Below are 55,869 nucleotides of genomic sequence, written 5' to 3' on the forward strand. Positions count from 1 at the left end.
GTGGGCGGCGGGCGGGCCGCGCCGGATGGCGGCGGGGCTGGTGGCGGCCGTGGCGTTCGGCGCTCCGCTGCTGGCCGCGGGCCACTGGGTGGTGCACGGGGTACGCGGGCCGCTCCGGTCGGACGTTCCCGACCCGCTCCCCGCGTTGGCCGCCCTCCACTCGCGCGGCGGCGAGCAGACCCTGCTCATCAGGGGACCGGAGTTCACCGTGCTGCGCGGCCGGGCCCCGCTGATCGGCGAGGCGGAGGCGCCGGTCACGTCCGAGGCCCGGGCCCGCGTCCGCACCGCCGCCGAGGGTCTCGTCGGCGGGCGCGGCGGCACCGACGCGGCGACGCTGGCCCAGCACGGCGTGGCCATGGTCGCGGTCGCGCCTCCGGTGCCGCCGCCGCTGGCCGAGACGCTGGACTCCCAGCCCTCGCTGCAGCGGATGAGCCTGTCCGAGGCGGGCGGCCTGTGGCGGGTGGCCGAACCGGTCACCCCGGTCCCGCCGTCGTCCGCCCACTTCCTGCACACTCCCTGGCTGTGGGCCCAGGGAGCCATGGTGGTGGCCGTCGTGGTGCTGGCCGCCCCGGGCAGACGGGAACCCGACGAGGACGCCGAACCCGTCCCGGCCCTGCCGGAGCCGTCCGAGGAAGGCGGTCACGCGGCGGGGGGCCGGTTGGTCGCGGCGGGTGGCCGGCGGCGTGGGGCGGGTGGGTCGTGAGGAGGTTCGCGGCGAGCCGGTTCGGCCTGGGCGTGCTGGTGGTGGCGGCGCTCGTCGCCCTGTACGGGGTCGCGTACGTGACGAGGCCCGCTCCGCGGCCGCCGGTCGAGGCGCAGCCGAGGAAGGTGCCGGTGGAGGCGGCGACGGCGACGTGCCCCGCCGCCCGCGGCGAGAAGGTCAGCGTCTACCTGCCCGGCACGCTGTCGCGGGAGCCGATGAACGAGGCGGGCCCGTACACCGTGAACGGCCCCGGCGGCCTGGAGGCCGGGTACATCACGCGGACGACCTCCGGCGCCGGGCGCGGGCTCGCCGGGCTGCGGTGCGCCGAGCCCGCGGCCGAGAGCTGGCTCGTCGGTCCGGGCCCCGCCCGCGGCCGTGTCACGCTGCACCTGGTCAACGCCGACAAGGCGCCGGCCTTCGCCGACGTCGAGGTGTACGCCGCCGAAGGGCAGGTTTCCGGGGACGAGGGGCTCGGGATGGAGATCGCGCCCGGCGAGCACCGCCGGATCGACCTCCGCACGCTGGCCGCCGCCGCCGACGTGATGGCGGTCAGCGTGACGACGTTCACCGGGAGGCTGGCGGTCTCGGCCCGTGCCGAGCTGGAGACCGGCGGCGTCGACTGGCTGCCGACGGCCGCCGCCCCCGCCACCGAGGTCGTGGTGCCGGCCGTCCCCGGCGGCGGCGGGCGACGCGAGCTCCTGGTCGCCGCGCCCGGCGAGACCGACGCCACGGTGCGGATCAAGGCCGTGACGGAGGGGGCCGCGTACGCCATGCGCGGCCGTGAGTCCATCGACGTGCCGGCGGGCAGCGTGCTGCCGCTGGACGTGACCACCGGCATCGGCGGCGAGTCGGCCGCCCTGGTGCTCACCTCGACGGCGCCGGTGGTGGCGGGTGTCGTGATCACCGGTACGGGCCGGCAGCCGGACGTGGCGTTCACCGCGGGCACTCCCGCTCTCGACCTGGGCAGCGCGGTGGCGGCCAACGGGGCGGGGTCCCGGCTCGTGCTGACGGCGCCGGACGGCGCGGGGAAGGTGCGGGTCCAGGTGGTGCCGGAGGGCGGCGAGCCGAGGGCGGCGGTGGAGGTGGCGGTCCCGGCGGGGCGGACCAGGGACGTGCGGCTGGCGGGCGAGGGCGCGTACGCGGTGCTGGTCACGCCGGTGTCGGGCCGGGTGTACGGAGGGCGGGTGGTGGAGGAGCGGCTCAGGACCGGAGTCCTCATCACGGCTCAGCCGTTGGCGCCGGCCAGGCTCTGGACCGTGCTCCGCCCGCTCACGGACACCTCGCGCGCGGTCCTTCCCTGACCGGTTCCCCTAGCCGGGCGCGCCGGTGCGGGGGCCGCCGGGCGTCAGCGGCGCTCGTCGTAGCCGGGGTCGACGGTGTCGGGGGAGAGGCCGAGGAGGGAGGCCACCTGCTCGACCACCGTGTCGTGCACGAGGGCGCCGAGCGTGTCGCGGTCGCGGGCGCGGGCCTCCAGGGGGCGCCGGTAGAGGACGATGGAGGCGGGGGACTGGCCGCGGGCGGAGGCGGCGCGGCCGAGCGGGATCGGGCCGGCGCCGAAACCGGGCCCGTCGCCCAGCTCGCTGAGTGGCGGCACCTCCTCCACCGCGAACTCCACCGCGGACAACTGCCTGCCCCACTTCGGCCGGAGCCGGTCGACGGCGTCGAGCACCAGGTCGTCGAAGCGCTCGCTGCGCGCCCTGGCCATGGGGACGTAGGAAGGGGCGATCGGGCCGCGCAGGCCGCGCCCGTGCCTGTCGCGCCGTCGGGGACCGCGCTTGCTCGTCACACGGCAAGTCTACGGGTGACCGGCGAAGAACACCGGCATCGGTGCATGTAGGTGGATAGCCTGCGACAGGTGTCCGAATTGTGGCGACACGCTCTTTAAGAGCGCTCAGATAGTGGCGTCCCGCCCCCTTACCAGATACGGTCCCTCCGTGAGCCCCGTCCGCCGCTGTTCCCGCACCGCCTGCAGTCAGCCTGCCGTCTTCACGCTCACGTACGTTTACGCCGATTCGACCGCAGTTCTGGGCCCCTTGGCGACGTACGCCGAGCCGCACTGTTATGACCTGTGCGCCGAACATGCCGAGCGGCTCACCGCGCCCAGGGGCTGGGAGGTCGTGCGCCTGCCCACGGACGGCGCCGCCCCGAGCACCGACGATCTGGAGGCGCTGGCCAACGCGGTCAGGGAGGCCGCGAGGCCGAGCGGGCCCGGCGCGGGGGAGCCCGTGGGCCAGGGCGTGGAGGTCGGCCGACGGGGGCATCTGCGCGTTCTCAGGTCGGCCCAGCAGCACCGCGACCGGTAGGCTCGGCTCTGGCCGGAGTCACGACCTAAGGGCGGAGCTGGATGGGCGACCTCGCCAAGATCTTCAAGGCGTACGACGTGCGTGGCCTGGTGCCCGACGAGCTCGACGAGCCGGCGGCCGAGGCGGTGGGGGCCGCTTTCGTCGAGGTGACCGGGGCCCGGTCGGCGGTCGTGGCCCACGACATGCGCGATTCGTCGCCGGTGCTGGCCGACGCGTTCATCCGGGGGGCCCGTTCGCGCGGCGCCGATGTGGTGCACGCCGGGCTGGGCTCGACCGACCTGCTCTACTTCGCCAGCGGCACGCTCGGCCTGCCGGGCGTGATGTTCACCGCCAGCCACAACCCCGCCCAGTACAACGGGATGAAGATGTGCCGCGCGGGCGCGGTGCCGATCGGCGGCGACACCGGCCTGACCGAGATCCGCGACCGGGCGGCCGAGCTGATCGGCGTCACGGGCACGCCCACCGGCTCGCTGATCGAGAAGGACCTGCTGCCGGCCTACGCCGACTACCTGCGCTCGCTCGTCGACCTGTCCGCCATCAGGCGGCTGAAGGTCGTGGTCGACGCCGGCAACGGCATGGGCGGCCACACCGTGCCGGCGGTCCTCGACGGGCTGCCGATCGACCTCACCCCTCTCTACTTCGAGCTCGACGGCTCGTTCCCCAACCACGACGCCAACCCGCTGGAGCCGGCCAACCTGGTCGACGTGCGGCGGGCCGTGGTGGCGGAGGGCGCCGACCTCGGCCTGGCCTTCGACGGCGACGCCGACCGGTGCTGGGTGATCGACGAGCGCGGCGAGTCGGTCTCGCCGTCCGCGATCACCGCCCTGGTGGCGGTCCGCGAGCTGGCCAAGAACCCCGGGGCGACGATCATCCACAACCTGATCACCTCGCTGGGCGTGCCGGAGATCGTCCGCGAGCACGGCGGCGACCCGGTCCGCACCCGCGTCGGCCACTCCTTCATCAAGGCCGAGATGGCCCGCACCGGCGCCGTCTTCGGCGGCGAGCACTCCGCTCATTACTACTTCCGCGACTTCTGGTTCGCCGACTCCGGCATGCTGGCCGCGCTCCACGTGCTGGCGGCGCTCGGCGAGCAGTCCGACCCGTTGTCGCGGGTGGTGTCCGCCTACTCCCGTTACCACGCCTCGGGCGAGGTCAACAGCACGGTCGCCGATCACGAGGCGGCCGTGCGCCGGGTGCGTGCGGCGTTCGCCGACAGGGGCGCGTTCGACGAGCTCGACGGGCTCACCGTGACCGGCGACGGCTGGTGGTTCAACCTGCGCGCGTCCAACACCGAGCCGCTGCTCAGGCTCAACGCCGAAGCGGCCGACGAGACCACGATGGCGGCGGTCCGGGACGAGGTTCTCGACCTGCTGAGAGAGGTATGACCGTGAAGATCGACGACTGGCTGCTGGAGATCCTGGCGTGCCCGGCCTGCAAAGCGGCCCTGCGGGTGGAGGGCGAGAGCGCGGAGCTGGCCTGCACCGGCTGCGGCCTGATCTACCCCGTCCGTGACGACATCCCCGTCCTGCTCGTCGACGAGGCCAGGAAGCCGTGACCTGGGAGCCCGAGAGGCTCGACGATCAGCATCATCTGACCGAGTGCGACCCGGGAGGCATGCTCCGCGCGGTCGCCGGCTCCGCCGCCCAGGTCCGCACCGGTCACCGCGTCGCGGTCGAGTCGGGCGTCGACCGGCTCGTCGCCGACGTGCGGCCCCGGGCCGTCGTGGTCGTGGGCATGGGCGGCTCCGCCCTCGCCGGCGACCTCCTGGCCGCGGTGTGCGGGCAGGGCGCTCCGATCCCCGTGGTCACGGTCCGCTCCTACCAGCTGCCCGGCTGGGTGGGGGCGACCGACCTGGTGATCGCCGTCTCCTGGTCGGGCGAGACCGGCGAGACGATCTCCATGGCGACCGAGGCGGTGCGGCGCGGCTGCACCCTCCTCGCGGTGGGCCCCGCCGGCTCGGCGCTGGAGGCGGTGGCGGTGCAGTCGTCCTCGGTGTACGTGCCGATCCCGACCGAGGGCCGGCCCCGGGCCGACCTGTGGCTCGTGACCACCCCGCTGGTGGTGGCCGCCTCCGCGCTGGGCCTGGTGCGGACCGAGCCGACGGTCTACGAGCGGGTGGCCAGGGTGCTGGAGGAGGTCGCGCACCGCTGCCGGCCGTCGAGCGACTCGTTCCTCAACCCCGGCAAGACCCTCGCGATGGACCTGGCCGAGACCGTGCCGATGATCTGGGGCTCGTCCCCGCTGGCCGCCGCGGCGGCGGCCCGTTTCGCCGCCCGGCTCAACGAGGACGCCAAATACCCCGCCCTGTTCGGCGAGCTGCCCGAGGCCGGCCACAATCAGGTGGCGGTGTTCGACGGGCCGCTGGCCGAGCGCGACATCTTCGCCGACACCGCCACCCGCACGCTGCGGCTGGTGCTGCTGCGCGACCTCGACGAGCACCCCCGGGTGACCAGTGCCAGGGAGGCCGTCGTACGGCTGGCGCAGGACCGCGACGTGCTCGTCACCGAGCTGGCGGCCGACGGCGACCACCCGCTGGAGCGGCTCGCCTCCCTCATCGGGCCGGCCGATTTCGCGACCACGTACCTCGCGCTGGGCTACGGCCTGGACCCGACTCCGGTGGGTCCCATCACCGAGTTGCGTGCCCGGGTCACCCACTAAGATCCGTCCAGACTTGAAAAGGGTTCGTACGACGGGAGACGACCGGTGAGCGCGAGCGGCGGAACCAAGGCGATCTTGGCGGCTCTGGCCGCCAACCTGTCCATTGCGGTGGCGAAGTTCGTGGCGGCGGCCTTCACGGGGTCGTCGTCGATGCTGGCCGAGGGCATCCACTCGGTCGCCGACTCCGGCAACCAGGCACTGCTGCTGCTGGGCGGCAGGAAAGCGAAACGGGCCAGCACCCGCGAGCACCCGTTCGGCTACGGGCGGGAGCGCTATTTCTACGCGTTCGTGGTGGCCGTGGTGCTGTTCGCGATCGGCGCGCTGTTCTCGCTGTACGAGGGCTACCACAAGCTGACCCACGCCGAGCCGCTCAGCTCGCCCCAGTGGGCGTTCGGCGTCCTGATCTTCGCGATCATCGCCGAGATCTTCTCGTTCCGCACGGCCATCAAGGAGGCCAACGCGGTCCGCGGCGACCAGAGCTGGATGGCGTTCATCCGCCGGTCCAAGTCGCCCGAGCTGCCCGTCATCCTGCTGGAGGACCTCGGGGCGCTGCTCGGCCTGGTCTTCGCGCTGTTCGGCGTGACGATGGCCGTGGTGACGGGCAACCCCGTCTGGGACGCCGTCGGCACGCTGATGATCGGTTTCCTGCTCGCCGTCATCTCGGTGGTGCTGGCCGTGGAGACCAAGTCGCTGCTGCTCGGCGAGAGCGCCGCCCCCGAGATGGAGTCCCGCATCCGCGCCGCGCTGGACGCCACGCCGCAGGTCGACCGCGTCATCCACATGAAGACGCTGCACATCGGCCCGGAGGAGCTGCTGGTGGCCGCGAAGATCGCGGTGACCCGTTCCGACACCGCTCCGGAGATCGCCGCGGGCATCGACGAGGCGGAGCGGCGCATCCGCGAGGCCGTGCCGATCGCCCGCGTGATCTACCTGGAGCCGGACCTCGACCGGGAGGCGGTCGGCAGGGTCTGACCGGTCACTCGCGCCCGGTCAGGCACGACGTGCCCGACTCGGTCTGGTCGAACAGGCAGCGGCCGTCCTTGGCCAGCGTCACCACCCTCTTGACCGTGGGGAACTGCTTGAGCGTCCTGTCGATCGTACGGAGCGCGCGGGCGTCGGAGCCGACACCGGCGCCCCAGACCGTCCGGCAGAAGCGGAGCGTGGCGGTGCCCTTGCGGATCTTGAGGGAGAAGTCGGCGCCGCAGTCGGACCGGCCGCGGAGCTTGCCGGTCAGCTCGGAGTGCAGGCCCCGGCGCCGTTCGGCGGCGGTGGGGCCCTTGATGAGCTGCTCGACGGCGAACCGGGCGACGCCGGCGTGCGGGGAGGTACGGGTGACCGGCACGACCTTGCCGGGCACGCCGTGCCCTTGGGAGAAGTAGACCTTCACGTTCACGGTGGTCTGCGCGGGGGTGACGGCCAGCATGGCGGCCAGCAGCAGCTCCTTCATGCCCTGTTCGACGTATCCCCGGCGGGCCGGGTTCGCAACAGGCGCAACGCCTTCTCCTTCTCGAAGTCCAGCGCCCGGCGCGGCACCTGGATGCGGCCGATGCGCACGCCCAGCTCGCGCACGGCCGCGGCGACGCCAGGATCGCTCAGCGCGCGCAGCGCGAACGCCAGCTCGGCGGGGGAGACGTCGAACCGTTTCTCCAGCTCCACCGCCTGGGCCACGGCGGCCAGCTCCTCGGGGCCGAAGCGGCGGTGCGCGCCCCGCTCGCGCACGGGCGGCAGCAGCCCCAGGGAATCCCGGTATCGGAGCATCCGGGGTGACATGTCGAGCCGCTTGGCCGCTTCCGTGATACGCATTCTTACATTCTTACGTCAACTTCGGGGTCCTCGGGGTGCCACCTCGCCTGAGGGCCGCCTAGACTCGTCGGCGACCACACGATGACGCGAGGGGTAAAGCAGATGGACTTCAAGGTCGCCGACCTGTCACTGGCCGAGTTCGGCCGCAAGGAGATCCGGCTGGCCGAGCACGAGATGCCCGGCCTCATGGCGATCCGCAAGGAGTACGCGGCCTCCCAGCCCCTCCGCGGCGCGAAGATCATGGGCTCGCTCCACATGACCATCCAGACCGCCGTCCTCATCGAGACGCTGGTCGCGCTCGGCGCCGAGGTGCGCTGGGTGAGCTGCAACATCTTCTCCACGCAGGACCACGCCGCCGCCGCGGTGGTCGTCGGCCCCGACGGCACGCCCGAGGACCCCAAGGGCGTCCCCGTGTTCGCCTGGAAGGGCGAGACGCTGGAGGAATACTGGTGGTGCACCGAGCAGGCGCTCGCCTGGCCCGGCGCCGACGGCCCCAACATGATCCTCGACGACGGCGGCGACGCCACGCTCCTGGTCCACAAGGGCGCCGAGTACGAGAAGGCGGGCTTCGTCCCCGAGGCCACCGGTGACGACCCCGAGGAGTGGCACGTCATCATCGACCTGCTCAAGCGCACGGTCACCGACGAGAAGCGGTGGAGCCGGATCGCCGAGGGCATCAAGGGCGTCACCGAGGAGACGACCACCGGCGTGCACCGCCTGTACGAGATGCACAAGAACGGCCAGCTGCTGTTCCCGGCGATCAACGTCAACGACTCGGTCACCAAGTCCAAGTTCGACAACAAGTACGGCTGCCGCCACTCCGTCATCGACGGCCTCAACCGCGCCACCGACGTGCTCATCGGCGGCAAGGTGGCCGTGGTGTGCGGCTACGGCGACGTCGGCAAGGGCTGCGCCGACGCGCTGCGCGGCCAGGGCGCCCGGGTCATCGTCACCGAGATCGACCCGATCTGCGCGCTCCAGGCGGCGATGGACGGCTTCCAGGTCACCACGCTGGAGGACGTCGTCGGCATCGCCGACATCTTCGTCACCACCACCGGCAACTTCAACATCATCCGGGCCGACCACATGGCCCAGATGAAGCACCAGGCGATCGTGTCCAACATCGGCCACTTCGACAACGAGATCGACATGGCCGGCCTGGCCAAGACCCCCGGCATCGAGCGGCGCACCATCAAGCCGCAGGTCGACGAGTGGGTGTTCCCCGACGGTCACTCCATCCTCGTGCTCGCCGAGGGCCGCCTGATGAACCTCGGCTGCGCCACCGGCCACCCGTCGTTCGTCATGTCCAACTCCTTCACCAACCAGGTGATCGCGCAGATCGAGCTGTTCACCAAGACGGCCGACTACCCGATCGGCGTCTACACGCTGCCCAAGCACCTCGACGAGAAGGTCGCCCGGCTGCACCTCGACGCCCTCGGCGTAAAGCTCACCCAGCTGACCAAGGAGCAGGCGGCCTACATCGGCGTCCACGTCGAGGGCCCGTACAAGTCCGACCACTACCGCTACTGATCTCCCGCGTGTTCGACGCTCCGGAGGGGTGGGCGCCCCTCCGGAGCCTTGGTGTCTGAGAGCTTGCATGGAACTGTGGGAGAGCGGGGAGCGGCACATCTCGTGGGCGGCCCGGTCGATGCCGGTGCTGACCGCGCTGGGGGGGAGGTTCGCCGCGGAACGGCCGCTCGACGGGCTGCGCGTGGCCGCGTGCCTGCACGTCACGGCGGAGACCGCGGTGCTCATGGGGGCGCTCAAGGCGGGCGGCGCCGAGATCGCGCTGGCCGCCTCCAACCCGCTGTCGACCCAGGACGACGTGGCCGAGGCACTGCGCGGCTACGGGATGGCCGTGCACGCCAGGGCGGGCGTCGACCGGGCCACCTACTACCGTCATATCCACCAGGCCCTCGACGTCCGGCCCGACCTGGTGCTCGACGACGGCTGCGACCTGGTCAACATCCTCCACACCGAGCGGACCGACCTGCTCGACGGGGTGTCCGGAGGGTGTGAGGAGACCACGACCGGCATCATCAGGCTCCGTCAGATGGCCGCTGAGGGGGCGCTGCGCTTCCCCGTGGTGGCGGTCAACGACACCCGGACCAAGCGGATGTTCGACAACCGCTACGGCACCGGCCAGTCGACCTTCGACGGCATCATGCGGGCCACCAACACCATGCTGGCCGGGCGCACGGTCGTGGTCGCCGGGTTCGGCTACTGCGGGCGCGGGGTGGCCGAGCGGGCCAGGGGACTGGGCGCCCGGGTGATCGTTACGGAGATCGACGCGGTCAAGGCCCTCGACGCGACCCTCCAGGGGTACGAGGTGCGCACGATGGAGCGGGCCGCCCCGGTGGGCGACCTGTTCATCACCGTCACCGGCAACCGCGACGTGATCACCGCCGAGCACGCCGCGGCCATGAAGGACGGGGCGATCCTGGCCAACGCCGGCCACTTCGACGTGGAGATCGACGTGCGGGCGCTGGACGAGCTGGCCGGCGAGGTGCGCCGCGGGGTCCGCCCCAACACCGACGAGTACGTGCTGCCCGACGGCCGCAGCCTGCTGCTGCTGGCCGAGGGCCGCGTGGTCAATCTCACGGCCGCGGAGGGCCATCCGGCGGCGGTGATGGACATGTCGTTCTCCGCGCAGGCGCTCGCCGTCGCCTGGCTCGCCCGCGAGCGGACGGGGCTGGAGCCGGGCGTGTACGACGTGCCGGAGGAGATCGACCAGGAGGTGGCCGGGCTCAAGCTGGCGGCCGCCGGCATCGGCATCGACGCGCTCACCGGCGACCAGGAGGCCTATCTCCGCTCCTGGCGCAGCGGCTCCTAGCCTGCCTGCATCTCGCGCATCCGCCGGATCTCGGAGAGCTGGGTGACGCCCACGTCGTTGGCCAGCTCCTCGATGCGCAGGTGGGAGCCGTTCTTCAGCACCTCGGTGGACATCTCGATGGCGCCCTCGTGGTGCTTGATCATCAGCTTCAGGAACAGCTGGTCGAACGCCTGGCCCGAGGCCGCCTTCAGCTGTTCCATCTCCTCGGGCGTGGCCATGCCGGCCATGCCCTCGTGCGCGCCGTGATGGTCGGGCAGCCGCTGGCCCTGCTGCTGCAGCCAGGTCCGCATCCACTGGATCTCCGGCCCCTGACTGTCCTTGATCCGCGACGCCAGGCTCTTGAGCTTGGCCGACTCGGCCCGGCTCGGCGCCAGGATGGCCATGTCGAGCGCCTGCTGATGGTGGACGATCATGTCCTGCACGTAGGCGATGTCGGCCGCGTTCGCGGTGGCCTGGGGGACGGCGCTGACGGCCTCGTCCGGAGCGAGGGTCCTGGCCTCCTCACCGGGCTTGCCCGGGGCGATGACGGGAGCGGTGGAGTCGGCGCGCGGCGCCGGGGTCTCGGACGTGCAGCCGGACATGGTGGTCACCGTGAGGGCGGCGGTGACGATGACGAGCGCGAGGCGCACTCAGCCTCCTGAAGTTCTGGTACGAACGTCGCATTCTAGGAGAAATGGGTGATCGTTTACAGAGAGCACAGTGCTCGAACATTTGACATTCTGAAAGCTGGTCGTGGGAGGTCATGAAGAGTGAAGATTTGACCACTTATATGCTGTTTATAGGAGGATCTCTCCGTGCACTCCCCCCGCAGGTTCCTTGTCCTCGCGGGTGCCGCCATCGCGCTGGCGATGGCAGGTCTCCCCGCGCATGCTGCGGACATCCCGGCTCCCGGCGAGATCGTCAAGAGCCCGAACATCACGCATGTCACCACCGTGCCCAAGCCCGAGGCCCTCGCCGACATCAACACGGACATGGCCTTCCAGGGTGACTACGCCTACGTAGGCAACTACTACGGCTTCTCGATCTACGACATCAAGAACCCGAAGAAGACCAAGGTCGTCAGCTCCGTGGTCTGCCCCGGCGGCCAGATGGACATCAGCGTCTACGGCGACCTCGTCTTCGGGTCCGTCGACAGCTCCCGCAACGACGACTCGTGCAACAGCACCGGCCAGAGCGCGGCCGTGAAGGAGTCCTGGGAGGGCATGCGGATCTTCGACGTCCGCGACAAGCGCAACCCGCGCTACATCAAGTCCGTCGAGACCAACTGCGGCTCCCACACCCACACGCTCGTCCCGGACCGCAAGGGCAAGAACGTCTACATCTACGTCTCCTCGTACGGCCCGAACGACGCCTTCCCCGACTGCAAGACGCCGCACGACCTGATCTCGATCATCAAGGTGCCGGTGAAGGACCCGGGCTCGGCGACGGTCATCGCCACGCCGAACCTGTTCCCCGACGGCGGCTTCCCCGGCGTGCCGGGCGCGTACCCGAACGGCAAGTCGGCCACCACCGGCTGCCACGACATCACCGCCTACCCGGAGAAGGGCATCGCCGCGGGCGCCTGCATGGGTGAGGGCATCCTCATGGACATCAGCGACCCGGAGAACCCGAGGGTCACCGCGACCGTCCGTGACGAGGTCAACTTCGCCTTCTGGCACTCCGCGACCTTCAACAACGACGCCAGCCGGGTGATCTTCACCGACGAGCTCGGCGGCGGCACCAGGGCGACCTGCAACGAGGCCATCGGCCCGAACCGCGGCGCCAACGCCTACTACGACATCGGCGCCGACGGCCAGATGACCTTCCGCGGCTACTTCAAGATCCCGCGGCACCAGGACGCCACCGAGAACTGCGTGGCCCACAACGGCTCGCTGATCCCGGTCAAGGGCAAGGACATCATGGTCCAGGCCTGGTACCAGGGCGGCATCTCGGTCGTGGACTTCACCGACCCGGGCAACGCCCAGGAGATCGCCTTCTTCGAGCGCGGTCCCGACGCGCCGAACCCGCTCAGCGGCGGCCACTGGTCGGCCTACTACTACAACGGCCACATCTACGGCTCGGACTTCAACCTGGGGCTTGACGTCCTCAAGCTCAACGACCCGCGGACCAACAAGGCCAACGGCGTGAAGTTCGACATCCTCAACGCCCAGACCCAGGAGTCCTACCGGGACCACGGGCACAAGCACTGATCACCGACGGCGGCGGGTCCTCACCGAGGCCCCGCCGCCTTCGGCATGTGACACATGAGACCAAGGAGGCTCCCCTATATGTCCCGCACGCTCCGGGCGCTGCTCGCAGCCGGCGCCGGCCTCGCCCTCGGCCTGACGGCATTACCGGCCGCCGCCAGTGACATCCCGCCCGCGGACACGATCGTCACCAGCCCGAACGTGAGCCACGTGCTCAACATCCCCAAGCCGGCGCCTCTGGCCGGCACCATCAACACCGACATCGCCTTCCAGGGCGACTACGCCTACGTCGGCAACTACGGCGGCTTCTCGATCTACGACATCAAGAACCCCAAAAAGGCCAAGGTCGTCAGCTCGGTCGTCTGCCCCGGCAGCCAGATGGACGTCAGCGTCTACGGCGACCTGCTGTTCGCCGCCGTCGACAACTCCCGCAGCGACGACTCGTGCAACAGCACCGGGCAGAGCGCCGCGATCAAGGAGTCGTGGGAGGGCGTCCGGATCTTCGACATCCGGGACAAGCGCAACCCGCGCTACATCAAGTCGGTCGAGACCGACTGCGGTTCCCACACCCTGACGCTGGTGCCCGGCAGGGGCCTCGACAAGCTCAAGAACGTCTACGTCTACGTCTCCTCGTACCTGCCGGCGGCCAACCTGCCCGACTGCCAGCCGCCGCACGACAAGATCTCCATCATCAAGGTGCCGCTGCGCAACCCGACGCAGGCCCACGTGGCCGCCACGCCGGTCGTCTTCCCCGACGGCGGCAACGAGACCCAGCCGGGGCTGCTCGTGCCCACCACCGGCTGCCACGACATCACCGTCTACGCGGAGAAGGACATCGCGGCCGGCGCCTGCATGGGTGACGGCGTGCTGTTCGACATCCGTGACCGGGTCAACCCGAAGGTGACCGCCAGGGTCACCGACGACAACTTCGCGTTCTGGCACTCGGCGACCTTCACCAACGACGCCAAGACCGTGCTGTTCACCGACGAGCTCGGCGGCGGCGGCGCGGCCACCTGCAACGAGGCCGTCGGGCCGAACCGCGGCGCGAACGCCATCTACCGCATCCACCGCGGCGAACTCGTCTTCCAGAGCTACTTCAAGATCCCGAGGCACCAGGCCGACACCGAGAACTGCGTGGCGCACAACGGCTCGCTGATCCCGGTCAAGGGCAAGAACATCATGGTCCAGGCCTGGTACATGGGCGGCGTCTCGTTCCTCGACTTCACCGACCCGACCAACCCGCGCGAGTTCGGCTACTTCGAGCGCGGCCCGAAGGCCGACGGCAGCGGCGGCGGCGTCTGGTCGGCGTACTACTACAACGGGTACGTGTACGCGGCCGACTTCGACAACGGCCTGGACGTCATCCAGATCAACGACCCGCTGACCAACAAGGCCAAGGGCGTCAAGTCCGACATCCTCAACGTGCAGACCCAGCAGTCCTACCGCGAGTGGGGCTGGGGCCGCGACTACGCCAAGGACTGACCCTCCATCCCTCCGCGCCGGCTCCGGGAACCTTCCCGGGGCCGGCGCCCTTTCATGCCCCCCTACTGCGGAGGCGCGAAGCCGCCGCGCGTCTCCTGGGAGTGCGGGGGAGGCGGGGGAGGCGCCGCGACCGGCCGGCCCTGAGGAGGTGGAGGAGGCTGTGCCGGTTCGTACGGGGCCTGCGGAGGCTGTCCCGGCCCGTACTCGACCTGCGGGCCGTGGGGGGCAGGGGCGGCGTGGCGCATCAGCCTGGCCTGGTCGCGGCGGCGGCGCTCGGCCAGGACGGCGCTGAGGTAGGCGTGCGGCGGCACGCCCGCCGGCGCCGCGGGCGACACGAACGACGCCGTCTGGGTGGCGATCCGCACCCCCATCTCGTACTGGATCTGCGGCGACAGGTCATGCCGGCGGGTGAGGTACTGCCGGGCCGCCGCCGCCACCTCCTCCGGCAGCCGCGACAGCTCCAGGGACGCCGCCCAGTGCGCGAGCTGCGGCGGCATCACGATGGCGTCGGCGCGGCTCCGCGGCACCCGCTCCGAGATCACGATCGTCCCGGCGAACAGGTCGCCCACCCGCTTGCCCTGCGGCGAGACGAGCGAGGAGATCAGCGCCGGCGCCCCGAAGAACGCCCAGATCTCCACCACCCCCGTCACCCCGCGGACCAGCGCCTGCCGGAACCGCTCAGGGCTCCCGTCGTCGCTCACCACGCGCAGCCCGAGGATCAGCTTGCCGAGGCTGCGCCCCCGCGTCAGCGACTCGACCGCCACCGGGTAGCCGACCAGGACGAGCACCGAGATCCCGATGGCCATGACCGTGAGCATCGACACGTCGGTGAAATCCGCGAACAGCCGCAGCGCGTAGAAGCCCACCGCCTGCAGCACCAGCTGAACGAGGACGTCGATGAGAAGGGCCACGGCGCGCGAGGGGAACTGCGCGACCCGTACCTCGAGGACGACGGCATCGCCGGTCACAACCTCTGACATAAGTGGAGCCTAACGGCAATGACCGTCCCCGTGAGCGGCCACAATGGTCTCCGTGGACATCGACGCGTTCGTCTCGGCCCACCGCCCGACCTGGGACCGGCTGGACCACCTCGTCAAGCATCGCGCCTCCTTGACGGGGGCCGAGGTGGACGAGCTCGTCGAGCTCTACCAGCGGGTGTCCACCCATCTGTCGATCGTCCGTTCCTCCTCCGCCGACGCGATGCTGGCCGGACGGCTGTCCGCGCTGGTCGCCAGGGCCCGCTCGGCCGTCACCGGCGCGCGCAGCCCCGCCTGGCGGGAGGTGGTGCGGTTCTTCACGGTCTCCTTCCCCGCGGTGGCCTACCGGACGCGCTGGTGGTGGCTGGCCACGTCGCTGGCGTTCGTGGCGGTGGCCTGGGCGGTCGGCGCCTGGGTCGCCGGCGACCCCCAGGTGCAGTCGGTGATCGCCACCGAGGAGGAGATCACCCAGCTGGTCGAGCACGACTTCGCCGACTACTACTCGGAGAACCCCGCGGCCTCCTTCGCCACCCACGTGTGGGTCAACAACGCGTGGGTGTCGTTCCAGGTCCTCGCGTACGCCGCCGTGCTCGGCCTGCCGATCCCCTACGTCCTGTGGCAGAACGCCGCCAACGTCGGCGTCTCCGGCGGTCTCATGGCCTCCAGGGACAAGCTCGACATCTTCTTCGGCCTCATCACCCCGCACGGACTGCTGGAGCTCACCGGCGTGTTCCTGGCCGCGGCCGCCGGCATGCGGCTCGGCTGGGCCGTCATCGCGCCCGGCACGCGCCGGCGCGTCGAGGCCCTCGCCGAAGAGGGCCGGGCGGTCATGGCGGTCGGGCTCGGCCTCATCGTGGTGCTGTTCCTGTCGGGGCTGATCGAGGGGTTCGTCACCCCGTCCGGGCTGCCCACCGCGGCCCGCGTCGGCATCGGGGTGTTCGCCGAGGTGGTCTTCCTCGTGTACGTGATCGTGCTCGGACGCCGCGCGACCCGCGACGGGCAGACCGGCGACCTGGAGGACGCCCCCGACGTCGCCCCGAGCGTCTAGAGCCGCCCGGCCGCCTTCAGGGCCAGGTAGTGGTCGGCCAGCGCGGGCGCGAGGTCGTCGGGCGGCGCGTCGACCACCTCGACGCCGTGGCGGCGCAGCCTGGCCGTGATCCGCCTGCGTTCCAGCCGGGCGTGCTCGGCCGCCGCCGCGTCGTACACCTCCTCGGCCGTGCCGCGCCCGGCCGCCATCGCCGCCACCCGCGGGTCCGACACGCCGGCCACCAGCACCAGGTGACGTGCGGAGAGCTGCGGCAGCACCGGCATCAGGCCCTCGTCCATCGCGGCCGCGTTCAGGTCGGTGAGGAGCACGACCAGGCAGCGCCGCTTGGCGCGGGCCAGGATGGCCGCCACCATGCCCTGCGCGTCGGCCTCGACCAGCTCGGCCTCGATCGGCGCCATCGCGTTGACCAGCGACGACAGCAGCTCCGTGCGGGAGGCGCCGCTCAGCCAGGTGCGCACCGACCGGTCGTAGGCCAGGAGGTCCACCCGGTCGCCGGCCCTGGCGGCGAGCGCGGCCAGCAGCAGGGCCGCGTCCATCGACCAGTCCAGCCTCGGCCAGCCGGGCTCGGGACGCGCCGGCTGCCCGGCCGGGCCCTTCGGGACCGCCCCGGCCAGCGGGATCGGTGCCGCGCCGACCCGGCCCGCCGAGGTGCGGCCGGTGTCGAGCACGATCAGCACCCGCCGGTCGCGCTCCGGCCGCCAGGTGCGGACCACCACGTCGTGCCGGCGCGCGGTGGCGCGCCAGTCGATCGAGCGCACGTCGTCGCCGGCCACGTACTCGCGCAGCGAGTCGAACTCGGTGCCCTGCCCGCGCACCAGCGCGGGATGCCGGCCGTCCAGCTCGCGCAGCCTGGCCAGCCGGGCGGGCAGGTGCTTGCGCGACAGGAACGGCGGCAGCACCCGCACCGTCCACGGGGAGCGGTGACCGCCCTGGCGGGCGGCCAGCCCCAGCGGCCCGAGCGAGCGCACGGCCACCGCCACGGACTCGCGGTCGCCGCGCCTGGTCGGGGTGAGCGTCACCACCACCTTGCGGCGCTCGCCGGCCGGCACGTCCAGTGGCGCCTCACGCGGCGCCGCCCCGGCCGACGGCTGCCAGGCGTCGCGCAGCACGCCGCGCACCCGCCTGCCGCCGGGGTTCTCGACCGTCAGCTCCACCGTCGTGCTCTCACCGAGCCGCACCAGCCGCTCACCCGACCGATGGAAGCGCAGCGGCCGCACCGCGCCCGCGAGGGTCAGGTCCACGAGGATCCCGGCGGCCAGCAGCAGGCACACCCCGGCCAGCGCGGGGCCGGGCTGGGGCGCGAACAGCACCACCACGATCCCGAGCGCCGCGACCAGCCCGGCGCGTCCCGTCAGAGCCATCGGCGGGCCGTCACCGCGGGACCGGGACCGAGGCGAGGATGCCGTCGAGCAGGCCGTCGGCGGTCGCGCCCTCCAGCTCCGCCTCCGGCCGCAGCTGGACGCGGTGCCGGAGCGCGGGCCTGGCCAGCGCCTTCACGTCGTCGGGCGTCACGTAGGCGCGGCCCGACAGCCACGCCCACGCGCGCGAGGCCGCCAGCAGCGCGGTCGCCCCGCGCGGTGAGACGCCGAGCTGGAGCGACGGCGAGTTCCGGGTGGCGCGGGCGACGTCCACGATGTAGCCGAGCACCTCGGGGGCGACGTGCACCCGCGCCACCGCCTCGCGGCCCGCCGCCAGGTCGGCGGCCGTCGCCACCGGCTTGATGTGCGACAGGTCGCGCGGGTCGAAGCCGGACGCGTGCCGCTCCAGCACCGCGATCTCCTCCTCGCGCGGCGGCAGCGGCACCGTCAGCTTCACCAGGAACCGGTCCAGCTGGGCCTCGGGGAGCTGGTAGGTGCCCTCGTACTCGACGGGGTTCTGCGTGGCGCACACCACGAACGGGTCGGGCAACGGCCTGGCCGCGCCCTCCACGCTGACCTGCCGCTCCTCCATCGCCTCCAGCAGCGCCGCCTGTGTCTTCGGCGGGGTCCGGTTGATCTCGTCGGCGAGCAGCAGGTTCGTGAACACCGGGCCCTCGCGGAACTCGAACTCCGCGGTCCTGGCGTCGTAGATGAGCGAGCCGGTCACGTCACCCGGCATCAGGTCGGGGGTGAACTGCAGCCGCTTGGAATCCAGCGCCAGCGCCGCGGCGAGGGTACGCACCAGCAGTGTCTTGGCCACGCCCGGCACGCCCTCCAGCAGCACGTGGCCCCGGCACAGCAGGGCGATGACCAGCCCGGTCACCACCGCGTCCTGTCCGACCACGGCCTTGGACACCTCGGCACGGAGTGCGCCCAGCGCCTCCCTGGCCGCGTCCGCGGGGGCCGCCACCCCGGCGTAATGCTCAGAGCTCACTGACCTTCCTTTCGATGTGGTCAACGTATCCGGCCAGGGCGACCAGCCCTTCGTCGTTCTCCGGCGGCGGGCCGTACAGCGCGTCGCCCACCTGCCGGGGGTCCTCGTCGGTGCCGGCGGCGATCGCCGCGACCACTTCGTGGCCGTTCGCGCCCCGTCCCAGCCCGAGCCGGGGGATCAGCCGGTCGAGCGCGCCGGCCCGCAGCGCTCCCGCGGCCCTTTCCCTGGCCTTCCTGGCGCGGTAGAGCCTGCCGCGGCCCTCCACGGTCTCGGCGGCACGCACCACGACCGGCAGCCGTTCCACCACGACCGGCCCGAGCCGCCTGCCCCGCCAGAACGCCACCAGCACGACCGCCACGCCCGCCATGAGCAGCGACCAGCCGATGCCCGGCGGCATCAGGTCGTATATCGACCGGCCCTCTTCCCCCGCCAGGTCGCCGGGGGACGGGTTCTCGGGGCGCACCAGCCAGGTGACGGGTTTGCCGGTGTCGAGCAGGTTGATGGCCAGCGCGGCGTTGCCGTCCTCGTCCAGGCGCAGGTTCGTCATGAAGGAGCCGCTGCCGACGACCGTGGTGGTGCCCGTCGGGGCGGCGTGGGTGACCAGCGTCCAGCCCTCGCGCGACGGGTAGCAGCCGGTGCCGCCCGGGGGGACCTCGAACGCGACCCCGCCGATGAACGCGCTGCCGGCGGCGGCCGCGGCCGGCAGCGCGCATTCGGGCGCGCGCGAGCGCTCCCGCGCGACCTCCGGCGCCGGCTCGACACCGGGCGCGAGCTGCTTCAGGTCGAACGCTCCGACGAGCAGCCGGTCACCGGGGAGGTCCGTCAGGTCGTCCGTGGCGAGGTACAGGGTGTCGGAGGCGAACAGGAGCCGGTCGCCGCCCAGCGCCCTGGCCTTCTCCACGGAGTCGACCCGGTCCACCGTGACGCCTCTGGCCCGCAGCAGCTCGGCCAGGGCCTTGGAGCCGCGCAGCGAGGTGTCGTCGGGATCGAGGAAGCGCTCCTGGCGCGGGTCGGGGCCGAGCAGCGTCGTGATCGCGGCGATCGCCACGACGATCAGGCCGAGCAGCGCGATGAGCCGGCCGCCCCGCCACATCGACCTCAGGGTCGGCGACGTCGGCGCCGACGCGCTCCCGCCCGCCGGCGGCGCCTGGTGCGGCGTGGTCATGAGGCGGCGCCCAGGGCGGCCGGGCGGGCGGCCGCGAGCCGGGTGTCCAGCGTGGTCATGGACTCGTAGGCGGCGGGGGTGCCGGGGACGCCGCCGTACGTGACGTCGTCGAAGGAGCGGGCCGCGGCCGTCAGGTCGGCGGCGAAGGCCGGGAGCGCCAGGCCGCCCTCGGCGGCGAGCTCGTCGGCGGTGCGGCCCGGCATCCCGTCGACCAGGGCGCGTTCCTCCAGGTCACGGGCGATGGCCCGCATCCGCTCCTGGACGGCCTCGGTCCAGCGGCTCTCGGCGGCGAACCGCTCGGCCGCCTCCCGGTGTTCGGCCGCCGTCAGCCGCCGCACGTCGAACAGTTCGCCGGACCCGGCCCGCCGCCGGCCGGAGCGGCGGATCTGCCGGGCGACCAGCAGGGCGGTGCCCACGAGCAGCAGCAGGATGACGATCGCCGCCAGGACGCCGCCCGCGGCCCCGCCGCCGGCGGTCATGTCCAGCAGGTCGCCGACGAACTGGTCGAGGTGGCGCGTCAACCGGTCGAACAGCGGCTCCTGCGCGTACTGGGGTTTGAGGAGTTCGCGCGCCGCGCCCCAGGCGGCGTCCTCCCTGTCGATCGGGCTCACGACCGGGCGGAGTGGGACGGGTGCCACAGCTCGTCGGCCGAGGTGGGCACCCAGCCCTGTCGCTGCTGCTCGATGGCCGCCGTCTGAAGGACGAGGTCGAAGGCCTCGGACCGCATGCGGCGGTCCGCGTACAGGAGCCCGGAGACGCCCGCCTCCAGCGGGTAGGTGAGCATGGCGCCGAGCATGCCGGCGATGGCGACCAGGACGGAGCTGATCACGACCGTTCCCACCGACCCCTCACCCAGGATGCCGATGAGGGACCCGGCGATGGTGAACGGCAGCTGCAGGACGGTCGTGATCAGCCCGACGATGAGCATGGTGAGCACCAGGATGCCCAGGACGCGCCAGAACTGGCCGGTCACCAGGCTCCACGAGCGGCGCATCGCGTCGATCGGCCCCCTGCCCTCCAGCACCACGGCGGCCGGCGCGAAGGCGAAGCGCGCACGGAAGAACAGCACGTACGCGAGAGACAACAGGAACATCAGCAGGAACACCACGATGGTCGCCCCGGCCGAGACGCCCGCCGTGATGGCGACCGCGAGCACCGCGACCGTCACGGCCGCCGGGACCAGCATGATGAGACCCTGCAGCGCGACCACGCCGAACAGGGCGGGCAGCCTGCTCTTGGTCGTCCGCCACGCCTCCTGGGCGGTGATCCTGCCGCCGAACACGGCCCGGCCGAGGATGCGCGTCAGCACCCCGGTCAGCACGGTCACCGCGACGAAGCTGATCGCCGCCGAGACGAGCGAGCCGGCGAGCTGGGCCACGAGCGAGCCGGAGGTGAGGGCCGGGTCCCCCGCGCCGAAGGCGGTGGACTCGTCCAGGTACGGGGTCATGGTCCCGAACACGAAGCCCTGCCCGACGGCCACCGGGATGGCGACGAGCAGGGCCGCGACCGCCGACAGGCCGAGCACGGCCTTCGGGTTGGAGCGGATCAGCTTGATCGTGCCGTCGTAGATGTCGCCCAGGCCGAGCGGCCGCAGGGGGATGATGCCGGGCCGCAGCGCGGGCATATAGGGCAGATGCCCTGGGGGCGGAGGGGGGAGAGGCGCGAAGGACGGTTGCCCGCCCTCCGGGGGTGCGAACGAAGGACCGGAGGGCTGCTGCTGCGCACCGCCGGGGGCGGTCCACGGCGACGCCGGAGGCGCGCCGTAGGGCGGGGGTTGCTCCGCGGCCCAGCCTGGAGGCCTCTCTGACGTGGGACCGTGACCGTCTGACATATCCCAATCCTGGCACGCTGGCCGGGTGGGTGGGGTCCAGCCCTGGACAAGACCGCGTCCCCGGGCACGCGGTCCCGCGTCGAGGATCTCTCCCAGGGTGGCCGAAAGACCTTCTGTTACCGCAGACTGAGGGGGAGCGGTCGTGGTGCGAGCCGGATGTCCGCCTTCCGCGGGACTCATGTCACACTCATGGGCCGGGCGGGGGTAACCTTCACCGACCGTGCAGGTATGTCCCAAAATGCGTAGAACGAATGAGGGGCCATGAAAGGTCGCGTGCTGGTCGTCGACGACGATGCCGCTCTCGCCGAGATGCTGGGCATCGTGTTGCGCGGAGAGGGCTTCGAACCATCCTTTGTCAGTGACGGCGACAAGGCGCTGGACGCGTTCCGTGACACGCGTCCCGATCTCGTCCTGCTCGACCTGATGCTGCCCGGCGCCGACGGCATCGACGTCGCCCGCCGGATCCGGGCGGAGTCCGGGGTGCCGATCGTCATGCTCACGGCCAAGAGCGACACCATCGACGTGGTGCTGGGGCTGGAGTCTGGCGCCGACGACTACATCGTCAAGCCGTTCAAGCCGAAGGAACTGGTGGCCCGGGTGCGGGCGCGACTGCGCCGCACCGACGAGCCCACCCCCGAGATCCTGCAGATCGGCGACATCACCATCGACGTGGCCGGCCACTCGGTCAAGCGCGGCGAGGAGACCATCAACCTCACGCCGCTCGAGTTCGACCTGCTCGTCGCACTGGCCCGCAAGCCGCGCCAGGTGTTCACCCGCGAGGTTTTGCTGGAGCAGGTCTGGGGCTACCGCCACGCGGCCGACACCCGCCTGGTCAACGTGCACGTGCAGCGCCTCCGCGCCAAGATCGAGAAGGACCCCGAGCACCCCGAGATCGTGGTGACGGTCCGCGGCGTGGGCTACAAGGCCGGCCCCGCCTAGCGTCCCGCCTCCCCCGCCATGCCCCCGGCCAAGACCAGACGTCCGCGCCGCCGGACGCTCCGCCAGATACTCGGCGGAGTCCGGCGGCGGGCTCGTCGTGCGGCGGGCAGGATCCGGCGGCTGTGGCGGCGCTCGCTCCAGCTCCAGGTCGTCACCAGCACCCTGGTGATCTCGGTGATCGTGGTCGTGGTGCTCGGCATCTTCCTCTCCGACCAGATCAACAACTCCGTCATCGAGCGCCGCCAGCAGTCCGCCGCGAGCGAGGCGGCCGCCGACCGGCTGCAGATCGCCGACGCGCTCATCCGGCGCGAGGACGACCAGGCCAAGCCCTCCGACTCCGGCAACAGCGTGCCGCCCGACCCGCTCGACGAGGTGATGGACACCATCATCGGCACCGGCAGGGACGGCTGGAAGAAGCGCTACGAGGTGCTGATCCTCAACGTCGACGAGCCGGGCAGGTCACGCGCGTCCGGCAACGTCAGCGAACAGAACATCCCCCTGGCCCTCCAGCAGATGCTGCGCCGCCAGGCGGAGAAGTTCATCGACAGGCCGCAGCGCTACACCGAGCCGATCAGCTTCCCCGGCGAGAGCCAGCCCCGGCAGACCCTCGTCATCGGCGCCATCCTCCACGTCAACGGCAGCTACGAGGTCTACCACTTCTTCCCGTTCGACGAAGAAGAGCAGATGCTGTCGAACGTCCGGCTGGCCATCGTCGTTGTCGGTTTCGGGCTCGTGCTGCTGCTCGCCGCGATCGCGTACCTGGTGGCCCGCCAGGTCGTCACGCCGGTCAGGCTGGCCCGCCAGGCGGCGGAGCGCCTGGCGGCGGGCAAGCTCGACGAGCGGCTCAAGGTACGCGGCGAGGACGACCTGGCCAGACTCGCGACCTCGTTCAACGAGATGGCCGCCAACCTGGCGCTGAAGATCCACCAGTTGGAGGAGCTGTCGCAGGTGCAGCGGCAGTTCGTCTCCGACGTCTCGCACGAGCTGCGCACCCCGCTCACCACCGTCCGCATGGCCGCCGACCTGCTGTACGACGCGCGCGAGGACTTCGAGCCGATGGCCTCCCGCTCCGCCGAGCTGATGCAGGCCCAGCTCGAACGGTTCGAGTCGATGCTGGCCGACCTGCTGGAGATCAGCCGGTACGACGCCGGCGCCGCCACCCTGGACCTCGACTCCGTCGACGTCCGCGACGTGGTGCTGCGGGCCATCGCCGACTCCGAGGCGCTGGCCGAACGCCACAGCACCCGCTTCGAGCTGCGGCTGCCCAACGAGCCGTGCATGGCCGAGATCGACAACCGCCGGGTCGAGCGCATCCTGCGCAACCTGCTGTTCAACGCCATCGAGCACGGCGAGGGCCGCGACGTCGTGGTCACCGTGGGCGCCGACAGGGACGCGGTGGCGGTCGCCGTGCGCGACCACGGCATCGGGCTCAAACCCGGCGAGGAGACGCTGGTCTTCGACCGGTTCTGGCGGGCCGACCCGTCGCGGGCCAGGACCATCGGCGGCACCGGTCTCGGCCTGGCCATCTCCCGCGAGGACGCGGTGCTGCACGGCGGCTGGCTGCAGGCGTGGGGCCAGCCGGGCGAAGGCTCGCAGTTCCGGCTCACCCTGCCCAGGAAGGCCGGCACCGGGCTCAAGGGCTCCCCGCTGTCGCTGGTGCCGCCCGAGATCGAGATGCGCCGCACCTGGCGCGGCCAGATGACGCCGGTGCTGCTGCCGGCCACCGGCGACGGGGGCGGGCATGACGAGGTCTAGGCGGCTCAGGGCCGCCGGCTTCGCGCTGGCGCTGTTCACGGCCGTCACCGGGTGCGCCGTCATCCCCGTGGGCGGGCCCTTCCCGGTGGACGAGGCGGGCAGCGGCGACTCGGTCACCGTGCCGTTCCAGCGGATGGTCGCCGTCGCGCCGCAGCCCGACTGGGGGCCGCAACAGGTCGTGGAGGGCCTGCTGGCCGCCATGGCCGCCTACCACGACGACCCTTCCGTCCTGCCCGGCTACCTCACCGAGGAGGCCAGGCGCGTCTGGAAACCCGACGGCGCGATCACCGTGATCGACAACTCGTTCCGGTTCGGCGAGCTCATCGAGGACAAGGAGAAGCGCGAGACCGTCATCACCGTCCAGGGCAACAAGATCGCGCAGATCAACGAGGACGACACGTACGTGCCGGTCAGCCGGTCCGACGACCCCAAGATGACTCGCCAGTTCACCCTGGTCAAGGACGCGAGCGGCGCCTACAGGGTCAACGGGCTGCAGCAGGGCCTCCTGCTCACCGACGCCGACGTGCGCCGCGCGTACCGGCCCACCAACCTCTACTACCTCAACGGCTCCTCCGGCGCCGACCCGCAGCCCGACCGGCTGGTCGTCGACCGGGTGCGGCTGCGCGTCGACCCCGACAAGAGCTTCGCCCAGACCATCATCGAACGCCTTGTCGAAGGGCCCACCAGCGCGCTGCAGGGCGCGGTCGGCAACGAGTTCCCCGACGGCGCCAGGGTGCGGTGGATCCGGTCCAGCGAGGACCGGGTGCTGATCAACATGGGCGGTCCGTTCAACCCGCTCTCCACCTTCACCCAAGGGTTCCAGGCCCAGCTCAGGGCCAGCCTGAGCAGCAACAACCTGGCCAACGGGCGCACGCTCGAAGTGCTCCTCGACGGCGAGCAGTTCTTCTCGTCGGGCCCGCTCACCGTGCCCGCCAACCTGCCGGAGAGCTGGCTGGGCAGCGAGGACAAACAGGTCTTCTACACCAGCGACGGCACCGTCTTCATCCTCGCCCCCGACGGCGAGGGCCACCCGGTGACCGGACCCGCCGGGCAGCCCAGCGAGGGCTACACCGGCTTCGCGATCTCCAAGGACCGCGACCGCATCGCCGCCAGGTCCGCCGCGGGCGGCATCTGGGTGACCCGTCACTCTCCCGACGGCCGCTGGCAGGAGTCCATCCCCGGCACCGACCTCACGGACCCGTCCTGGCACCGCGACGGCAGCCTGTGGACGTTCGACCGGCGCAACGACGCCGTCATCCGCTCCCACCCCGTCGTCGGGCGCGGCCCGGAACGCATCGCCGCCCCCGCGCTCCGCGGGCAGGACGTGACCTCCCTGCGGATGGCCAGGGACGGCGTCCGGGTCGCGGTCACGGTCGGCGACAGCGAGGTCCAGGTCGGCGCGCTCACGGGCGGCGGCGGCAACGCGATGCTCAGCAACTTCCAGACGCTGACGACGGTGTCCGGCGGCGACGAGATCGTCGACATCGCCTGGAGCGACGGCGGCCACCTGCTGGTCCTGGTCCAGACCAAGGCCGGCCAGTTCGTCAACGAGATCAACGTCGGCGACGGCGAGACCGCTCAGCTCCCGACCACCAGCAAACGGCTGAAGCGCCTGGCCGCGCTGGGCGACGCGATCCTGGCGACGACCGAGGAGAGCAACGAGATCCTCGAATACAGCCGCGACAAGCAGACCTGGACCCCCAAACCCGCCACCGCCGTCGACCACCCCCTCTTCACCCTCGGCTGACCACGGTCCAGCGCCTTCGGGCTGATGACCGAGGTGAACCAGGCGGACACGGAAAGTGTCGGTGGCGGGCGGCATTCTGGGGCGGTGTTCGCCGCTCTGCTCGATGCCGTCCTGCCGCAGCCGTGCCTGGGCTGCGGCGCCCCAGGGGGTCGCCTGTGCGATCACTGCCTGGCGCGCCTCGCCGATCCCGCCTGCCGCATGCCGAGTCCCGTCCCTGACGGGCTGCCCGCGTGCTGGTCCGCCTCGCCGTACGCGGGCGTCGCGCGCGTGGCGGTCATCGCCTACAAGGAGCGGGGCGAGGCGGCCCTGGCGGGGAGCCTGGCCGATCTCCTGGCCTTCACCCTCACCACCGCCCTGCGCCATCCTCATCTGGACGCTGAGGGCCTCGTGGGCGCCATCCAGGATGCGGGGGAGGACCATCCCGGGCGTCCCCGGCGGAGCACTCCGAGCGCGGGGGAGGACCGTCCCGCACATCCCCGGCGGAGCGCTCCGAGGGGCCCGGGGGAGGACCGTCCCGCACATCCCCGGCGGAGCGCTCCGAGGGGCCCGGGGGAGGGCCGTCCCGCGTGTCCCGGGCGGAGCGCTCCGAGGGCGTGCGGGCCGGCCGGGGTGACGGTGATCGTGGTGCCCGTGCCCAGCGGCCGGGCGGCGGTCAGGGGGAGGGGCCATGATCACATGGCCGCGCTGGCGGACCGGGTGGTGCGCCGTCTGCGCCGCCAAGGAGTTCCCGCCCTCCTCTGGCCCGCGCTGCGGCAGCGCCGGAAGGTGGCCGACCAGTCAGGGCTGAGCTCCGCCGACCGGGTGGCCAACCTGGCCGGCTCCTTCCTCGTACCACCAGACGCGATCCGCCTCCTGGACGACTCCACCCGCCCACGTCCTCCCGGCGGCCTCCCTCCGCCGGAAGCTCTCGTACGGGGCCGTTCCGGTGGCCGGGTGGTCATCGTGGACGACGTGGTCACGACCGGGGCCACGCTCGCCGACGCCGCGCGGGCCCTGCGGGAGGCGGGAGCGGCCGTGCCCCTGGCCGTCACCGTCGCCGCGACACGCCGAAGCTCACGAAATGGTCACGGTGACCGTGAGTGAGCAAGATCGTCTATGCCTTCTCCCTCCAGGGCTACATTTCCGTGCCAAGGAGAGGCCGATCAAGCAGCTCAGGGCCATGACATCTCTTCCCGTACAGGGCGGCGAGGGACCAATCCCGGCATCTGATCAGACCGTAACCCGGCGAGAAAATCACGGAAAGTGATCGTTTGAGGCTCGTCCCGGCTGACATTCGCCGCCGATCCGGATAGCGTCTGAACATGGCACCCGTTCGGGTCCGTGGTTGCGCAGAGCCGGAGCACCCGGCTCCGCTAGCCGATGCCAGCCGCAGGCGAAACGGCCCACGTAAGGCGACTTTTCGTCGACCGATCACGGTGCGGCTTAGGGGTAAGTCCTGCCTCCCCGGGGGTCCAGATGTCCCCCGTCAGGAGAGAAGGGCGGTAGTGGCATCAGAGCTGCGAAACCCTCAGCAGGCGGATGTGGGGTCGAAGACCAGGTCGGCCGGACGGGTGCCATCCGCGTTTCCGGTGACGAGGAGTCGGAAGAGGGTAAGCGTGACAGAAAGGCAGACCGGACTGGACCCCGCCCGGCACCTGGCAGGTCGTCGGGCGCTCTATCTCAGTCGTTAGGCGAAGGGGGGCTGTTGCATGGACATCATCGTCAAGGGCCGGCACACAGGAGTGAGTGATCGGTTCCGCGACCAGGTGACAACCAAGCTGGCCAGGATCGAGCGTCTGGACAACAAACTCATCCGAGTCGATGTGGAGGTGTCGAAGGAGCGCAACGTCCGGGCGGCCGACCAGCGAGAGCGGGTCGAGCTGACCATTCACACCCGCGGGCCCGCCATCCGCGCGGAGGCCTGCGCCGATGACCGGTTCGCCGCCCTCGACATCGCGATGGACAAGCTGGAAGGGCGCCTGCGCAGGCTCGCCGACCGGCGCAAGGTCCATCACGGCAACCACAAGCCCGCCTCGGTGGCGGAGTTCACGGCCGGGGTGCCCGACCTGGCCGCGCCCCTGCCCCAGCAGGCCGAGCCGGCCCGTGCGGAGGTCGAGTCCGAGGAGGACCGGCTGCCTGACGAGAAGCAGTACGACGACATCGTCCCCATCGAGATGGACGGCGACGGCCCTCTGATCGTCCGGGAGAAGTTCCACAAGGCAGAGCCCATGACCATCGACCAGGCCCTCCTCGAGATGGAGCTGGTCGGCCACGACTTCTATCTGTTCCGTGACAAGGAGAGCGGTCTTCCGTCCGTCGTCTACAACCGTCGTGGGTACAACTACGGCGTGCTGCGGCTCGTAGAGCCCTGACGGACCGCCAGAAAGATCTTCTCGGACCACCCGAGGACCGCGGCACACGTGCGATCATGGCGGTCCGACGGCTCTGGCCCCCCGACGAGGAGGAGACGTGAGCGAGCTCAGTCAGGCGAGGATGGGCGAGCGGATCGATGACACGACGGTCGCGAGGCGGATCAAGGAGGCCCTGTGACCGACTCCGGCGAGGCGCGCCCCTCCAGCGGCGAGCCGATCCGTGTGCTGATCGTGGACGATCACGAGCTGATCAGGCGCAGCCTGGCCCTGGCGCTGGCCGCGGAGCCTGACATCGAGGTGGTCGGGGAAGCGAGCGACGGGCAGGAGGCGGTCGAGCTGGCCGACCGCCTCATGCCCGACGTCGCGCTGATGGACGTGCGCATGCCGAGGCAGGACGGCATCGAGGCGACCAAGGGCATCAAGGCCTCGGTGCCGAGCACCCGCATCATCATGCTGACGGTGAGCGACGAGGAGGAGGACCTCTTCGAGGCGATCAAGGCAGGCGCGACCGGCTATCTGCTCAAGGACGTCCAGATCAACGACGTGCCGGCGGCCGTGCGGGGCGTCCACGAAGGTCAGTCGTTAATCAACCCGGCCATGGCGGCCAAGCTCATCAGCGAGTTCGCCAACATGAGCCGTAAGGGGACCGAGCGCCCGGCGCAGCTCCCGGTCCCGCGCCTGACCGACCGGGAGATGGAGGTCCTGCGGCTGGTCGCCAAGGGCATGAACAACCGGGAGATCGCCAAGCAGTTGTTCATCTCCGAGAACACCGTGAAGAACCACGTCCGCAACATCCTGGACAAACTGCAGCTGCACTCGCGCATGGAGGCCGTGGTGTACGCGGTCCGCGAGCGCATGCTGGAGATCACGTGACCCGGCTTCCCCCCGCCCGCCCCCACTGAGGACGGGCGGGGGCCGGCCGGGGCTCAAAGGGCGGGTGCCGTGTTGAGCGCGGCGGCGAGCTGAGGCGGGTCGGTGCGTTCGACGCGGACGGCGTCGCAGCCCACCCAGGCGGCGGCCGACCAGAGCGCCTCCCGCATCGCCTCCACCCATCGGGCGCTGGTCAGGCCCGGCTCCAGGCTGAGCTGCCTGGCCACCAGCGTGGTGCCCTCGCGGGCCGGGTCGACGCGGCCGATCAGACGGCCTCCGGCCAGCACCGGCATCGTGAAGTAGCCGTGCACCCGCTTGTGCTTGGGCACGTACAGCTCAAGTTGATAGGCGAAGCCGAAGACGCGCTCGGTGCGGCCGCGGTGCCAGATCAGCGAGTCGAACGGCGAGACCAGGGTCGTGCGGTGGCGGCCGCGCGGCTCGGACTCCAGCGCGGCCGGGTCGGCCCAGGCGTTGGGTCCGCCGCCGGCGCCGTTGCGTCCGGCCCTGGCGGCGGGCCAGCCGTGCACGCGCACCGGCGTCAGCCCGGCGGCGCCGCTCGCCAGGGCCTCGTCGAGCAGCGCGCTGGTGCGGCCCTGCAGCCGGAGGAAGTCGATCAGGTCGCCCCGGGTGGCGACGCCGAGTGACCGGCCGGCGATGGCCGCGAGCCGGGTGACGCACTCCTCGTCGGAGAGCTCCTGGGCCAGCAGCTCGGCGGGCACCACGCGCTCGGCGAGGTCGTAGACGCGGCGCCAGCCGACCCTGCGGGTGCAGACGACCTCGCCGATGTCGAGCAGCCACTCCAGGCCGATCTTGGAGTCGGACCAGTCCCACCACGGGCCGCCGTTCTTGGCGCCGCCCACGTCGGAGGTGGTCAGCGGGCCGCTCTCGCGCACCTGGTCGAGCAGCTTGCCGACGCTGTCGGGCACCTCGTGCCAGCGGAAGCGGCGCTCGCGGTAGGCGCGCCGCCGGAAGGCGAAGAGCGGCCAGTGCTCGATCGGCAGGATGCAGGCGGCGTGGCACCAGTATTCGAAGCTGCGGGCCGGCTCGTCCCAGTAGGCCCGCTCGACGGCGGGCCTGCCCACCGCGCCGAGCCGGGCGTAGGCGACGAGCTCGTGGGAGCGCGCGAGCACCGAGATGGTGTCGAGCTGGACCGCGCCGAGCCTGCGGAGCATGCCGTGAACCCCGCCGCGGCGGCCGTCGGAGCCGAGCAGACCCTGGGCCCGCAGGACCAGCCGGCGCGCCTCGTCGGGGGTCAGGTCAGTCATGTCTGCGATTCCGTACGGGGGAGCATGGCCGGAATGCTAGTCACGGCCACTGACAGAACGCCGGGGAATGAAGCGGCGGCGGGCCCGCGTTGAGAGGCTTAAGACCCGTCGCCGTCGAGGGTGTCTCGGAGGGGCCGCCTCGACGGGAGCCCCATACCCGAGGGATATGTCAGCGGTGGTCTTCGGCGTGCATGCCCGCGCGGGGCGCGTCGATCACCACGTCGGTGAAGATGTCGAAGACGAGGGCGAGGATGCCCCCCACCACGAACAGGCCGACGCCGATCCAGACGACCATCCAGTTGTCCATGGTCAGACCGAATCCGCCGACCGTGAACCCGATCAGCATCACCGTCACGGCCAGCCATGAGGACGCGCGGCCGCCGTGGCTTCCCAGGTTCTCGGTCTGCTCAGACTTCTGGCCTTCAACCATGACAAATCCCTCCTTGCCCGGATATCCCGGTTATCGGGGCGAACCGGTCTTTGACCGGCGTACCATCTGCCCTCACAACATTCTCCCAGACAAGTCCTGTGCCCTTGTCGGCACGGTGGCTGTGTCTGGTTGGAGAACGGCCTACGATGGCAGCGGGGAAGTTTGTCTCGGCCTCTCCTCTCGGCGGCGCCGCCGGGGTAGACCTGCGAGGAGCTTTACATAAAGTGGCAGCCATTCTCGACAAGATCCTACGTGCCGGCGAGGGCAAGACTCTGCGCAAGCTCAAGCGGATCGCAGATCAGGTCAACTCCATCGAGGACGACTTCACGAGCCTGTCCGACGCGGAGTTGCGCGCTCTGACGGAGGAATTCAAGCAGCGCCACGCCGATGGCGAGTCGCTCGACGATCTGCTTCCCGAGGCGTTCGCCACCGTGCGCGAGGCCGCGCGCCGCGTGCTCGGCCAGCGCCACTTCGATGTGCAGATCATGGGCGGCGCCAACCTCCACCTGGGCAACATCTCGGAGATGAAGACCGGTGAGGGCAAGACCCTGACCTGCACCCTGCCCGCCTACCTCAACGCGCTGTCGGGCAAGGGCGTGCACGTCGTCACGGTCAACGACTACCTCGCCAAGCGCGACGCCGAGAACATGGGCCGGGTCCACCGCTTCCTCGGCCTCGAGGTCGGCGTGATCCTGTCCGGCCAGACGCCCGACGACCGCCGCAAGCAGTACCTCGCCGACATCACGTACGGCACCAACAACGAGTTCGGCTTCGACTACCTGCGCGACAACATGGCGTGGGGCCTCGACGAGTGCGTGCAGCGCGGCCACAACTACGCCATCGTCGACGAGGTCGACTCGATCCTCATCGACGAGGCCAGGACTCCGCTGATCATCTCCGGCCCGGGCGAGCAGTCCGGGAAGTGGTACCAGGAGTTCGCCAAGATCGTCCCGCGGCTGCGCCGCGGCGTCGAGGCGAAGAACCCCGGCGAGGAGAGCACCGGCGACTACATCGTCGACGAGAAGAAGCGCACGGTCGGCATCCTCGAGTCCGGCGTGGAGAAGGTCGAGGACTGGCTCGGCATCGACAACCTCTACAAGCCCGAGCACACCCACCTCGTCGGCTTCCTGAACAACGCCCTGAAGGCCAAGGAGCTGTTCAAGAAGGACAAGGACTACATCGTCGCCGACGGCGAGGTGCTCATCGTCGACGAGTTCACCGGCCGCATCCTCCACGGCCGCCGCTACAACGAGGGCATGCACCAGGCCATCGAGGCCAAAGAGGGCGTGAAGATCAAGGACGAGAACCAGACCCTCGCCACGATCACCCTGCAGAACTACTTCCGCCTGTACGACAAGCTCGCCGGCATGACCGGCACCGCGACCACCGAGGCCAACGAGTTCCACCAGACCTACAAGCTCGGCGTGGTCCCGATCCCGACCAACCGGCCGATGGTCCGCAAGGACCAGCCCGACGTCGTCTACAAGACCGAGGACGCCAAGTTCAACGCGGTGGTCGACGACATCAAGGAGCGCCACGAGCACGGCCAGCCGGTTCTCGTCGGCACCACCTCGGTGGAGAAGTCCGAGCGGCTGTCCAAGGCGCTCAGGCGCCGCGGCGTCACCCACGAGGTGCTCAACGCCAAGAACCACGCGCGTGAGGCGTCGATCATCGCCGAGGCGGGCCGCAAGGGCGCCGTCACCGTCGCCACCAACATGGCCGGTCGAGGCACCGACATCATGCTCGGCGGCAACCCCGAGTTCCGCGCCGACGTGGAGCTGCGCCAGCGCGGCCTCGACCCGGTCGAGACCCCGGAGGAGTACGAGAAGGCCTACCCCGAGGCGCTGGAGAAGGCCAAGGCCGCGGTGAAGACCGAGCACGACGAGGTCACCGAGCTGGGCGGCCTCTACGTGCTGGGCACCGAGCGCCACGAGTCGCGCCGCATCGACAACCAGCTCCGCGGCCGTTCCGGCCGTCAGGGCGACCCCGGCGAGTCCCGCTTCTACCTGTCGCTCGGCGACGACCTGATGCGCCTGTTCAACGCGGCCAAGGTCGAGTTGATCATGAATCGCCTCAACATCCCCGAGGAGCAGCCGATCGAGTCGGGCATCGTCTCCAAGGCCATCGCCTCCGCCCAGCACCAGGTCGAGCAGCAGAACTTCGAGATCCGCAAGGAAGTTCTCAAGTACGACGAGGTGATGAACCGCCAGCGCAAGGTGATCTACGCCGAGCGCCGGCGCGTGCTGGAGGGCGCCGACCTGCACGACCAGGTCAGGGGCTTCATCGGCAACGTCATCGACGGCTACGTCGACGGCGCCACCTCCGACGGCTTCGCCGAGGAGTGGGACCTCGAGAAGCTGTGGAAGGCGTTCGCGGGCCTCTACCCCGTCTCGGTCAGTCTCGAAGACCTCATCGAGGAGGCCGGCGGCCAGGAGAACATCACCGACGACCTCATCAGGGAGCGCGTCAAGAACGACGCGCTGGAGGCGTACGCGAGGCGCGAGGAGGAGTGGGGCCCCGAGGCGACCCGCGACCTGGAGCGGCGCGTCATCCTGTCGGTCCTCGACCGCAAGTGGCGCGAGCACCTCTACGAGATGGACTATCTCCGTGAGGGCATCGGCATGCGGGCCTACGCGCAGAAGGACCCGCAGATCGAGTACCAGCGCGAAGGCTACGAGATGTTCAACGCGATGCTGGAGGGCATCAAGGAGGACTCCGTGGGCTTCCTGTTCAACCTGGAGGTGGAGGTTCAGGAGAACCCCATCGTCGAGGAGCAGGAGGACCCGATGCTGGCCGAGACGCGCTCCATCATCGCCCGCGGCCTGCGCGGTCCGGACCGTCCGGCGGAGCTGGAGTACACCGCTCCGGGCGAGCAGGGCGACGTGGAGCACACCCGCGTCCGCACCACCCAGGCCGAGCGCGCCGCCTACGGCAACGTCGAGCGCAACGCGCCGTGCCCGTGCGGCTCGGGCAAGAAGTACAAGCGCTGCCACGGCGACCCGAAGAACGCCAACAACTGACACGCGGCACCGAGACCCCCGCCCCGGCTCACCGGGCGGGGGTCTCGCCTTCCCGGGCCACGCGGGGGCGGTCAGGCGGTCTCGAAGTCCGTGCAGAGCCACTGGACGCCCCGGCGCTCCAGACGCAGGGCCAGCACGTGGTCGCGCTCGCCGCAGTGGACCAGGAGGCACATCTCCACCACGCCGTCGCGTGGCTCCTTGACGTGGGGGACGCCGACGAAGGGCGGGCGGCGGGTGTCGAGCATCCGGCCGGCCCGTACCAGCTCGCGGTGGGCCTGGTCGGTGAGGCGGTCGGCGACCGTCTCCGGGGGGCGGCGGCCGGAGAGGACCTCCGCGAGGGCCTGCCCGAGCTGGCGGAGCCGGCGCTCGTCGGGCAGGGCGCCCGGCGGTCCCCAGACGAGGGGCGTGTCGAGCGCGAGCGAGCCGTGGACCTCGGGAAAGGGCGACATCACGGGCCTCCGGGAGTTCGGGGGAGAGACGGTACTAAGAGATTCCGGTCACGCCCCGGGATACACGGCCCGCCAACTTCCCTGATCAGTGCCCCGGTTCGCGGGGGATGGAGGAGAAGATCACCACGACCTGGAGCGGTGGCGCCCCGCGACGCCCCGGGTTGCGGACCGGGGGACCGGCCGTGACGTCATGACCGAATCGGGGTGGCCTCGCCCGAGTCCACGTCGGGCTCCGGCTCGCGGCCGGGGGTCATGAAGTTCAGCCGCCGGATGAGGAAGCTGAACACGACGTAGTAGACCGCCCCGTACGCCACGCCGAGCAGCAGGATGCCGGGCACGTTCTGGGTGTTGGACTTGCCGACGTTGAGCAGCAGGTCGAGCAGCCCCGCCGAGAAACCGAAGCCGAGCTGCCCGCCGATCAGCGTGGTGAGCGCCATCGCCAGCCCGGTGAGCGCGGCGTGCACGGCCAGCAGCAGCGGTGCGACGAAGATGAACGCGAACTCGATCGGCTCGGTGATGCCGGTGACGAAGGAGGCCAGCGCCGCCGAGAGCATGATGCCGCCCACGGTGGCCCGCCGGTGCGGGGGCGCGGCCCGCCACATGGCGAGCGCGGCGGCGGGCAGCGCGAACATCATGACGGGGAAGAACCCGGCCATGAACTGGCCGGACTCCGGCGCGCCGCCGAAGTAGCAGTTCCAGTCGCCGCCGAGCGTCCGCCCGTCCACCTCGCAGGTCGGCACCACGTGCCAGACGATCGAGTTGACGAAGTGGTGCAGCCCCAGCGGGATGAGCAGCCGGTTGATCAGCCCGTACAGGCCGGTGCCGAGCGGCCCGAGCGTGGTCAGCGCCTCCCCGGCCTGTCCGATCCACTCGCCGAGGATCGGCCACACCCAGCCGATGAGCACGCCGAGCCCGAGCGCCACGAACGCGGCGAGGATGGGCACGAACCGCCGCCCGCCGAAGAACGCCAGCCATGACGGCAGCTTGATCCGGTGGAACCGCTGCCAGAGCATGGCGGTGACCAGCCCCATCAGGATGCCGCCGAGCACCTTGGTGGGGTTCTGCATGCCGTGGTTGATGATCTCGATGACGCCCTGGTCCTGGACCTCGCGCAGGGTCACGGTGTCGCGGATGGCCGAGCCGGCGAACATCACCTTGCTCACCCGGTCGAAGACGAGGTAGCCGACCACGGCGGCGAGAGCCGTGGTGCCGTCGGACTTGCGCGCGAAGCCGATGGCCACGCCCACCGCGAACAGCAGCGGGAGGTTCTCGAACAGGGCCTCGCCGGCCGCCGCCAGGACCGCGGCGACCTCGGTCATCCAGCCGAAGCCCGCCACGTCGGCCAGGCCGCCAGGCTCGGCGCCGTTGGACCCGAGCATGTCGGGCTGGCCGAAGCGGAGCAGCAGGGCGGCCACGGGGAGGGCGGCGATGGGCAGCATCAGGGAGCGGCCCAGCCTCTGGAGCACGGTCATCAGGCGCGAGAACGGCGAAGGCCGGTCGGCGGTGGTCTCGTTCACCGGGTGTTCCTCCGGGTCGGGCCCTCAACCCCGCTTTGCGGGCATTTCGAGTAGGGTGCGCAGCTGGTAGCGGTCCGCCCGGTAGGTGGACACGCCGAGTTCGGCGCAGACACCTCCGGAGAACGACCTGCGCTGGAGCAGCAGCACGGCGCCGCCGGGAGGCAGCTTGAGCAGGTCGGCGTCGCTCGGGTCGGCGATGCCGCCGTCGATGGTCAGCTCGCCCGCGTCCATGACCAGCCCGTAGCGGCTTTCCAGCAGCTCGTACAGGGATCTGCCGGTCAGGTCGTGATCGGCCAGGTCGGGGGCGAGCTTGACCGGGATGTGGGCGCGCTCGATGGAGAGCGGCTCGCCGTCGGCGGTGCGCAGCCGCTCGATGAAGTGGACCTCCTCGCCCGGCGCGATGCCGAGCTCCTTGGCCAGGTGGGCGCTGGCGCGCATGATCCGCCGGTCGAGGTCGCGCGAGCCGGGCACCATGCCGCGGGCCCGCATGTCCTCGGTGAACGACGTGAGCTGCAGCGACAGCTCGATCTTGGGCCGGGCGACGAACGTGCCCTTGCCCGGCACCCGGTGCAGGCGGCCCTCGGAGACCAGGTGGTCGACCGCCTGCCGCACCGTCATCCGCGACAGCCCGAAACGCTGGCACAGCTCGCGCTCCGACGGGATCGCGGCGCCGATGCTCAGCTCGTCGCTGTCGATCAGGTCCAGCAGGATCTCGCGAAGCTGGAAGTACTTGGGCACCGGGCTGTCCGGGTCGATGTGGGCCACGGGATCCTCCTCTCGATCGGGCCTGTCCAATGAGCTATGGTTCGTACTGGTCTAGTCCGGACTAGACCACAGGACGCGAAACAGGGTCAAGTCCGATGCCGACACGGAGGAACGATCGCCGAGATGACCAAGATGCGCAGCGAGATCGCCGAGCAGCCCGAGGCGCTGCGAGCCACCCTCGACTCCCTGCTGCCCAGGATCGACGAGGTGCGGGCGCTGGGCGAGCGGACCCGGCAGTTGCTGTTCATCGCGCGTGGCACCTCCGACAACGCCGCAGTCTACGGCCGCTACCTGGTGGAGGCGCACGCCGGGCGGCTCTCCTCCCTCGCCGCGCCGTCCATCGCCACGACCTACCGCCGCAAGCTGGACCTGGGGGGCGTGCTGGCCGTCGCGATCTCCCAGTCGGGCCGTACGGAGGAGATCGTCGAGACGCTGGCCTGGGCCAAGGACTGCGGGGCCGCCACCGTCGGCGTCACCAACGGCGGCCCCGACAGCCCGCTCGCCCAGGCGGCCGACCTGGCGCTGTGCACGGTCGCCGGGACGGAGGAGGCGGTCCCCGCCACCAAGACCTACACCACCCAGCTCGCCGCGCTGGCCGTGCTGGCGCTCGGGCTCGGCGCGGACGTGGACCGGAGCGACCTGCTGCGGGTGCCCGAGGCCGTGGAGAAGCTGATCGCCGAGCCGGGCGATCTGGAGGCCGTCGTGGCGGGGCTGGCCGACCGGCACGGCGTGGTCGTCTCCGGCCGCGGCCTGGCCTTCTCCACCGCGCTGGAGACCGCGCTCAAGCTCAAAGAGGCCTGCTACCTGCACGCCATGGGCCTGTCGTACGCCGACCTGCTGCACGGCCCGATCGCGGTGGTCGATCGGGACACCCCGGCGCTGCTCGTCGCGGCGGAGGACGGCCCGACCCTCCAGGGCACGGTGGCGCTGGCCGAGCGGGTCGTCTCGGCGGGCGCGGCGGCGTACACGATCGGCGGCGGCAGGGCGCTGGCCGCGGCGGGCACGGCCGCGCTGAACGGCCCGGACCTGCCCGAGTGGGTGGCCCCGATGGGACTCGTGATCCCCGGGCAACTGCTCACCGAGGCGCTCGCGAGGCGGCTGGGCATCGACCCGGACGCGCCGCGCGGCCTGAACAAGGTCACCCAGACGGACTGATCCCCGGGGCGACCCGTCGCCCCCTGAGTAGCCTGGTCACAGCCACGGACGAGGAGGGCCTGATGGCGGCGGACGTGAACGCGCTGATCGCCGGTCTGGGCGGAGTCGGCAACATCATCGACATCGAACCCTGCATCACCCGGCTGCGCACGGAGGTACGCGACGCGTCGAAGGTCGACCAGGCCGCGCTCCGGGCCGCGGGCGCCCACGGGGTGATGGCCGCGGGGAACGTGGTCCAGGTCGTGGTCGGGCCGGAGGCCGACACGATCGCCGGCGACATCGAGGATCTCATCGGCTAGAGGGCGAGACACATGACGACTGTCCTCGCCCCGGTGGAGGGGGCGGCGGTGGGGCTGGCCGCCGTGCCCGACCCGGTGTTCTCGGCCGGCATGGTGGGGCCGGGAACCGCGATCGACCCCTGCAGGGGGCCGGGCCAGGCCGTTGCCCCCATAACTGGAAAAATCGTGAAGTTGCACCCGCATGCCTATGTGATCGTGGGAGATGACGGCAGGGGCGTGCTGGTGCATCTGGGCATCGACACGGTTCAGCTCAGAGGGAGGGGATTCCGACTGCTCGCGACGGAAGGCGACAGGGTCAACGCCGGCCAGCCGGTCGTGGCCTGGGATCCCGCCGAGATCGAGGCGGGCGGCCGCTCGCCCGTCTGCCCGGTCGTCGCGCTGGACGCGCTCGACGGCGCCGTCACCCCCCTCGCCGAGGGCGCGGTGCGGGCCGGCGACGCGCTGTTCCGATGGACGTGAGGAAGGGTCCGGCCGGTCTGGACCAGAGAAGAGAAGGAGGTCCCATGGGGGAGCGGACGGCGACGGTGGCCGCGGAGGTGGGGCTGCACGCCCGCCCGGCGGCCACGTTCGTGCAGACGGCGATGAAGGCTCCGATGGACATCACGGTGGCGCGGTCGACGGGCGGTGACCCGGTCAACGGCAAGAGCATCCTGCAGATCATGGCGCTCGACGTCCGCAAGGGCGAGCAGATCGTCATCAGGGCCGAGGGCGAGGGCTCGGAGGAGATCCTCGACGCGCTCGCGACCATCGCCTCGACGCCCTGACCCGCCGTAACCGGCCCTGAGCAGCCCGCCCCGACCGGCCCGTCCCGACCGGCCCGTCCCGACCGGCCCGTCCCGACCGGCCCGTCCCGACCGGCCCGTCCCGACCGCCCGCCGTTCCCCGAGAGCCGAGCGGGCGGCCGGAGGGGCCGGCGGGTTCGCGGAGCGGGAAAAGGGGACGGCACATCCTCCGGTCATGGATAGCGTGGGACCATGCTTCGACGGATCGGTACGGCAGGTCTCCTGACGGCGTCACTCGCGGCGTGCGGTTTCGCGGCGGACGGCGCCCCCGCCGCGAGACCGCCCGCGTCCCAGGCGAGCCCCACCGCCGAGCCGGTCCCCTCCGGCACCCCCGCCACCGGCGGCGTCAGCACCACCGCCCCGGCCGGTGACCCGGTCAGGCGGACGCTGGCGCGGATGAGCGTGCGCGAGAAGGTCGGCCAGCTGTTCATGCCGGTCGTCCACGGCACCGCCGCCGACACCGTCTCCGGCGAGAACCAGGCCCGCTACGGCGCGCAGACCCCTGCGAAGGTCGTCGCCAAGTACCATCTGGGCGGCGTCATCCTGTTCCCCGGCAACGTCAAGAGCGTCGGGCAGGTGGTCGGGCTGACCAACGGCCTGCAGAAGTCCTCGGACGTCCCGCTCCTGATCGGCACCGACCAGGAGAACGGCCTGGTGTCGCGGATGTCGGCGGTGATGACCCGCTTCCCCGGCGCGGCCGAGATCGGCGCCACCGGCAGGCCCGCGCTGGCGCGCGACGTCGCCAGGGCGACCGGCGCCGAGCTGCGCGCGATGGGCGTGAACCTCGACTTCGCCCCGGTGGCCGACGTCAACGTGGACCCGCGCAACCCGGTCATCGGCAAACGCGCGTACGGCGACAAGCCCGACCAGGTGGCCAAGATGGTCGGCGCGGCCGTCAAGGGCTTCGACGCCGCGGGCGTGGCGGCCACCGCCAAGCACTTCCCCGGGCACGGCGACACCCGGGTCGACAGCCACACCGGCCTGCCGGTCGTCAAGCACACCAGGGCCGAGTGGGAGCGCCTGGACGCGCCGCCGTTCAGGGCCGCCATCGACGCCGGGGTGGACGCGATCATGACGGCGCACATCGTGTTCCCCAAGCTGGACCCGTCGGGCGATCCGGCCACGCTGTCCAAGCCGATCCTGACCGGGCTGCTGCGCAAGGAGCTCGGCTTCAAGGGCGTCATCTCCACCGACGCGCTCAACATGGCCGGGGCTCGGGTCAAGTACGACGACGGCGAGGTCGCGGTCCGCGCCGTGCTGGCCGGCGCCGACCTGCTGCTGATGCCCAACGACCTGCCGAAGCAGTATCAGGCGGTGCTGAAGGCGGTCGAGTCCGGCCGCGTCTCCGAGGCCCGGCTGGACCAGTCGGTCACCCGGCTCCTCACCCTCAAGAAGAACCGCGGCCTGCTCGGCAAGGCGCCCGTCGTCTCGGCCGCGAAGGCCGCCGAGGTGGTCCGCTCGGCCGAGCACCGGAGGCTGGCGGCCCGCGTGCGCTGAGGCCGTTCCGGCGATCCGTTATGGGGCGCTCGGTGGCGAAAATTTCCCTTGTGCGACGCTCTACCCTGGAACCTGATCTAAGGAGGCAACGTGGTCACCGGGGTGCTGATCGACTGGGGCGGGGTGCTCACCACCAGCATGACCGACTCCATCGCCAAGTGGATCATCGCTGACCGCATCGACGGCGATCACTACCGGAAGGTCATGCGCCAACTCGTCGACGCCGCCTACAACGGCGACGGGGAGACCCTGATCCACGCCCTGGAGCGGGGCGAGATCGACGGCACCGCGTTCGAGCACGACCTGGCGGCCCGGCTGCTCACCCTCGACGGCGTCCCGCCCGCGCCCGAGGGCCTGCTGGCCCGCATGTTCGCCGGTTTCGAACGCGTCGAGGCCATGTACGACATGCTGCGCGTGGTGCGCGGGCACGGCGTCAAGACCTGCCTGCTGTCCAACTCCTGGTCCAACACCTACGAGCGCGACGGCTGGGACGAGGTCTTCGACGCGGTCGTCATCTCCGGCGAGGTCGGCATGCGCAAGCCCGAGCCGCGCATCTTCCACCACGCGCTCGGCCTGATCGGCCAGCCGGGCGAGTCGTGCGTGTTCATCGACGACATCGAGGCCAACATCCTGGCCGCCCGCGCGCTCGGCATGGCCGGGATCCACCACCGCGACGCGGACACGACCATCGGCGAACTCGAGTCTCTCCTCCGGCTCCCGTTGCGACGGGCATGATGGTGCCCGTGCAAGCTGCGAAAGGTTCCTGATGCGCGTCTACCTGCCGTCCACCCTGCCGGCGCTGGCCAGGATGGTCGAGGACGGCGAGCTGGGCCCCGCCCCGCTGACCGGCTACGCGGTGACGCCCGCGCTGATCGAGTGGTACGCCTCCGGCGACACCGAGGAGCTCGAGTACGTCGCACTCACCGAGGCCGCCCGCGCCTCCCTGCGCCTGCTCGCCGCGGCGACGGGGGAGGCGGAGCCCGCCGGGGGAGGCCGCCGCGTCGTGGTGGCCGCCGAGGTGGCCGACCACGCCGTCCAGGCGAGCGCCGACCTGGGGGAGAAGGGCAGGGTGCGGGTCGCCGAGCCGGTCCCGCTGGCCAAGGTGGCGGCGGTGCACGTCGACGACGAGTACGCGGTCGCGGACGTCACGGCGGCCGTCGCCGCCCTGCCCGCCGCCGACAAGGGCGACGACGACGCCCGCTTCGTCGTCGACGGCGCCGAGGCCCACGAGCTGATGTGGTACGCGACCCAGGAGATTCCCGATCTTCTCGGCTCCTGACTAGTCTGGTACGCGACATGACACAACACATCGTGTGGGACTGGAACGGCACGCTCTTCCACGACATCGACGCCGTGGTCGGAGCCACCAACGAGGTCTTCAAGCCGTACGAGCTTCCCCCGCTCACCGCAGACGCCTTCCGCGCCGTCTACACCAGGCCCATCTGGGTCGCGTACGAACGCCTGCTGGGCAGGCCGCTGACCGAGGGCGAGTGGGAGCTGCTCGACCACGGCTTCCACGACGCCTACTACAGGCTGGCCGACGTCTGCGGGCTGGCCGTGGACGCGGAGCTGGCGCTGACCACGTGGGACGGCACGCAGTCGCTCTGCTCGATGGCGCCGCACTCGCACCTGGTGCCGAAGGTCGACTCGTTCGGCATCACCCGCCACTTCGCCCGGGTCGACGGGCTCGTCGGCGTGACCGGCGGGGAGAAGGCGCTCCACATGGAGGCCCACATCCTCTCGCTCGGCGTGCGCCCGCGCGACGTGCTGGTGATCGGCGACAGCGTCGACGACGGGGTGGCGGCCGCTCACGTGGGCGCCCGCGCCGTGCTCTACACCGGCGGCATGTCGACCAGGGCGGAGCTGGAGCGGACCGGCTTCCCGGTCGTCGACACGCTCGCCGAAGCGCTCGGCCATGCCTGATCCGACCGGTTCGTCCGGCCGGCCCGCCCGCCAGGTTGCTCCTGAGTAACCTGGCGGGGTTCGGTTACAGGAGGCTGCCATCAACCGCTTGGTGCTGTGGAACGTCGACCTGACGCTGGTCGACGTGGGGATCGTGACCAGGGACGCCTACGCCGAGGCGTTCCGCGCCGTGACGGGGCGTCCGCTGGTCAAGCTGGTGCCGGCGATGGGCCGGCCCGACTCCGAGATCATTTTCGAGACGCTGGCCGTCAACGGCGTCGTCGCCGACGACGACCACCTGCCGCGCTTCCTCGACGCGCTGGCCGCCGCCTTCGCCGACCGGCGCAGGAGGCTGGCCAAGGAGGGCCGGATGATGGCCGGGGCCAGGGACGCGCTCCGGTCCGTGGCCCGGCTCGACGGCGTCGTCCAGACGGTGCTGACCGGCACGATCAAGAGCAACGCGGTGCTCAAGCTCCAGGCGTTCAAGCTCGACAGGTACGTCGACTTCGAGCTGGGCGGCTACGGCGAGGAGCCCTATCCGAAGGCCGGCCTGCTGCAGGTGGCCCAGGGGAGGGCCAAGGCGCGCCTGGGCGTGCCGTTCACCTCGGCCAACACGGTGGTGATCGGCGACTCGGCGCGTGACGTGCAGGCGGCGCGGATCGGCGGCGCCGGGATGATCGCGGTGGCCTCGGGGCGTTCGACGGCGACGGAGCTGCGCCAGGCCGGGGCCGACCTCGTGCTCCCCGACCTGTCGGACGCCGCCGAGGTGGTGGCGGCGGTGACCGCGCTCACCACCCCGGCCGACCGCAAGGCCGGCTGACCGCGCTCACCGCCCCGGCCGCAAGGCGGGCTGACCCCGCCACCCCCGGCGCCGGCCCGCGCGTCACCCGCGCGGTGGGCGCCGATCAGGACAGGTCGCGCAGGAAACGGGCCGCGATCGGGGCGGCCACCTCGGAGCCCGCGCCGCCGCCTTCCACCACGACGGCGAAGGCCAGGTCGCCCCGGTAGCCGATGAACCACGCGTGCGAGGGCGGCTCCGCGCCTGAACCGTACTCGGCGGTCCCGGTCTTGCCGGCGGAGCCGGGCGGGAAGCGCACGGCGTGCGCGGTGCCGTCGGTGACGACGGCGGGCATGAGGTCGCGCAGCGCGGCCACCACGCCCTCCTCCAGCGGCCGGGGTCGCAGCGTGCGGTCGGGCACCTGGTCCTCCGGCACCAGCCGGGGCGGACGCCAGGCGCCGTCGGCGATGGCGGCGGCCACCGACGCCATGTTGAGCGGGCTGGCCAGCACCCTGCCCTGCCCGATGGAGGCCGAGGCGAGGTCGGTGGCGTCCTTGGGAGCGGGGAACTCGGCCTTGACCGCCGGCACCCCAGGGGTGATCTTCTCGCCGAAGCCGAAGGTCCGCGCCACCTCCGTCAGGCGCTCGGCGCCCAGCACCGACACCGTCAGGTCGCCGAACGTGGTGTTGCATGAGTGCGCGAACGCGTCGCGGAACGACAGCGTGCCGAAGTCCTTGAACCCGGCGTTGTGGAACGGGAAGCCGCCGATGTTCTGCTCGGCCGGGCAGGACACGTCCGCGTCCGGCTCGGTCCCGCCGGCGACGAGGGCGGCGGCGGTCACCACCTTGAACGTGGAGCCGGGCGGGTACTTGCCGAGCAGCGCCCGGTTGAACCCGCCCGGCTTGTTGACCGCGGCCAGGATCTCCCCCGTGGAGGGCCGCAGCGCCACCAGCGCGGCGGGCTTGTCCACGTCCTCCAGCGCCGCCGCGCCGGCCGCGTGCACCTTCAGGTCGACCGTGGTGCGCACCGGCTCCTTCTCCCGCGTCCCCGACAGGGTTCTGAGCAGCCTGCCGCCCTCGTACAGCTGGACGTGGTGGGCCGCGCTTCCGGAGAACCGGTCGGGGTAGGTCTCGCGCAGTCCCGCGACGAGCTGCTGCACCGAGCCGGGCGTGTCCGGCGTGTCGACGCGGGTGCCGTCGGCCGCGAGGACCGGTGTCGGATCGGCCTCGACCCGCGCCACCCGGATCGACCGCTTCCCGGTCAGCTCGGGGTGGAGGGCGGCCGGGCTCCAGTCGATCTTCCAGGTGCGGTCACGCTCGACGACCTTCAGTTCGCTCTCGTACGTCCAGTCGGCCGCGCCCTGCACGGTGGCTTGGAAGGAGACCGCGCCGGTGTCCGCGGCGCTCGCGGCGAAGACGCCGCCGGACACGTGCCGCCGCGCCGTGAGGTGCTCGGCCTTGAGGTCGGCGAGGAAGCGCCGGTGGCGCCGTTCGAAGTCGGCGGGCGGGTCGGCGACCAGCTCCCGCATCGCCGCGTGGTCGCCGCGGCTCCACGCGCCGAGGTAGGCGTCGGCCACCTCCTCCGGCGAGCCGGTGGTGCGCAGCGCCCAGACGGCCCCCGCCGCCAGCACCACGATCGCCGCCCCGGCCCACGGCCATCGGCGTCGCCTGCGCCGCGGCGGAGCCTGCCGTGGCGGAGCCTGCCGTGGCGGAGCCTCCGGCCGCAGATAGGCGTATGTGTCCGCCACATGATCTGCCCCCTGATGTGAACCCATGCGTCAGACCACAGCAGAGTGCGACACACCCTGTCCAATACTGATATATCGCTTTGACCAGTATAAATCTGGATATAGTGGCTGGCCATGGACCTGGTCCGCCATCTCCGCTACTTCACCGTCGTCGCGGAGGAACTCCACTTCGGCAACGCCGCCATCCGCCTCGGCATGGCCCAGCCGCCCCTCAGCCAGCGCATCAAGCGCCTGGAGGAGGAACTGGGCGTGCGGCTGTTCGACCGCGGCGGACGCCAGGTCCGGCTGACCGAGGCGGGGCGGCTCCTGCTCGGCGAGGCCAGGGAGATCGTGGCCAGGGTCGACCGGCTGCACGAGCTGGCCCGGCACGGCGCGGGCACCGCGCTGAAGGTCGGGGTCCCGCCCGACCTCGCCGCCGCCGTGATCGCCGCGCTGGTCGAGGGCTTCCGCGCGACCAGCCCCGAGGTACGGCTGACCCCGGTGGAGAGCTGGACGGCCGACCAGGTGACGGCGCTGACCGGCGGCACGCTCGATGTGGGCCTGGTGCGCCACCCGGTGAACGCCCCGGGGCTGGGCTTCGGCCCGCTGCTGGTGCAGCCGCAGGGCGTGCTGCTGGCGGCGGGCGACCCGCTGGCCCGCGCGGGCGAGCTGCACCTGGCCGACCTGGGCGGGCGCGAGCTGCTGATGCCGCCCAGGGAGGGCGAGCCGGGCATGCACGCCGAGACGCTGACCGAGTGCCGCCGCCACGGCTACGTGCCCGGCCAGGTGCACGAGGGCGCCGGGCTGGGGCTGGTGCTGGCCGGGATGGCGGTGGCGTTCGCGCCCAGGGCCGACCTGCCGGGCCTGACGTGGCGGCCGCTGCTAGGCTCGCCCATCGCCTATCGCGTCTCCACGGCCTGGCGGACCGAGACGGCGGCGGTCAAGGGCTTCTCCGCGCTGGCCGTACGGATTCTGAAGGAGCGGGCCGGGATGACGGACGAGGCGGCGGCCCCCGTGCGGCGGGTCAGCCGGAGGCCGGGGATGCTGGCATGACCGGGCCGGCGTTCGCGGAGCTGTTCCGGGTGGCGGGGGTGACCGGCTGGCTGTCCGCCGTCGACCTCGACACCGGGCGGGAGGTCGGCCACGGCGCGGACGAGCGGCTCCCGATAGCGTCGATGTTCAAGGTGGCGCTGCTGGTCGAGCTCTGCCGGCAGGCCGACGCGGGGCTGCTCGACCTGGCGACCCGGGTGACCGTCACCTCCGACGACCGGGTCCCCGGCCCCACCGGGCTGTCGGCCATGTCCGACGACGTCACCATGTCGCTGCGCGACCTGGCCTACCTGATGATCGCGGTGAGCGACAACACCGCCGCGGACGTGCTGCTGTCCAGGGTCGGCATGGACGAGGTCAACGCCATGCTGGAAGGCTTCGGGTTCGAGGTCACCCGCGTGCTGATGACCGCGGGCGAGAGCAACGCGAGCATGGCCGAGGACACCGGCCACGGCTGGCCGTACCTCGACCAGGAGGACCTGGACAAGATGCGGGTCCTCGACCCCGCCCGCACCAATCGCGGCACGCCGCGCGAGCTGGCGCGCCTGTTCGGGCTGATCTGGCGCGACGAGGCCGCCGCCCCCGAGTCCTGCGCGTGGATGCGCGCCGTGCTCAACCTCCAGGTCTGGCCGCACCGGCTGGCCTCCGGGTTCCCGTACGACGACGTGGCGGTCAGCGGGAAGACCGGGACGCTGCCGACGATCCGCGGCGAGGCGGGCGTGGTCGAGTATCCCGACGGCGGCCGGTACGCGGTGGCGGTCATCACCCGGTCCGTCAGCGCCGCACTCAACCACCCGCGCGCTGACGCGGTGATCGGCACGGCCGCGCATATGGCGGTGGACCACCTCAGGCGCTAGCAGGTTATGGGGGAGGGCGGGTGTGACTTCCGCCCGAGCTGCCGACAGGATGGGGCACATGGTTGCTGAAGGTGCACTTCTCTGGGAACCGGCCGACGAGATCGTGGCCCGGGCCGCGTTGACCCGTTATCTGGAATGGCTGGGCCGCCCGGGCGCGGCGTACGAAGAGGTGTGGCAGTGGTCGGTCGACCACCCGGCGGAGTTCTGGACGTCGATCTGGGACCACTTCGGCGTGGTCGGCAAGCGTGGTGACGGGCCCGTCATCACTGGGACGATGCCGGACGCCGAATGGTTCACCGGATCCACGGTGAATTACGCGGAGAACGCCCTGCGGCGCGACGTCGGCACCGCGGTGGTGTTCGTCTCCGAGGACGGCGCGCGTCAGGAGATCTCGTACGCGGAGCTGCGCGAGGAGGTCGCCCGGGTCCGCGCCGGCCTGGTGCGGCTGGGGGTCGGGCGCGGCGACCGGGTGGCGGCCTACCTGCCGAACATCCCGCAGGCGCTGATCGCGTTCCTGGCGACCGCCTCGCTCGGGGCGATCTGGTCGGCCGCCTCGCCCGACTTCGGGGTGCCGAGCGTGGTCGACCGGTTCAAGCAGATCGAGCCCACGGTGCTGATCGCGGTCGACGGCTACCGCTACAACGGCAAGGCCTTCGACCGGTCGGCCGCGGTCAACGAGATCGCCGGAGGACTGCCCAGCCTGCGCGCCACCGTGTGGATCCCGTACCTCTCGGCCGCGGAGGAGGGCCGGCCGCCGCAGCGCGGCGAGCCCGCGCCGCCGGTCACGCGCGAGGTCCCGCCCGAGGTCCCGCCCGAGGTCCCGCCCGGCGAGGTGCTCGGCTGGGAGGGGCTGCGCGCCGAGGAGGGGCCGCTGGAGTTCGAGCCGGTGCCGTTCGGCCACCCGCTGTGGATCCTCTACTCCAGCGGCACCACCGGGCTGCCCAAGCCGATCGTGCACGGCCACGGCGGCGTCGTGCTGGAGCACCTGAAGTCGCTCTCCTTCCACCAGGACCTGGGCGAGGGCGATGTGTTCTTCTGGTACACCACGACCGGCTGGATGATGTGGAACTACCTCGTCGGCGCCCTGCTGGTGGGGGCCACCGCGGTGCTCTACGACGGCTCGGCCGCCCACCCGTCGCCCGCCGCGCTGTGGCGGATCGCCGCCTCCGAGGGGGTGACCTACTTCGGGGTGGGCGCTCCGTACCTGATGGCGTCGATGAAGGCCGGGATCGTCCCAGAAGGGCTGGAGCGGCTGCGCGGGGTCGGCTCGACCGGGTCGCCGCTGCCGCCGGAGGGGTTCGCCTGGGTGGCCGAGCGGCTGCCCGGGGTGCCGGTCGGGTCGTTCTCCGGCGGCACCGACGTCTGCACCGGGTTCGTCGGCGCCACCGTGCTCCACCCGATCAGGGCCGGGGTCATCCCGTGCCGGTCGCTGGGGGCGAAGGTGGAGTCCTTCGATCCCGCCGGGCGGCCGGTCGTCGGCGAGGTCGGCGAGCTGGTGATCACCGAGCCGATGCCGTCCATGCCGGTCATGTTCTGGAACGACCCCGGCGGCGAGCGCTACCGGGAGAGCTACTTCGACGTCTACCCCGGCGTCTGGCGTCACGGCGACTGGATCAAGCTGAACGACGACGGCAGCTGCGTCATCTACGGCCGCTCCGACTCCACGCTGAACCGCGGCGGAGTCCGGATGGGCACCAGCGAGTTCTACCGGGTCGTGGAGCGGTTCGAGGAGGTGGCCGACAGCCTCGTCATCGACACCGGCCAGCTGGGCCAGGAGGGGCGGCTGCTGCTGTACGTGACGCTCGCCGAAGGGGCCGACCTGACCCCCGAGGTGGAGCGGGCGATCCGTGTGGCGCTGCGCGAGGAGCTGTCGCCCCGGCACGTGCCGGACGAGATCCACGCCGTGCCCGGCATCCCGCGCACGCTGTCGGGGAAGAAGCTCGAGGTGCCGGTACGCAAGATGCTGCTCGGCACCCCCGTCGAACAGGCGGCCAACCCCGACGCCATGGCCAACCCCGAGGTGCTGCGCTACTTCACCCCCTGACCGGGCTTCACCCCTGAGCGGGCTTCACCCCTGAGCGGGCACCCTGAGTGGGCACCCTGAGTGGGCACCCTGAGTGGGCACCCTGAGTGGGCGCAGCGCCGTCGCCCAGGAGACGAGCTGGTCGAGCATGACCGTGAGCCGTTCCTCGTGCAGCGGGGCCGGCCGGAGCACGGTGAAGTCCTCGAAGTCGGCGTAGAGCGACAGCGTGACCTGGGCGGCCACGTCGGCGACCTTGAGCTGGCCGAGCACCTGCCGCAGGTGCTCGGCCGCGCGGGCGCCGCCGTCGACGCCGTAGCTGACGAAGGCCGCAGCCTTGTCGGACCACTCGGCGAACAGGAAGTCGATGGCGTTCTTCAGCGCCCCCGAGGTCGAGTGGTTGTACTCGGGGGTGACGAAGACGAACCCGTCGAAGGAGGAGATCCGCTCCGACCACGCGGCGGTGTGCTCGCGCGTGTACTGCCCCGCGGCGGCGGGCAGCGGCTCGTCCAGGTGCGGCAGCGCGAAGTCCGCCAGGTCGACGAGCTCGTACTCGGCGTCGCCGCGTTTGACGGCCAGGTCCTGCACCCAGCGGGCGACGTCCTCGCCGACCCGGCCGGGCCTGGTGCTGCCGATGACGATGCCAATTCTGATCATGAACAGGCCCCTCAGAGAGTGATGACGATCTTGCCGCGGGTCTGACCGGCCTCGGCCCTGCGGTGCAGGGCCGCCAGCGCGGTGAGCGCGTGGGTCTCGGCGATCTCGACGACGAGCTCGCCCCGGTCGATCAGCGCCGCCATCGCGGCGAGCTGGGCGGCATCGCTCCGGCCGACGAAATGACGGGCGTTCGGGGCGTCGATCGGCGTGGCGGCGGTGATGACCAGGTCGCCGAGCAGGGCCAGCGCCGCCGCCTCGGCCTCCGGCACGGCCGCCAGGTTGAGCACCACGTCCATGCCGCCGGGCAGCGGTTCCGTCGTGTAGTCGACGATCGCGTCCGCGCCCAGCCGGGCCACCGCCTCGCGGCTGCGCGGGCTCGCCGTGGCGATCACGTTCGCGCCCGCCCGCTTGGCGAGCTGCACGGCGAACAGGCCGATCCCGCCGCCCGCGCCGTTGACCAGCACCCGCTGCCCCGCCCGGACCCGGGCCTCCTCGTGCACCGCCTGCCAGGCGGTCAGCCCGGCCACGGGGATCGCGGCGGCGTGGGCCAGCGGGATGGCGGCCGGCGCCGCCGCCAGCTCGTGCTCGGGCGCCACCGCGTACGCGGCGGCGCTCCCGCTGACCAGGCCGAACACCGCGTCGCCGGGAGCCCAGCGGGTGACGCCCTGGCCGGTCTCGGCGACGGTTCCCGCCAGGTCCCAGCCGAGCGTGTGCGGGAGCGTCACGTCGAGCAGGTCCTTCAGGAACCCCGCCCGCAGGCCCACCTCCGACGGGTTGAACGAGGTGGCCGCCATCCGGACGAGGACCTCGCCGGGTCCCGGTGAGGGTATCGGGACGTCGTCGAAGCGGATCACGTCGGCGTCGCCGTACTCGTGGATGCGCGCGGCGCGCATCAGGGTCGTGGGCACAGGGCCTCCTTATTCGCTGGCAGCAACGCTAGGAGAGCCGGCCGCGCGATCCAATGTGCCGGTGTCTGGTTTTCATACGCGATCGTCTTGATGGCTAGACTCGGCGCGTGGACGTTCTCAGCGATGTGATCGCCGGCATGCGGATCGGGCTGCCTCACTCGGTCCGCGTCGCCTGGAGCGCGCCCTGGGGGCAGCGTTTCCCCGCGATGCAGGGCTCCGCCGGGTTCCAGGTGATCCTCCAGGGCTCCTGCTGGCTGCTCCCCGACGCGGGCGAGCCGATCCAGCTCCACGTCGGCGACGTGCTCTTCGTCCCGCACGGCCACGGCTACGCGCTGGCCGACTCGCCGTCCACCGACCTCGCCGACAGCCACTGCGAGCCCGACCGGGAGGCCGGGCTGTTCGCCTCCGCCTCGGCGGGCGGGTCCGGCGCGGTCACGGTGACGCTCAGCGGCGGCTACCGGCTCGACCAGACCCGCGGCCACCCGATCCTGCGCGAGCTGCCGGACCTGATCCACCTGCCCGCGCGCCTGGGGCAGCAGCGGGAGCTGCGCGCGGCCGTCGACCTGCTCGCCGCCGAGATCGCCGACCCGAAGCTGGGCGCGGACACCGTCGTGGCGTCCCTGCTCGACACCCTGCTCCTCTACATCCTGCGCGCCTACCTGGACCTCGACTCCGGGCGCTGCGCGATCGGCCGCTGGGCCGCCGCCCTGGCCGACCCCGGCATCAGCGCGGCGCTTGAGGCCGTCCACGGCGACCCCGCCCACCCGTGGACGGTCGCCTCGCTCGCCGACCTGGCCGGGCTCTCCCGGGCCGCGTTCGCCCGCCGCTTCGCCCTGCTGGTGGGCCGGCCGCCGCTCGGCTACCTGACGTGGTGGCGGCTCAGCACCGCCTCGCGGCTGCTGCGCACGACGGACGCGCCGCTCAGCGAGGTGGCCCACCGGGTCGGCTACGGCTCGGAGTACGCCTTCGCCAACGCGTTCAAGCGCGAGTTCGGCACGCCTCCGGGCAGGTTCCGTCGCCAGACCTGTTCGCTGGCGCCGGCTCCCGCCGGTTGAGAGCCATCATGAGGGACGGCGGACAGGGTTTTCTCGGTTTATTGACAGTACTGAGAAAGTGTTCTCTCGTATCGCCTATTGGTGGAAATATGAAGAAGTATGCGCAATTGGCCGTTTTTTCGACTTTCCATCACCACGCCGCGCCTCGAACTCCGCTACCCCTCGCTTGAGGACCTGGACGAGCTCGCGGACCGGGCGGTCGAAGGCATCCACGAAGCCGGCGTCATGCCGTTCGTGTTCCCCTGGTCCGAGGCGGCCCCGGCCGAGCGGGCCCGCAGCACCGTCCAGTACCACTTCCGCCAGTGGGGCGAGCTGTCCCCGGCCAGGTGGTCGCTCGACTTCGTGGTGGTCTTCGAAGGCCAGGTCGTCGGCATGCAGGAGCTGTCGGCCCAGGACTTCACCGTCCTGCGCGAGGTGGCCTCGGGCTCCTGGCTGGGCCTGCGCTTCCAGGGCAGGGGCATAGGCACCGAGATGCGCTCAGCCGTGCTCCACCTGGCCTTCGCCGGCCTGGGCGCCGCGTACGCGACGACCGGGGCGTTCGAGGACAACCACTCCTCGATCGCGGTGACCAGGAAACTCGGCTACCACGAGGACGGCATCGCCCTGCACCGGCGGCAGGGCGGGCCGGCCGTCACCCGCAACTTCCGCCTGCCCCGCGACGACTGGGCCCCGGTGGAGGGGATCGAGATCCACCACCTGGGCCCGTGCCTCCCGCTGCTCGGCCTCTGACGCTCACCCGGCCTCGGCGACCCGGAGGGCCAGCGCCGGGCACATGTCCACCGCCCGGCGGGCCTCCTTGAACATCCAGCCGGGCACCGGCTGGAACGACGGGAACCCGTAGTCGTCCAGCGTCACGAACTCCGGCAGCAGGTGCGCGCAGAGCCCGTGTCCCTGGCAGCGGGTCCAGTCCACGTCCAGGCGGTACTCCGGCTCCTCCTCGCGCTCCGGCAGCGGCAGCACGCCGCGCACCGGCCGCCCGCACGAGCCGTGCTCCAGGTGCAGCGCGACGTCCTCCTCGAACGCGTCCAGCGACGACAGCACGAACCTGGCCGTGCCGTCCGGGTGGAAGCAGGCCCCCCGCCGCTCCACCGCGCGCACCGAGCGGCGCACCGCGTCGATCGAGCCCGTGCCGTCGGTCAGCGCCGTCAGGCCCCTGGCCACGTCCGGCAGGCCGAGCCGGCACGGGCCGCACTGCCCGGACGACTGGGCCGCGAGGTACGCGGCCACCCGGGCCGCCTCGCCGACCGGGCACGTCGACTCGCCCAGCGGCACCACGATGCCGGCCCCCAGGCTGCCGCCCGCCTGCTTCATCCCCTCGCGGGAGACGATGGCGGACATGGCCGTACGGGAGTCCAGCCAGGCGCCGTGGTAGCCGCCGATCAGCACGCCGTCGCCGACCTCCGCCTCGCACACGTCGAGCACGTCGATCAGCCGGGTGCCGGTCGGGACCTCCACCACCGCCGGGTTCGCGGCGCCGCCGCTCACCGTCAGCAGCACGGTCCCGGGCTCCCGGGTGGTGCCCACCTTCGCGTACTGCTCGGGGCCGAGCTCGGCCAGCACCGCGAGCTGCGCGTACGTCTCGGTGTTCGACAGCAGCGTGGGCAGGCCGTCCACGCCGCTGGTGCTGGCCCGCCGCTTCCTGCCGGGCGGCACCGGCTCCAGGCCGTTGACGGCGCGCACCAGCGCGCCGCCCTCGCCGGAGATGAACCGCTCCCGCAGGCCGACGACGCGGATCCCGATGCGGCTCTCGGCGGCGCCCGCCACGTTGGCGGCGCGCCGCTCGGCCACGGCGGCGGTGATCGACGCCTCGGCCACCTCGCCCGCCACGGTGGCGACCACCACCTCGCGGGCGTTCAGCGCCTCCGCCGCCAGCACCGCGCCGTCCAGCACCAGGTGCGGGTTGCGGACCAGCAGCATCGCGTCCTTGGAACTGGCGGGCTCCCCCTCGGCCCCGTTCACCAGGACCACGCACTCGCCCGAGCGGGCGGCGTCGGCGACCGCCCGCAGCTTGCGTGCGAACGGGAACGCCGCGCCGCCGCGCCCGCGCATGTCCACCTCCTCCACCTGCGCGATGATGTCGTCGAGCGTGCGAGGCACCTGGTCGCCGTGGAGCGTGCGGTGCGCCGGCAGGTCCAGCCTCCTGGTGTGGTCGAGCCCGGCGGTGAGCCGGGCCGGTCCCAGCCGCAGCACGCGCGGCACGGAATGGGGGATCACGGATTCTCCTGGTCGATCACGGGCGGGGTCATCCCGCCTCCCGGTACTTCCGCCGGGCCTCGGCGAGGCTCACCGGCGCGTTGACCCCCGTGGGCACCTCGACGGGTGCGTCGCTGACCTCGGGCGCGTCGACCCACTCCGCCGTCTGCGGCGGCCGCAGCGCGGTGGCCAGCAGGCGGACGAGCAGCGCCGACGCGACGGCGGCCAGGCAGGCGATGTACGACCAGGAAACCCAGCTCTCCGCCCACCGGCCCGCGGTCAGCCCGTGCAGGATGGCGACCGGCCAGGCCACGTAGGCGGAGGCGTGCATCAGCCGCCACACCCACGGCCTGCCGGTCACCGCGAACCTCCCCCGTACGATCCCTGTGATCACGACCACGACCATCGCGTCGAAGGCGATCGTCCCGAAGCCGATCCAGATGCCGGCGACGGGGATCACGGCGGCGATCGGCGGGACGTGCAGCAGCGAGATCATGAGCGCTACGTGCGTGAGCAGGAACGCCGTCCCGGCGAACGCGGCGGCCCGGTGCGCGAGCTGCGCGCGGACCCGGTTCGCCGGGGACAGGAAGACGCGTTCGGTGGTGAGCAGCCCCAGGGCGACCGTCGCTGTCAGGGACACCAGCGCCAGCACACCCGCGTAGTACTCGAGGAAGCCCACCCCTCGGCCGAGCATCTCCATGCCGCGGTCCGTCAGTGTCAGAGCGAAGACCGACAGAAGGACCGCGGCGATCGACGTGCTCGCCCCGAGCCGGATGTTCCTGGTGTCCAGCCGGGTCGGGGCGTGCCGGGGGTGTCGTCTGTGGAGCATTCATTCCCTCCAAGGTCGGATGAGGGTGCGACTCGGGAGGGCCTACTCGGCCTCGTTGCCGTTCCCGGGGACGGAGGTCAGCAACGGCGGCCTCGGTTGATGCAGTTGACTACGGTGGACATGAGCCGCTCCGGCATCACGTTCACGAAGTCGCCGTGGTCGGTGACCGGGTTGTGCAACTGCTCGGGGAAGGCGTCGAGGGCGAACGAGGGACCTCGCGGCACCGAGTAGGCGAGCGTCATCCGCAGCTGCGGGATCGGCTGGGTGCCCTGCGGGCAGGCGCCGCCCTGGTCGGGGAAGACGACGTGCGTGCGGTGGTTGGCGCTGTCGGTGTTCTGGCCGTCCCAGCAGCTCGGGAAGTCCAGGATGCGCAGCACCTGGCTGCCGCGCGGGCACAGCGGGTACTTGTCCGGGCTGACCCGGTTGGTGAAGCCGCTGCAGGACCAGCCGGCGCGGGCGTTGGCCGGGCCGTTGGTCGCCGCCTTGGCGTCACCGGTGATGAGCCGCAGGAAGCGCGGCATCGCCACGACCCGCGCGGTCGCGTTGCCGCGGAACTGCAGGATCACCGCCCGTGGACGGAGCACCTGGCCGACGTTGCGATCCGGGTCCTCGACGTTCTCGTCGACCAGGCGGTTGCGCACGACCGGCCAGAAGTACGTCGACTTGTCGCCCAGACGGCACGTGGTGTCCGCGGCTTCCAGGCTCTCGTCGGTCGAGAAGGCGTCTGCCGACAGGTTGCCCACGTAGTCGTGCAGGTGGTGTGCTCCATTGCGCACTCCGGGAGCGACGATGAAGTTGTCCGGGTTGTTGTGGCCCTCGCCGTTCGTGCCGCAGCGGGAGACGAACGTGCCGCGGGAGCCGCCGCGGCCGATGCGGGCGTCGAGCCGCCTCGCCGGGATCTGCCTGATGTCCACGAAGTCGCTGACGAACGGGCCGATGTCGTCGCAGTCGCTCCCGTTCCCGGTGGGCGAGGGCGAGGGCGAGGGCGACGCGCTGCCCGAAGGCCGCCGGCTCGGTGTGGGACGGTTCCTGAAGCGGTCGCCGTCGCGCCGGCCGAAGGTCTCGGCCGACGCCTCGGGGTCCGCCTCGGGGTCCGCCTCCTGGTTCGCCTCGGGGTCCGCCACGGGGTCACGGACCAGTGCGCCGCCCTGGTTCTGGCTCTGCCCGTTCTGGTCCTGCCCGTTCTGGTCCTGCTGGTCCTGTTGGGCCCCCTGGTCCTGGTCCTGCCGGCCGTCCTGGTTCTGGTTCTCCTGGTCCTGCTGGGCGCCCTGGTCCTGGTCCTGCTCCTGGTCCCGGTTCCCCTGATCCTGCGGGGCCTCGTCCTGTTGCTGAGGCTGGTCCTGGGGCTGGTCCTGGGGCTGGTCCTCGGGCTGTTCCCGCTCCTGCTGCTGCCCCTGCTGCGGGGGACGCTGTTCGGTGATCTCGCAGTCGGCGAAGGCGGGCTGGGCGCCGCCGACGACCGCCGCGGACACCAGCCCGCCGGCCACCACCGCTAAGGCAGACATGGCCGCGGCCATGCGTCTGGATCTCATGGTTGTCTCCTCGGGTCGACCGCCGCTGGGGCGGGTGCTGCGGGTGAGGGCGTCGGCGGTTCCGGCAGTTCGTCGTAGTTGACCAGTCCGGTGGACTCCAGCAGCGTCATGTGCCGCATGACCACGGTCACGGCCGTCCCGGCGAACTTCCTGATCACGGCGTTGCGCGTGCCCGCCCTC

At 71.7% G+C, this 55,869-nt stretch carries 54 protein-coding genes and 1 pseudogene (1 of these 55 only partly in view); 33 read left to right on the plus strand and 22 right to left on the minus strand.

Features of this window, described 5'->3' with window-relative positions:
- Together OUY22_RS05115 and OUY22_RS05120 are read left to right on the plus strand one after the other, a co-directional pair.
- Positions 1-703: pseudogene (locus OUY22_RS05115) on the plus strand (glycosyltransferase family 2 protein); the annotation flags it as partial.
- Positions 700-2,004 (plus strand): DUF5719 family protein, encoded by a 1,305-nt coding sequence (locus tag OUY22_RS05120; RefSeq protein ID WP_270153579.1) that lies wholly within the window; start codon positions 700-702, stop codon positions 2,002-2,004. The pseudogene OUY22_RS05115 and the gene OUY22_RS05120, both read left to right, overlap by 4 nt.
- Positions 2,005-2,048: 44 nt before the next feature.
- Here the strand turns inward: OUY22_RS05120 and OUY22_RS05125 are convergent, their stop codons facing one another.
- A complete protein-coding gene (locus OUY22_RS05125; RefSeq protein WP_270153580.1) occupies positions 2,049-2,489 on the minus strand; it encodes a metallopeptidase family protein in 441 nt (146 codons plus the stop codon).
- Positions 2,490-2,637: 148 nt separating this feature from the next.
- Between OUY22_RS05125 and OUY22_RS05130 the strand changes: the two genes are divergently transcribed.
- From OUY22_RS05130 to OUY22_RS05150, 5 genes are read left to right on the plus strand one after another with little or no spacing between them, the layout of a single operon-like run.
- Positions 2,638-3,006, plus strand: a complete 369-nt coding sequence (locus OUY22_RS05130) for a DUF3499 domain-containing protein (RefSeq protein ID WP_270153581.1) — start codon at positions 2,638-2,640, stop codon at positions 3,004-3,006.
- 41 nt (positions 3,007-3,047) lie between these two features.
- Positions 3,048-4,391: a phosphomannomutase/phosphoglucomutase gene (locus tag OUY22_RS05135; RefSeq protein ID WP_270153582.1), complete on the plus strand. Its 1,344-nt coding sequence runs from the start codon at positions 3,048-3,050 to the stop codon at positions 4,389-4,391.
- The gene (locus OUY22_RS05140) at positions 4,388-4,561 is read left to right on the plus strand and encodes a Trm112 family protein (protein ID WP_270153583.1); all 174 of its coding nucleotides are present in this window, start codon (positions 4,388-4,390) and stop codon (positions 4,559-4,561) included. The genes OUY22_RS05135 and OUY22_RS05140 overlap by 4 nt, the downstream gene beginning before the upstream one ends.
- Positions 4,558-5,664 (plus strand): SIS domain-containing protein, encoded by a 1,107-nt coding sequence (locus tag OUY22_RS05145; protein WP_270153584.1) that lies wholly within the window; start codon positions 4,558-4,560, stop codon positions 5,662-5,664. Before OUY22_RS05140 ends, OUY22_RS05145 begins: the two co-directional genes overlap by 4 nt.
- A gap of 45 nt (positions 5,665-5,709) precedes the next feature.
- Complete coding sequence (locus tag OUY22_RS05150; RefSeq protein WP_270153585.1) at positions 5,710-6,636, plus strand: cation diffusion facilitator family transporter; 927 nt, start codon at positions 5,710-5,712, stop codon at positions 6,634-6,636.
- Positions 6,637-6,640: 4 nt separating this feature from the next.
- On the opposite strand, the gene OUY22_RS05155 is transcribed toward OUY22_RS05150, so the two are convergent.
- Both OUY22_RS05155 and OUY22_RS05160 read right to left on the minus strand, forming a co-directional pair.
- Positions 6,641-7,111, minus strand: coding sequence for a GerMN domain-containing protein (locus OUY22_RS05155; RefSeq protein WP_270153586.1), 471 nt, complete (start codon positions 7,109-7,111; stop codon positions 6,641-6,643).
- A complete protein-coding gene (locus OUY22_RS05160; RefSeq protein ID WP_270153587.1) occupies positions 7,108-7,467 on the minus strand; it encodes a MerR family transcriptional regulator in 360 nt (119 codons plus the stop codon). The genes OUY22_RS05155 and OUY22_RS05160 overlap by 4 nt, the downstream gene beginning before the upstream one ends.
- 102 nt (positions 7,468-7,569) lie before the next feature.
- On the opposite strand from OUY22_RS05160, the gene ahcY reads away from it, so the two are divergent.
- Together ahcY and OUY22_RS05170 are read left to right on the plus strand one after the other, a co-directional pair.
- A complete protein-coding gene (gene ahcY, locus OUY22_RS05165) occupies positions 7,570-8,997 on the plus strand; it encodes an adenosylhomocysteinase (protein WP_270153588.1) in 1,428 nt (475 codons plus the stop codon).
- A 67-nt stretch (positions 8,998-9,064) separates the two neighbouring features.
- Positions 9,065-10,300 (plus strand): adenosylhomocysteinase, encoded by a 1,236-nt coding sequence (locus tag OUY22_RS05170; RefSeq protein ID WP_270153590.1) that lies wholly within the window; start codon positions 9,065-9,067, stop codon positions 10,298-10,300.
- On the opposite strand, the gene OUY22_RS05175 is transcribed toward OUY22_RS05170, so the two are convergent.
- Positions 10,297-10,929 (minus strand): DUF305 domain-containing protein, encoded by a 633-nt coding sequence (locus tag OUY22_RS05175; RefSeq protein WP_270153591.1) that lies wholly within the window; start codon positions 10,927-10,929, stop codon positions 10,297-10,299. The genes OUY22_RS05170 and OUY22_RS05175 overlap by 4 nt on opposite strands.
- Positions 10,930-11,094: 165 nt before the next feature.
- Here OUY22_RS05175 and OUY22_RS05180 point away from each other — a divergent pair, with 165 nt between their 5' ends.
- Both OUY22_RS05180 and OUY22_RS05185 read left to right on the plus strand, forming a co-directional pair.
- Complete coding sequence (locus OUY22_RS05180) at positions 11,095-12,489, plus strand: LVIVD repeat-containing protein (protein WP_408638112.1); 1,395 nt, start codon at positions 11,095-11,097, stop codon at positions 12,487-12,489.
- A 78-nt stretch (positions 12,490-12,567) separates the two neighbouring features.
- Entirely contained in the window at positions 12,568-13,968 is a 1,401-nt protein-coding gene (locus OUY22_RS05185; RefSeq protein WP_270153592.1) for an LVIVD repeat-containing protein, read from the plus strand.
- A gap of 62 nt (positions 13,969-14,030) precedes the next feature.
- On the opposite strand, the gene OUY22_RS05190 is transcribed toward OUY22_RS05185, so the two are convergent.
- Positions 14,031-14,948 (minus strand): RDD family protein, encoded by a 918-nt coding sequence (locus tag OUY22_RS05190; protein WP_270153593.1) that lies wholly within the window; start codon positions 14,946-14,948, stop codon positions 14,031-14,033.
- Positions 14,949-15,000: 52 nt separating this feature from the next.
- On the opposite strand from OUY22_RS05190, the gene OUY22_RS05195 reads away from it, so the two are divergent.
- Positions 15,001-15,993, plus strand: a complete 993-nt coding sequence (locus tag OUY22_RS05195) for a stage II sporulation protein M (protein WP_270153594.1) — start codon at positions 15,001-15,003, stop codon at positions 15,991-15,993.
- Here OUY22_RS05195 and OUY22_RS05200 read toward each other — a convergent pair.
- From OUY22_RS05200 to OUY22_RS05220, 5 genes are read right to left on the minus strand one after another with little or no spacing between them, the layout of a single operon-like run.
- Positions 15,990-17,354, minus strand: a complete 1,365-nt coding sequence (locus tag OUY22_RS05200) for a DUF58 domain-containing protein (protein ID WP_270153595.1) — start codon at positions 17,352-17,354, stop codon at positions 15,990-15,992. The two genes, OUY22_RS05195 and OUY22_RS05200, sit on opposite strands and share 4 nt — an antisense overlap.
- Before the next feature lie 10 nt (positions 17,355-17,364).
- Complete coding sequence (locus tag OUY22_RS05205) at positions 17,365-18,345, minus strand: AAA family ATPase (RefSeq protein ID WP_270153596.1); 981 nt, start codon at positions 18,343-18,345, stop codon at positions 17,365-17,367.
- On the minus strand, positions 18,335-19,510 hold the full coding sequence (locus OUY22_RS05210) for a DUF4350 domain-containing protein (protein ID WP_270153597.1): 1,176 nt from the start codon (positions 19,508-19,510) through the stop codon (positions 18,335-18,337). The genes OUY22_RS05205 and OUY22_RS05210 overlap by 11 nt, the downstream gene beginning before the upstream one ends.
- Positions 19,507-20,121 (minus strand): DUF4129 domain-containing protein, encoded by a 615-nt coding sequence (locus OUY22_RS05215; RefSeq protein ID WP_270153598.1) that lies wholly within the window; start codon positions 20,119-20,121, stop codon positions 19,507-19,509. The genes OUY22_RS05210 and OUY22_RS05215 overlap by 4 nt, the downstream gene beginning before the upstream one ends.
- A complete protein-coding gene (locus OUY22_RS05220; protein WP_270153599.1) occupies positions 20,118-21,134 on the minus strand; it encodes a glycerophosphoryl diester phosphodiesterase membrane domain-containing protein in 1,017 nt (338 codons plus the stop codon). The genes OUY22_RS05215 and OUY22_RS05220 overlap by 4 nt, the downstream gene beginning before the upstream one ends.
- Before the next feature lie 468 nt (positions 21,135-21,602).
- Here OUY22_RS05220 and mtrA point away from each other — a divergent pair, with 468 nt between their 5' ends.
- The 6 genes from mtrA to OUY22_RS05250 all read left to right on the plus strand — a co-directional run bounded on the left by mtrA (position 21,603) and on the right by OUY22_RS05250 (position 29,006).
- The gene (mtrA, locus tag OUY22_RS05225) at positions 21,603-22,280 is read left to right on the plus strand and encodes an MtrAB system response regulator MtrA (protein WP_043620615.1); all 678 of its coding nucleotides are present in this window, start codon (positions 21,603-21,605) and stop codon (positions 22,278-22,280) included.
- Positions 22,281-22,298: 18 nt separating this feature from the next.
- Positions 22,299-24,035, plus strand: a complete 1,737-nt coding sequence (mtrB, locus tag OUY22_RS05230) for an MtrAB system histidine kinase MtrB (RefSeq protein WP_270153600.1) — start codon at positions 22,299-22,301, stop codon at positions 24,033-24,035.
- A complete protein-coding gene (locus tag OUY22_RS05235) occupies positions 24,022-25,782 on the plus strand; it encodes an LpqB family beta-propeller domain-containing protein (protein ID WP_270153601.1) in 1,761 nt (586 codons plus the stop codon). The genes mtrB and OUY22_RS05235 overlap by 14 nt, the downstream gene beginning before the upstream one ends.
- 84 nt (positions 25,783-25,866) lie before the next feature.
- Positions 25,867-26,865: a ComF family protein gene (locus tag OUY22_RS05240; protein ID WP_270153602.1), complete on the plus strand. Its 999-nt coding sequence runs from the start codon at positions 25,867-25,869 to the stop codon at positions 26,863-26,865.
- A 605-nt stretch (positions 26,866-27,470) separates the two neighbouring features.
- A complete protein-coding gene (gene hpf / locus OUY22_RS05245) occupies positions 27,471-28,133 on the plus strand; it encodes a ribosome hibernation-promoting factor, HPF/YfiA family (protein ID WP_270153603.1) in 663 nt (220 codons plus the stop codon).
- A 174-nt stretch (positions 28,134-28,307) separates the two neighbouring features.
- Positions 28,308-29,006, plus strand: coding sequence for a response regulator (locus OUY22_RS05250; protein ID WP_270153604.1), 699 nt, complete (start codon positions 28,308-28,310; stop codon positions 29,004-29,006).
- Between the two features lie 53 nt (positions 29,007-29,059).
- Here the strand turns inward: OUY22_RS05250 and OUY22_RS05255 are convergent, their stop codons facing one another.
- The gene (locus OUY22_RS05255; RefSeq protein WP_270153605.1) at positions 29,060-30,268 is read right to left on the minus strand and encodes a winged helix-turn-helix domain-containing protein; all 1,209 of its coding nucleotides are present in this window, start codon (positions 30,266-30,268) and stop codon (positions 29,060-29,062) included.
- A gap of 169 nt (positions 30,269-30,437) precedes the next feature.
- Complete coding sequence (locus tag OUY22_RS05260; protein ID WP_270153606.1) at positions 30,438-30,698, minus strand: HGxxPAAW family protein; 261 nt, start codon at positions 30,696-30,698, stop codon at positions 30,438-30,440.
- Between the two features lie 224 nt (positions 30,699-30,922).
- Between OUY22_RS05260 and secA the strand changes: the two genes are divergently transcribed.
- Positions 30,923-33,718 carry a preprotein translocase subunit SecA gene (gene secA / locus OUY22_RS05265; RefSeq protein ID WP_270153607.1) on the plus strand — a complete coding sequence of 932 codons (2,796 nt, stop codon included), beginning with the start codon at positions 30,923-30,925 and terminating at the stop codon, positions 33,716-33,718.
- Positions 33,719-33,789: 71 nt separating this feature from the next.
- On the opposite strand, the gene OUY22_RS05270 is transcribed toward secA, so the two are convergent.
- From OUY22_RS05270 to OUY22_RS05280, 3 genes are all read right to left on the minus strand, one after another.
- Positions 33,790-34,167, minus strand: a complete 378-nt coding sequence (locus OUY22_RS05270) for an Rv3235 family protein (RefSeq protein ID WP_270153608.1) — start codon at positions 34,165-34,167, stop codon at positions 33,790-33,792.
- 188 nt (positions 34,168-34,355) lie between these two features.
- A complete protein-coding gene (locus OUY22_RS05275) occupies positions 34,356-35,684 on the minus strand; it encodes a PTS transporter subunit EIIC (protein WP_270153609.1) in 1,329 nt (442 codons plus the stop codon).
- Positions 35,685-35,708: 24 nt separating this feature from the next.
- A complete protein-coding gene (locus OUY22_RS05280; protein WP_270153610.1) occupies positions 35,709-36,449 on the minus strand; it encodes a GntR family transcriptional regulator in 741 nt (246 codons plus the stop codon).
- 132 nt (positions 36,450-36,581) lie between these two features.
- Here OUY22_RS05280 and OUY22_RS05285 point away from each other — a divergent pair, with 132 nt between their 5' ends.
- The 9 genes from OUY22_RS05285 to OUY22_RS05325 all read left to right on the plus strand — a co-directional run bounded on the left by OUY22_RS05285 (position 36,582) and on the right by OUY22_RS05325 (position 42,904).
- Positions 36,582-37,604, plus strand: coding sequence for an SIS domain-containing protein (locus tag OUY22_RS05285; protein ID WP_270153652.1), 1,023 nt, complete (start codon positions 36,582-36,584; stop codon positions 37,602-37,604).
- Between the two features lie 62 nt (positions 37,605-37,666).
- The gene (locus OUY22_RS05290; protein ID WP_270153611.1) at positions 37,667-37,903 is read left to right on the plus strand and encodes a glucose PTS transporter subunit EIIB; all 237 of its coding nucleotides are present in this window, start codon (positions 37,667-37,669) and stop codon (positions 37,901-37,903) included.
- A 12-nt stretch (positions 37,904-37,915) separates the two neighbouring features.
- On the plus strand, positions 37,916-38,362 hold the full coding sequence (locus OUY22_RS05295) for a PTS sugar transporter subunit IIA (protein WP_270153612.1): 447 nt from the start codon (positions 37,916-37,918) through the stop codon (positions 38,360-38,362).
- A 44-nt stretch (positions 38,363-38,406) separates the two neighbouring features.
- Positions 38,407-38,667, plus strand: coding sequence for an HPr family phosphocarrier protein (locus OUY22_RS05300; protein WP_270153613.1), 261 nt, complete (start codon positions 38,407-38,409; stop codon positions 38,665-38,667).
- 210 nt (positions 38,668-38,877) lie between these two features.
- On the plus strand, positions 38,878-40,182 hold the full coding sequence (gene nagZ / locus OUY22_RS05305; RefSeq protein ID WP_270153614.1) for a beta-N-acetylhexosaminidase: 1,305 nt from the start codon (positions 38,878-38,880) through the stop codon (positions 40,180-40,182).
- A 90-nt stretch (positions 40,183-40,272) separates the two neighbouring features.
- Entirely contained in the window at positions 40,273-40,917 is a 645-nt protein-coding gene (locus OUY22_RS05310; protein WP_270153615.1) for an HAD family hydrolase, read from the plus strand.
- A gap of 31 nt (positions 40,918-40,948) precedes the next feature.
- Positions 40,949-41,461, plus strand: coding sequence for a DUF6912 family protein (locus OUY22_RS05315; RefSeq protein WP_270153616.1), 513 nt, complete (start codon positions 40,949-40,951; stop codon positions 41,459-41,461).
- Positions 41,462-41,478: 17 nt separating this feature from the next.
- Positions 41,479-42,105: an HAD family hydrolase gene (locus OUY22_RS05320; protein ID WP_270153617.1), complete on the plus strand. Its 627-nt coding sequence runs from the start codon at positions 41,479-41,481 to the stop codon at positions 42,103-42,105.
- Between the two features lie 91 nt (positions 42,106-42,196).
- The gene (locus OUY22_RS05325) at positions 42,197-42,904 is read left to right on the plus strand and encodes an HAD family hydrolase (protein ID WP_270153653.1); all 708 of its coding nucleotides are present in this window, start codon (positions 42,197-42,199) and stop codon (positions 42,902-42,904) included.
- Positions 42,905-42,989: 85 nt separating this feature from the next.
- On the opposite strand, the gene OUY22_RS05330 is transcribed toward OUY22_RS05325, so the two are convergent.
- On the minus strand, positions 42,990-44,609 hold the full coding sequence (locus tag OUY22_RS05330) for a penicillin-binding transpeptidase domain-containing protein (protein ID WP_270153619.1): 1,620 nt from the start codon (positions 44,607-44,609) through the stop codon (positions 42,990-42,992).
- Positions 44,610-44,723: 114 nt separating this feature from the next.
- Here OUY22_RS05330 and OUY22_RS05335 point away from each other — a divergent pair, with 114 nt between their 5' ends.
- Genes OUY22_RS05335 through OUY22_RS05345 form a run of 3 tightly spaced genes read left to right on the plus strand, consistent with a single transcriptional unit; the run spans position 44,724 to position 48,539 of the window.
- A complete protein-coding gene (locus OUY22_RS05335; RefSeq protein WP_270153620.1) occupies positions 44,724-45,641 on the plus strand; it encodes a LysR family transcriptional regulator in 918 nt (305 codons plus the stop codon).
- Positions 45,638-46,495: a serine hydrolase gene (locus tag OUY22_RS05340; RefSeq protein WP_270153621.1), complete on the plus strand. Its 858-nt coding sequence runs from the start codon at positions 45,638-45,640 to the stop codon at positions 46,493-46,495. The genes OUY22_RS05335 and OUY22_RS05340 overlap by 4 nt, the downstream gene beginning before the upstream one ends.
- A 58-nt stretch (positions 46,496-46,553) precedes the next feature.
- Positions 46,554-48,539 carry an acetoacetate--CoA ligase gene (locus tag OUY22_RS05345; protein ID WP_270153622.1) on the plus strand — a complete coding sequence of 662 codons (1,986 nt, stop codon included), beginning with the start codon at positions 46,554-46,556 and terminating at the stop codon, positions 48,537-48,539.
- Positions 48,540-48,563: 24 nt separating this feature from the next.
- Here OUY22_RS05345 and OUY22_RS05350 read toward each other — a convergent pair whose 3' ends face one another.
- Both OUY22_RS05350 and OUY22_RS05355 read right to left on the minus strand, forming a co-directional pair.
- Complete coding sequence (locus OUY22_RS05350; RefSeq protein ID WP_270153623.1) at positions 48,564-49,172, minus strand: NADPH-dependent FMN reductase; 609 nt, start codon at positions 49,170-49,172, stop codon at positions 48,564-48,566.
- Positions 49,173-49,183: 11 nt separating this feature from the next.
- Positions 49,184-50,080, minus strand: coding sequence for an NADP-dependent oxidoreductase (locus tag OUY22_RS05355; RefSeq protein WP_270153624.1), 897 nt, complete (start codon positions 50,078-50,080; stop codon positions 49,184-49,186).
- A 107-nt stretch (positions 50,081-50,187) separates the two neighbouring features.
- On the opposite strand from OUY22_RS05355, the gene OUY22_RS05360 reads away from it, so the two are divergent.
- Positions 50,188-51,135: an AraC family transcriptional regulator gene (locus OUY22_RS05360; RefSeq protein WP_270153625.1), complete on the plus strand. Its 948-nt coding sequence runs from the start codon at positions 50,188-50,190 to the stop codon at positions 51,133-51,135.
- Between the two features lie 99 nt (positions 51,136-51,234).
- Positions 51,235-51,864, plus strand: a complete 630-nt coding sequence (locus OUY22_RS05365) for a GNAT family N-acetyltransferase (RefSeq protein WP_270153626.1) — start codon at positions 51,235-51,237, stop codon at positions 51,862-51,864.
- Between the two features lie 3 nt (positions 51,865-51,867).
- On the opposite strand, the gene OUY22_RS05370 is transcribed toward OUY22_RS05365, so the two are convergent.
- From OUY22_RS05370 to OUY22_RS05385, 4 genes are all read right to left on the minus strand, one after another.
- Complete coding sequence (locus tag OUY22_RS05370) at positions 51,868-53,349, minus strand: NADH-quinone oxidoreductase subunit NuoF family protein (protein WP_270153627.1); 1,482 nt, start codon at positions 53,347-53,349, stop codon at positions 51,868-51,870.
- Positions 53,350-53,377: 28 nt separating this feature from the next.
- Entirely contained in the window at positions 53,378-54,157 is a 780-nt protein-coding gene (locus OUY22_RS05375; RefSeq protein WP_270153628.1) for a hypothetical protein, read from the minus strand.
- 77 nt (positions 54,158-54,234) lie between these two features.
- Entirely contained in the window at positions 54,235-55,689 is a 1,455-nt protein-coding gene (locus OUY22_RS05380; protein WP_270153629.1) for a DUF1996 domain-containing protein, read from the minus strand.
- A protein-coding gene (locus OUY22_RS05385; protein WP_270153630.1) for a DUF4142 domain-containing protein crosses the window boundary here: on the minus strand, positions 55,686-55,869 show its 3' portion. Its footprint extends 461 nt past the window's final position; the window shows 184 of its 645 coding nt (coding positions 462-645); the start codon falls outside the window, past its right edge; it ends in the stop codon at positions 55,686-55,688. The genes OUY22_RS05380 and OUY22_RS05385 overlap by 4 nt, the downstream gene beginning before the upstream one ends.

It is taken from the genome of Nonomuraea corallina (assembly GCF_027620315.1).
In the GTDB taxonomy this organism is placed as follows: Bacteria; Actinomycetota; Actinomycetes; order Streptosporangiales; family Streptosporangiaceae; genus Nonomuraea; species Nonomuraea corallina.

Excerpts from the sequence above, each read along its gene's own strand:
- OUY22_RS05350 (WP_270153623.1), bottom strand. The coding sequence starts at position 49,172 with ATGATCAGAATTGGCATCGTCATCGGCAGCACCAGGCCCGGCCGGGTC.
- hpf (WP_270153603.1), top strand. The coding sequence starts at position 27,471 with ATGGACATCATCGTCAAGGGCCGGCACACAGGAGTGAGTGATCGGTTC.
- OUY22_RS05285 (WP_270153652.1), top strand. The coding sequence starts at position 36,582 with ATGCGCAGCGAGATCGCCGAGCAGCCCGAGGCGCTGCGAGCCACCCTC.
- OUY22_RS05255 (WP_270153605.1), bottom strand. The coding sequence starts at position 30,268 with ATGACTGACCTGACCCCCGACGAGGCGCGCCGGCTGGTCCTGCGGGCC.
- OUY22_RS05335 (WP_270153620.1), top strand. The coding sequence starts at position 44,724 with ATGGACCTGGTCCGCCATCTCCGCTACTTCACCGTCGTCGCGGAGGAA.
- OUY22_RS05295 (WP_270153612.1), top strand. The coding sequence starts at position 37,916 with ATGACGACTGTCCTCGCCCCGGTGGAGGGGGCGGCGGTGGGGCTGGCC.
- OUY22_RS05190 (WP_270153593.1), bottom strand. The coding sequence starts at position 14,948 with ATGTCAGAGGTTGTGACCGGCGATGCCGTCGTCCTCGAGGTACGGGTC.
- OUY22_RS05340 (WP_270153621.1), top strand. The coding sequence starts at position 45,638 with ATGACCGGGCCGGCGTTCGCGGAGCTGTTCCGGGTGGCGGGGGTGACC.
- OUY22_RS05135 (WP_270153582.1), top strand. The coding sequence starts at position 3,048 with ATGGGCGACCTCGCCAAGATCTTCAAGGCGTACGACGTGCGTGGCCTG.
- mtrB (WP_270153600.1), top strand. The coding sequence starts at position 22,299 with ATGCCCCCGGCCAAGACCAGACGTCCGCGCCGCCGGACGCTCCGCCAG.
- OUY22_RS05160 (WP_270153587.1), bottom strand. The coding sequence starts at position 7,467 with ATGCGTATCACGGAAGCGGCCAAGCGGCTCGACATGTCACCCCGGATG.
- OUY22_RS05270 (WP_270153608.1), bottom strand. The coding sequence starts at position 34,167 with ATGTCGCCCTTTCCCGAGGTCCACGGCTCGCTCGCGCTCGACACGCCC.
- OUY22_RS05375 (WP_270153628.1), bottom strand. The coding sequence starts at position 54,157 with ATGCTCCACAGACGACACCCCCGGCACGCCCCGACCCGGCTGGACACC.
- OUY22_RS05315 (WP_270153616.1), top strand. The coding sequence starts at position 40,949 with ATGCGCGTCTACCTGCCGTCCACCCTGCCGGCGCTGGCCAGGATGGTC.
- OUY22_RS05170 (WP_270153590.1), top strand. The coding sequence starts at position 9,065 with ATGGAACTGTGGGAGAGCGGGGAGCGGCACATCTCGTGGGCGGCCCGG.
- OUY22_RS05260 (WP_270153606.1), bottom strand. The coding sequence starts at position 30,698 with ATGGTTGAAGGCCAGAAGTCTGAGCAGACCGAGAACCTGGGAAGCCAC.
- ahcY (WP_270153588.1), top strand. The coding sequence starts at position 7,570 with ATGGACTTCAAGGTCGCCGACCTGTCACTGGCCGAGTTCGGCCGCAAG.
- OUY22_RS05345 (WP_270153622.1), top strand. The coding sequence starts at position 46,554 with ATGGTTGCTGAAGGTGCACTTCTCTGGGAACCGGCCGACGAGATCGTG.
- OUY22_RS05185 (WP_270153592.1), top strand. The coding sequence starts at position 12,568 with ATGTCCCGCACGCTCCGGGCGCTGCTCGCAGCCGGCGCCGGCCTCGCC.
- OUY22_RS05380 (WP_270153629.1), bottom strand. The coding sequence starts at position 55,689 with ATGAGATCCAGACGCATGGCCGCGGCCATGTCTGCCTTAGCGGTGGTG.
- OUY22_RS05220 (WP_270153599.1), bottom strand. The coding sequence starts at position 21,134 with ATGCCCGCGCTGCGGCCCGGCATCATCCCCCTGCGGCCGCTCGGCCTG.
- OUY22_RS05290 (WP_270153611.1), top strand. The coding sequence starts at position 37,667 with ATGGCGGCGGACGTGAACGCGCTGATCGCCGGTCTGGGCGGAGTCGGC.
- OUY22_RS05235 (WP_270153601.1), top strand. The coding sequence starts at position 24,022 with ATGACGAGGTCTAGGCGGCTCAGGGCCGCCGGCTTCGCGCTGGCGCTG.
- OUY22_RS05200 (WP_270153595.1), bottom strand. The coding sequence starts at position 17,354 with ATGGCTCTGACGGGACGCGCCGGGCTGGTCGCGGCGCTCGGGATCGTG.
- OUY22_RS05140 (WP_270153583.1), top strand. The coding sequence starts at position 4,388 with ATGACCGTGAAGATCGACGACTGGCTGCTGGAGATCCTGGCGTGCCCG.
- OUY22_RS05210 (WP_270153597.1), bottom strand. The coding sequence starts at position 19,510 with ATGACCACGCCGCACCAGGCGCCGCCGGCGGGCGGGAGCGCGTCGGCG.
- OUY22_RS05300 (WP_270153613.1), top strand. The coding sequence starts at position 38,407 with ATGGGGGAGCGGACGGCGACGGTGGCCGCGGAGGTGGGGCTGCACGCC.
- nagZ (WP_270153614.1), top strand. The coding sequence starts at position 38,878 with ATGCTTCGACGGATCGGTACGGCAGGTCTCCTGACGGCGTCACTCGCG.
- mtrA (WP_043620615.1), top strand. The coding sequence starts at position 21,603 with ATGAAAGGTCGCGTGCTGGTCGTCGACGACGATGCCGCTCTCGCCGAG.
- OUY22_RS05155 (WP_270153586.1), bottom strand. The coding sequence starts at position 7,111 with ATGAAGGAGCTGCTGCTGGCCGCCATGCTGGCCGTCACCCCCGCGCAG.
- OUY22_RS05365 (WP_270153626.1), top strand. The coding sequence starts at position 51,235 with ATGCGCAATTGGCCGTTTTTTCGACTTTCCATCACCACGCCGCGCCTC.
- OUY22_RS05320 (WP_270153617.1), top strand. The coding sequence starts at position 41,479 with ATGACACAACACATCGTGTGGGACTGGAACGGCACGCTCTTCCACGAC.